This is a genomic window from Mycobacterium cookii, assembly GCF_010727945.1.
Taxonomy (GTDB): domain Bacteria; phylum Actinomycetota; class Actinomycetes; order Mycobacteriales; family Mycobacteriaceae; genus Mycobacterium; species Mycobacterium cookii.
This window is the reverse complement of the sequence record NZ_AP022569.1, coordinates 1,544,292-1,601,962: the sequence shown is the minus strand read 5'-3', so window position 1 is coordinate 1,601,962 and position 57,671 is coordinate 1,544,292. Positions and strand designations below refer to the sequence as shown.

44 protein-coding genes and 2 pseudogenes (2 of these 46 cut by a window edge) are annotated in these 57,671 nt (G+C 66.6%); 30 read left to right on the top strand and 16 right to left on the bottom strand.

What is annotated here, in order from left to right; all coding sequences use genetic code 11:
• The 9 genes from G6N27_RS07575 to proB all read left to right on the top strand — a co-directional run.
• Nucleotides 1–2,440, top strand: partial view of a valine--tRNA ligase gene (locus tag G6N27_RS07575; protein ID WP_197746527.1) — the 3' portion only. Its footprint begins 224 nt before the window's first position; only the last 2,440 of its 2,664 coding nucleotides appear in the window; its start codon lies off the left edge, out of view; the stop codon is at nt 2,438–2,440.
• Complete coding sequence (folC, locus tag G6N27_RS07570; RefSeq protein WP_163775782.1) at nt 2,437–3,867, top strand: bifunctional tetrahydrofolate synthase/dihydrofolate synthase; 1,431 nt, start codon at nt 2,437–2,439, stop codon at nt 3,865–3,867. The genes G6N27_RS07575 and folC overlap by 4 nt, the downstream gene beginning before the upstream one ends.
• On the top strand, nt 3,864–4,268 hold the full coding sequence (locus G6N27_RS07565; RefSeq protein WP_163775781.1) for a DUF4233 domain-containing protein: 405 nt from the start codon (nt 3,864–3,866) through the stop codon (nt 4,266–4,268). Before folC ends, G6N27_RS07565 begins: the two co-directional genes overlap by 4 nt.
• A gap of 262 nt (nt 4,269–4,530) precedes the next feature.
• Nucleotides 4,531–4,941 (top strand): nucleoside-diphosphate kinase, encoded by a 411-nt coding sequence (gene ndk, locus G6N27_RS07560; RefSeq protein ID WP_163775780.1) that lies wholly within the window; start codon nt 4,531–4,533, stop codon nt 4,939–4,941.
• Between the two features lie 316 nt (nt 4,942–5,257).
• On the top strand, nt 5,258–8,191 hold the full coding sequence (locus tag G6N27_RS07555; protein ID WP_163775779.1) for an Rne/Rng family ribonuclease: 2,934 nt from the start codon (nt 5,258–5,260) through the stop codon (nt 8,189–8,191).
• Between the two features lie 189 nt (nt 8,192–8,380).
• Nucleotides 8,381–8,692, top strand: a complete 312-nt coding sequence (gene rplU / locus G6N27_RS07550) for a 50S ribosomal protein L21 (RefSeq protein WP_163775778.1) — start codon at nt 8,381–8,383, stop codon at nt 8,690–8,692.
• A 17-nt stretch (nt 8,693–8,709) separates the two neighbouring features.
• Nucleotides 8,710–8,976, top strand: coding sequence for a 50S ribosomal protein L27 (gene rpmA, locus G6N27_RS07545; protein WP_163775777.1), 267 nt, complete (start codon nt 8,710–8,712; stop codon nt 8,974–8,976).
• Between the two features lie 45 nt (nt 8,977–9,021).
• On the top strand, nt 9,022–10,461 hold the full coding sequence (gene obgE / locus G6N27_RS07540; protein WP_163775776.1) for a GTPase ObgE: 1,440 nt from the start codon (nt 9,022–9,024) through the stop codon (nt 10,459–10,461).
• Nucleotides 10,454–11,560, top strand: coding sequence for a glutamate 5-kinase (proB, locus tag G6N27_RS07535; RefSeq protein ID WP_163775775.1), 1,107 nt, complete (start codon nt 10,454–10,456; stop codon nt 11,558–11,560). The genes obgE and proB overlap by 8 nt, the downstream gene beginning before the upstream one ends.
• Here the strand turns inward: proB and G6N27_RS07530 are convergent.
• The gene (locus tag G6N27_RS07530) at nt 11,557–12,192 is read right to left on the bottom strand and encodes a TetR/AcrR family transcriptional regulator (protein WP_163775774.1); all 636 of its coding nucleotides are present in this window, start codon (nt 12,190–12,192) and stop codon (nt 11,557–11,559) included. The genes proB and G6N27_RS07530 overlap by 4 nt on opposite strands.
• A gap of 99 nt (nt 12,193–12,291) precedes the next feature.
• Between G6N27_RS07530 and G6N27_RS07525 the strand changes: the two genes are divergently transcribed.
• Complete coding sequence (locus G6N27_RS07525; protein ID WP_163775773.1) at nt 12,292–13,551, top strand: cytochrome P450; 1,260 nt, start codon at nt 12,292–12,294, stop codon at nt 13,549–13,551.
• Here the strand turns inward: G6N27_RS07525 and G6N27_RS07520 are convergent.
• Nucleotides 13,548–14,396: an SIR2 family NAD-dependent protein deacylase gene (locus tag G6N27_RS07520; protein ID WP_163775772.1), complete on the bottom strand. Its 849-nt coding sequence runs from the start codon at nt 14,394–14,396 to the stop codon at nt 13,548–13,550. The genes G6N27_RS07525 and G6N27_RS07520 overlap by 4 nt on opposite strands.
• A gap of 50 nt (nt 14,397–14,446) precedes the next feature.
• Nucleotides 14,447–14,866, bottom strand: coding sequence for a hypothetical protein (locus G6N27_RS07515; protein WP_163775771.1), 420 nt, complete (start codon nt 14,864–14,866; stop codon nt 14,447–14,449).
• A gap of 168 nt (nt 14,867–15,034) precedes the next feature.
• Between G6N27_RS07515 and G6N27_RS07510 the strand changes: the two genes are divergently transcribed.
• On the top strand, nt 15,035–17,077 hold the full coding sequence (locus tag G6N27_RS07510) for an NAD(+) synthase (RefSeq protein WP_163775770.1): 2,043 nt from the start codon (nt 15,035–15,037) through the stop codon (nt 17,075–17,077).
• Nucleotides 17,029–17,158 (top strand): annotated as a pseudogene (locus G6N27_RS25665) (GTP 3',8-cyclase MoaA); the annotation flags it as partial. The gene G6N27_RS07510 and the pseudogene G6N27_RS25665, both read left to right, overlap by 49 nt.
• Here G6N27_RS25665 and G6N27_RS07505 read toward each other — a convergent pair.
• The 4 genes from G6N27_RS07505 to G6N27_RS07490 all read right to left on the bottom strand — a co-directional run bounded on the left by G6N27_RS07505 (nt 17,147) and on the right by G6N27_RS07490 (nt 21,157).
• Nucleotides 17,147–18,502 (bottom strand): hypothetical protein, encoded by a 1,356-nt coding sequence (locus tag G6N27_RS07505; RefSeq protein WP_163775769.1) that lies wholly within the window; start codon nt 18,500–18,502, stop codon nt 17,147–17,149. The pseudogene G6N27_RS25665 and the gene G6N27_RS07505 overlap by 12 nt on opposite strands.
• A gap of 10 nt (nt 18,503–18,512) precedes the next feature.
• Complete coding sequence (locus G6N27_RS07500) at nt 18,513–19,085, bottom strand: hypothetical protein (protein ID WP_163775768.1); 573 nt, start codon at nt 19,083–19,085, stop codon at nt 18,513–18,515.
• 1 nt (nt 19,086) lies between these two features.
• Complete coding sequence (locus tag G6N27_RS07495) at nt 19,087–20,328, bottom strand: molybdopterin-dependent oxidoreductase (RefSeq protein WP_163781490.1); 1,242 nt, start codon at nt 20,326–20,328, stop codon at nt 19,087–19,089.
• A gap of 130 nt (nt 20,329–20,458) precedes the next feature.
• Nucleotides 20,459–21,157, bottom strand: coding sequence for a methyltransferase domain-containing protein (locus G6N27_RS07490; RefSeq protein ID WP_163775767.1), 699 nt, complete (start codon nt 21,155–21,157; stop codon nt 20,459–20,461).
• 311 nt (nt 21,158–21,468) lie between these two features.
• On the opposite strand from G6N27_RS07490, the gene G6N27_RS07485 reads away from it, so the two are divergent.
• The 4 genes from G6N27_RS07485 (at nt 21,469) to G6N27_RS07470 (ending at nt 25,007) form a co-directional block, all read left to right on the top strand.
• Nucleotides 21,469–22,530: an NHL repeat-containing protein gene (locus G6N27_RS07485; RefSeq protein WP_232064913.1), complete on the top strand. Its 1,062-nt coding sequence runs from the start codon at nt 21,469–21,471 to the stop codon at nt 22,528–22,530.
• Nucleotides 22,531–22,624: 94 nt separating this feature from the next.
• On the top strand, nt 22,625–23,653 hold the full coding sequence (locus G6N27_RS07480; RefSeq protein WP_163775766.1) for an NAD-dependent epimerase/dehydratase family protein: 1,029 nt from the start codon (nt 22,625–22,627) through the stop codon (nt 23,651–23,653).
• 23 nt (nt 23,654–23,676) lie between these two features.
• On the top strand, nt 23,677–24,339 hold the full coding sequence (locus G6N27_RS07475; protein ID WP_179963357.1) for a glycosyltransferase family 2 protein: 663 nt from the start codon (nt 23,677–23,679) through the stop codon (nt 24,337–24,339).
• Nucleotides 24,336–25,007 (top strand): TIGR04282 family arsenosugar biosynthesis glycosyltransferase, encoded by a 672-nt coding sequence (locus G6N27_RS07470; RefSeq protein ID WP_163775765.1) that lies wholly within the window; start codon nt 24,336–24,338, stop codon nt 25,005–25,007. Before G6N27_RS07475 ends, G6N27_RS07470 begins: the two co-directional genes overlap by 4 nt.
• Before the next feature lie 12 nt (nt 25,008–25,019).
• Here G6N27_RS07470 and G6N27_RS07465 read toward each other — a convergent pair whose 3' ends face one another.
• Entirely contained in the window at nt 25,020–25,421 is a 402-nt protein-coding gene (locus tag G6N27_RS07465) for a DUF6632 domain-containing protein (protein ID WP_163775764.1), read from the bottom strand.
• 373 nt (nt 25,422–25,794) lie between these two features.
• Between G6N27_RS07465 and G6N27_RS07460 the strand changes: the two are divergent.
• Nucleotides 25,795–25,920 (top strand): annotated as a pseudogene (locus G6N27_RS07460) (GntR family transcriptional regulator); the annotation flags it as partial.
• Nucleotides 25,921–25,925: 5 nt separating this feature from the next.
• Here G6N27_RS07460 and G6N27_RS07455 read toward each other — a convergent pair.
• Nucleotides 25,926–26,783, bottom strand: a complete 858-nt coding sequence (locus G6N27_RS07455) for a PfkB family carbohydrate kinase (RefSeq protein ID WP_163775763.1) — start codon at nt 26,781–26,783, stop codon at nt 25,926–25,928.
• A 144-nt stretch (nt 26,784–26,927) separates the two neighbouring features.
• On the opposite strand from G6N27_RS07455, the gene G6N27_RS07450 reads away from it, so the two are divergent.
• Both G6N27_RS07450 and G6N27_RS07445 read left to right on the top strand, forming a co-directional pair.
• Complete coding sequence (locus G6N27_RS07450) at nt 26,928–29,096, top strand: adenylate/guanylate cyclase domain-containing protein (RefSeq protein ID WP_372513043.1); 2,169 nt, start codon at nt 26,928–26,930, stop codon at nt 29,094–29,096.
• Nucleotides 29,093–30,481, top strand: coding sequence for a mechanosensitive ion channel domain-containing protein (locus G6N27_RS07445; protein ID WP_163775761.1), 1,389 nt, complete (start codon nt 29,093–29,095; stop codon nt 30,479–30,481). The genes G6N27_RS07450 and G6N27_RS07445 overlap by 4 nt, the downstream gene beginning before the upstream one ends.
• A gap of 27 nt (nt 30,482–30,508) precedes the next feature.
• Here G6N27_RS07445 and G6N27_RS07440 read toward each other — a convergent pair whose 3' ends face one another.
• Entirely contained in the window at nt 30,509–31,972 is a 1,464-nt protein-coding gene (locus G6N27_RS07440; protein ID WP_163775760.1) for a hypothetical protein, read from the bottom strand.
• A gap of 249 nt (nt 31,973–32,221) precedes the next feature.
• On the opposite strand from G6N27_RS07440, the gene G6N27_RS07435 reads away from it, so the two are divergent.
• From G6N27_RS07435 to G6N27_RS07390, 10 genes are all read left to right on the top strand, one after another.
• Entirely contained in the window at nt 32,222–33,469 is a 1,248-nt protein-coding gene (locus tag G6N27_RS07435; RefSeq protein WP_163775759.1) for a glutamate-5-semialdehyde dehydrogenase, read from the top strand.
• Between the two features lie 22 nt (nt 33,470–33,491).
• Nucleotides 33,492–34,367 carry an AAA family ATPase gene (locus G6N27_RS07430; RefSeq protein ID WP_163775758.1) on the top strand — a complete coding sequence of 292 codons (876 nt, stop codon included), beginning with the start codon at nt 33,492–33,494 and terminating at the stop codon, nt 34,365–34,367.
• A 10-nt stretch (nt 34,368–34,377) separates the two neighbouring features.
• The gene (locus G6N27_RS07425) at nt 34,378–35,820 is read left to right on the top strand and encodes a vWA domain-containing protein (protein WP_163775757.1); all 1,443 of its coding nucleotides are present in this window, start codon (nt 34,378–34,380) and stop codon (nt 35,818–35,820) included.
• Between the two features lie 224 nt (nt 35,821–36,044).
• Nucleotides 36,045–36,641, top strand: coding sequence for a nicotinate-nucleotide adenylyltransferase (nadD, locus tag G6N27_RS07420; protein WP_232065012.1), 597 nt, complete (start codon nt 36,045–36,047; stop codon nt 36,639–36,641).
• Nucleotides 36,638–36,997, top strand: a complete 360-nt coding sequence (gene rsfS, locus G6N27_RS07415; RefSeq protein ID WP_163775756.1) for a ribosome silencing factor — start codon at nt 36,638–36,640, stop codon at nt 36,995–36,997. The genes nadD and rsfS overlap by 4 nt, the downstream gene beginning before the upstream one ends.
• Nucleotides 36,994–37,677 carry a glucosyl-3-phosphoglycerate phosphatase gene (gene gpgP / locus G6N27_RS07410; protein WP_163775755.1) on the top strand — a complete coding sequence of 228 codons (684 nt, stop codon included), beginning with the start codon at nt 36,994–36,996 and terminating at the stop codon, nt 37,675–37,677. The genes rsfS and gpgP overlap by 4 nt, the downstream gene beginning before the upstream one ends.
• On the top strand, nt 37,667–38,404 hold the full coding sequence (octT, locus tag G6N27_RS07405) for a diglucosylglycerate octanoyltransferase (protein WP_163775754.1): 738 nt from the start codon (nt 37,667–37,669) through the stop codon (nt 38,402–38,404). Before gpgP ends, octT begins: the two co-directional genes overlap by 11 nt.
• Nucleotides 38,405–38,408: 4 nt before the next feature.
• The gene (locus tag G6N27_RS07400; RefSeq protein WP_163775753.1) at nt 38,409–39,266 is read left to right on the top strand and encodes a DegV family protein; all 858 of its coding nucleotides are present in this window, start codon (nt 38,409–38,411) and stop codon (nt 39,264–39,266) included.
• Between the two features lie 278 nt (nt 39,267–39,544).
• Nucleotides 39,545–40,072: a chorismate--pyruvate lyase family protein gene (locus tag G6N27_RS07395; RefSeq protein ID WP_232064911.1), complete on the top strand. Its 528-nt coding sequence runs from the start codon at nt 39,545–39,547 to the stop codon at nt 40,070–40,072.
• Between the two features lie 172 nt (nt 40,073–40,244).
• Nucleotides 40,245–48,275, top strand: a complete 8,031-nt coding sequence (locus G6N27_RS07390; RefSeq protein WP_163775751.1) for a type I polyketide synthase — start codon at nt 40,245–40,247, stop codon at nt 48,273–48,275.
• Between the two features lie 13 nt (nt 48,276–48,288).
• On the opposite strand, the gene G6N27_RS07385 is transcribed toward G6N27_RS07390, so the two are convergent.
• The 3 genes from G6N27_RS07385 to G6N27_RS07375 form a co-directional block, all read right to left on the bottom strand.
• Nucleotides 48,289–51,180 carry an MMPL/RND family transporter gene (locus tag G6N27_RS07385; RefSeq protein ID WP_163775750.1) on the bottom strand — a complete coding sequence of 964 codons (2,892 nt, stop codon included), beginning with the start codon at nt 51,178–51,180 and terminating at the stop codon, nt 48,289–48,291.
• On the bottom strand, nt 51,177–51,611 hold the full coding sequence (locus G6N27_RS07380) for an MmpS family transport accessory protein (RefSeq protein WP_163781482.1): 435 nt from the start codon (nt 51,609–51,611) through the stop codon (nt 51,177–51,179). The genes G6N27_RS07385 and G6N27_RS07380 overlap by 4 nt, the downstream gene beginning before the upstream one ends.
• Nucleotides 51,612–51,783: 172 nt before the next feature.
• Nucleotides 51,784–52,842, bottom strand: coding sequence for an NAD(P)H-dependent amine dehydrogenase family protein (locus tag G6N27_RS07375; protein ID WP_163775749.1), 1,059 nt, complete (start codon nt 52,840–52,842; stop codon nt 51,784–51,786).
• A 516-nt stretch (nt 52,843–53,358) separates the two neighbouring features.
• Here G6N27_RS07375 and G6N27_RS07370 point away from each other — a divergent pair.
• Complete coding sequence (locus G6N27_RS07370; protein ID WP_163775748.1) at nt 53,359–54,324, top strand: ParB N-terminal domain-containing protein; 966 nt, start codon at nt 53,359–53,361, stop codon at nt 54,322–54,324.
• Between the two features lie 21 nt (nt 54,325–54,345).
• Here the strand turns inward: G6N27_RS07370 and G6N27_RS07365 are convergent, their stop codons facing one another.
• The 3 genes in view from G6N27_RS07365 to G6N27_RS07355 are tightly spaced (at most 45 nt apart) and all read right to left on the bottom strand, a layout consistent with a single transcriptional unit that may run on beyond the window.
• The gene (locus G6N27_RS07365) at nt 54,346–55,002 is read right to left on the bottom strand and encodes a GAP family protein (RefSeq protein ID WP_163775747.1); all 657 of its coding nucleotides are present in this window, start codon (nt 55,000–55,002) and stop codon (nt 54,346–54,348) included.
• A gap of 29 nt (nt 55,003–55,031) precedes the next feature.
• Nucleotides 55,032–56,774 carry an AMP-binding protein gene (locus G6N27_RS07360; protein WP_163775746.1) on the bottom strand — a complete coding sequence of 581 codons (1,743 nt, stop codon included), beginning with the start codon at nt 56,772–56,774 and terminating at the stop codon, nt 55,032–55,034.
• Between the two features lie 45 nt (nt 56,775–56,819).
• Nucleotides 56,820–57,671, bottom strand: the 3' portion of a protein-coding gene (locus tag G6N27_RS07355; protein ID WP_163775745.1) for a PE-PPE domain-containing protein. Its footprint extends 291 nt past the window's final position; the window shows 852 of its 1,143 coding nt (coding positions 292–1,143); the start codon falls outside the window, past its right edge; it ends in the stop codon at nt 56,820–56,822.

Here is a 57,671-nt window from a genome sequence, read left to right as displayed (position 1 = left end):
CGCGCTGACCCGTCGCAAGCGCATGCAGGGTTACGAGGTGCTGTGGCAACCCGGCATGGACCACGCGGGTATCGCCACCCAGAGCGTGGTGGAAAAGCAGCTCGCCGTCGACGGCAAGACCAAAGAAGACTTCGGCCGCGAGCTGTTCATCGACAAGGTGTGGGACTGGAAGCGCGAATCGGGCGGCGCGATCGGCGGTCAGATGCGCCGGCTCGGCGACGGCGTCGCCTGGGACCGCGAGCGGTTCACCATGGACGACGGCCTGTCCCGGGCGGTGCGCACCATCTTCAAGCGGCTCTACGACGCGGGTCTGATTTATCAGGCCGAGCGGCTGGTCAACTGGTCACCGGTGCTGGAGACGGCGATCTCGGATCTCGAGGTCCGCTACGAGGACGTCGAGGGTGAGCTCGTCTCGTTCCGGTACGGGTCACTCGACGACTCCGAGCCGCACATCGTGGTGGCCACCACCCGGGTGGAGACGATGCTGGGCGACACCGCGATCGCCGTGCATCCCGACGACCAGCGTTACCGCGCACTGGTCGGCGCCACGCTGCCGCATCCTTTCCTGGACCGCCAGATCACCATCGTCGCCGACGACCACGTCGACCCCGAATTCGGCACCGGCGCAGTCAAAGTCACGCCGGCGCACGACCCGAACGACTTCGAGATCGGGTTGCGCCACCAGTTGGACATGCCGACGATCATGGACACCAAAGGCCGGATCGCCGGCACCGGAACACAATTCGACGGCATGGACCGCTTCGAGGCCCGCGTCGCGGTGCGCGAGGCTCTGGCGGCCGAGGGTCGCGTTGTCGCGGAGAAGCGTCCGTATCTGCACAGCGTCGGGCACTCCGAACGCAGCGGCGAGCCGATCGAACCGCGGCTGTCGCTGCAGTGGTGGGTGCGGGTGGAATCGCTGGCGAAGGCGGCCGGCGACGCGGTTCGCAACGGCGACACCGTGATTCACCCGGCCAGCCTGGAGCCGCGCTGGTTCGCCTGGGTCGACGACATGCACGACTGGTGCATTTCCCGCCAGCTGTGGTGGGGTCACCGCATCCCGATCTGGTACGGGCCGGACGGTCAGCAGGTCTGCGTCGGCCCCGACGAGACGCCACCCGAAGGTTGGGAGCAGGATCCCGACGTCCTGGACACCTGGTTCTCCTCGGCGCTGTGGCCGTTCTCCACCCTGGGTTGGCCCGAGACGACGCCGGAGCTGGAAAAGTTCTACCCGACAAGCGTTCTGGTGACCGGCTACGACATCTTGTTCTTCTGGGTGGCCCGGATGATGATGTTCGGGACGTTCGTCGGCGGCGACGACGTCATCACGCTCGGCGGCCGGCGGGGCCCGCAGGTGCCGTTCACCGACGTGTTCCTGCACGGGCTGATTCGCGACGAGTCCGGGCGAAAGATGAGCAAGTCCAAGGGCAACGTCATCGATCCGCTGGACTGGCTGGACCTCTACGGCGCGGATGCGCTGCGGTTCACCCTGGCCCGCGGCTCCAGCCCCGGCAGCGACCTCAGCGTCGGCGAAGATCATGTCCGGGCGTCGCGTAACTTTGTCACGAAGTTGTTCAACGCCACCAGATTTGCGTTGATGAACGGCGCGGCGCTGAGCCCGTTGCCGCCACCCGACGAGCTGACCGACGCCGACCGATGGATTCTGGGCCGGCTGGAAGAGGTTCGCGCCGAAGTTGATTCGGCCTTCGACTCTTACGAGTTCAGCCGCGCGTGTGAAAGTCTCTACCACTTCACCTGGGACGAGTTCTGCGACTGGTACCTCGAACTGGCCAAAGCGCAGGTTGCCGACGGTCTGTCGCATACCACCGCCGTGCTGGCCACCGCGCTGGACACCCTGCTGCGGCTGCTGCACCCGGTGATCCCGTTCGTCAGCGAGGCGCTGTGGCAGGCGTTGACGTCGGGGGAGTCGCTGGTGATCGCCGACTGGCCCGGTCCCTCCGGAGTCGACGTCAATGCGGTTGCCGCACAACGGATCACCGATATGCAGAGGCTGGTGACCGAAATCCGCCGGTTCCGCAGCGACCAGGGGCTGGCCGATCGGCAGAAGGTGCCTGCCCGGCTGTCCGGGCTCGACAGCGCCGACCTGATCACTCAGGTGGGCGCCGTCACCTCACTGGCCTGGTTGACCGAGCCCGGACCGGATTTCGGCGCGTCGGCGTCGCTGGAGGTCGGCCTGAAGGGCGGCATCGTCGTCGTCGAATTGGACACCTCGGGCACCATCGACGTCGCCGCCGAGCGCCGCCGACTGGAGAAGGATCTGGCCGCCGCGCAGAAGGAATTGGCCTCGACCACAGCGAAATTGGGCAACGCGGACTTCATGGCGAAGGCGCCGGAGGCCGTCGTCGACAAGCAGCGAGAGCGGCAGCGGGTCGCGCGCGAGGAAGCCGACCGGATCACGGCCAGGTTGGCCGGGTTGCAGTGACGCTGGACCCGGACGACGACCCGGTCATCGGCGAGGTTCCGACGCCTGACGAGATCGCGGCACTGCTGCAAGTCGAGCATCTGCTCGATCAGCGCTGGCCGGAAACCAAGATCGAGCCGAGCCTCACCCGCATTTCCGCGCTGATGGATCTGCTGGGCTCGCCGCAGCGCAGCTACCCGTCGATCCATATCGCCGGCACCAACGGGAAGACGTCGGTGTCCCGGATGGTCGATGCGCTGCTGACCGCTTTCCATCGGCGCACCGGGCGCACCACCAGTCCGCATTTGCAGTCGGCGGTCGAGCGCATCACGATCGACGGACGACCGATCAGCCCGGCCCGCTACGTCGCGACGTACGCCGAACTCGAGCCGTTCGTGCAGATGGTCGATCAGCAGTCGCAGGAGGCGGGCGGCCCGGCGATGAGCAAGTTCGAGGTGCTGACCGCCATGGCGTTTGCGGCGTTCGCCGACGCGCCGGTCGAGGTGGCGATCGTCGAGGTGGGCCTGGGCGGCCGCTGGGACGCGACCAACGTGATCAACGCACCGGTCGCGGTGATCACCCCGATCAGCGTCGACCATGTCGAATACCTCGGCGAGGACGTCGCCGGCATCGCCGCCGAAAAGGCCGGCATCATCCACAAAGCCGAGGACGGCGCTCCCGACACGGTCGCGGTCATCGGTCGACAGGTGCCCGAGGCGATGGAGGCGGTGCTGGCCCAAGCCGTGCGCGCCGACGCCGCGGTCGCCCGCGAAGACTCCGAATTCGCCGTGCTGGGCCGCCAGATCGCCGTCGGCGGTCAAGTGCTGCAACTGCAGGGCCTGGGCGGGGTGTACTCGGACGTGTTCCTGCCGCTGCACGGCGAGCATCAAGCCCACAACGCGGCCATCGCGCTGGCCGCGGTCGAGGCGTTCTTCGGCGCGGGCAAGGATCGTCAACTCGACATCGACACCGTCCGGGCCGGATTCGCTGCGGTGACCAGCCCCGGGCGCTTGGAGCGGATGCGCAGTGCCCCAACGGTATTCGTCGATGCCGCACACAACCCGGCGGGCGCGGCAGCGCTGGCGCAGTCGCTGACCGAGGAATTCGACTTCCGGTTCCTGGTCGGCGTCGTTGCGGTGCTGGCCGACAAGGACGCCAGCGGCATCCTGGCCTCGCTCGAGCCGGTGTTCGACCAAATCGTGCTCACTCACAACGGATCCCCGCGCGCTTTGGACGTCGAGTCGCTGGCGTTGATCGCGCAGCAGTGGTTCGGGCCCGACCGGGTCTTCACCGCCGAGAACCTGCGGGACGCCATCGACGCTGCGACCGCCCTGGTGGACGATGCCGATGCCGAAGACGACTCGTTCGCCGGGACCGGCATCGTGATCACCGGTTCGGTGGTGACCGCCGGCGCGGCGCGCACGCTGTTCGGTCGTGATCCCGAATGACGCCGCAAGAACCGACGCCCGGGCCGGCGAGGTCCGACCCGTGGAAGAGCTTTCGCGGCGTCACGGCCGGCACGCTGATCTTGGAGGCGATCGTCGTGCTGCTGGCGTTGCCGGTGGTCGGCGCTGTCGGCGGCGGATTGAACGCGGTTGCGCTGGTCTACCTGCTGGGATTGACCGCGATCCTGATCGTGCTCGCCGGCCTGCAGGGCCGGTCGTGGGCCATCTGGGCCGATCTCGCCGTGCAGTTGGTTGCGATCGCCGGCTTCGCGATTTACCCGGGAGTGGGCGTCATCGGCCTGATATTCGCCGGGGTTTGGGCACTGATCGCCTACGTCCGTTCCGAGGTCCTCCGCCGGGAGAGATACGGGCTGCTCCCGGGCCAGGACGGCCCGCCGGACTGATCCGCTGCCGGGAAAGTGGCGAGGTGGTTCTGTACGCTGTGCGCCGTGACGAGCGGTAACGAGTCGGCGACGATGCAGAGCGCAGCGATGAAGAGGAGCGGCTCAAATGACCGAGTCGGCGACGATGCAGAGCGCAGCGATGAAGAGGAGCGGCTCAAATGACCGAGTCGGCGACGATGCAGAGCGCAGCGATGAAGAGGAGCGGCTCAAATGACCGAGTCGGCGACGATGCAGAGCGCAGCGATGAAGAGGAGCGGCTCAAATGACTGAGCGGACCCTGCTGTTGATCAAGCCCGACGGGGTCGAGCGACGCCTGGTGGGCGAGATCATCGGCCGCATCGAGCGCAAAGGCCTGACGGTGTCGGCGCTGGAACTGCGGATCGTGAGTGACGAGCTGGCCCGCCAGCACTACGCCGAACACGACGGGAAGCCGTTCTTCGGCTCCCTGCTGGAGTTCATCACGTCGGGACCCCTGGTCGCAGCCGTGATCGAGGGCCCGCGGGCCGTCACCGCGCTGCGCCAACTCGTTGGCGGGACCGACCCGGTGGAGAAGGCCACGCCGGGCACGATTCGCGGCGATTTCGGCCTGGAAACGCAGTTCAACCTGGTGCACGGCTCTGATTCGACCGAGTCGGCCGAACGCGAAATTGGACTCTGGTTCGGCAAGGCTTAGTAACGGGTCGGTGCACTTGGTCCGACCCGGTACATCGATATGGGATACTGATAATCGGGTGAACGTCGCCGGACCGGGTTAGGAACGTCGACAGGCGCCCGAATGAAGACTTAGACAAGCGCGACCACCGCGACCCGCCAAGGATCACGATGCGGCGCCGACCGTCCAGCCATCATTCAGACCGGCACCAAGTGCGTTCGACTCGAACCGCTCGGGGCAAGACCATCACAAGTCCGGGAGAAAGCGACCCGGGCGCATAGCGAAGCCCTCGCGTGGCCGCGTCAACAGGACGCGCCCGGGGGCTTGAGGAGAATACGTGACAGACGGTGGCTCATTCTCAGAGGTTTCGGAACACTCGTCGCAGCACGAGGAGCTGCCAGAACGGCTCAGGGTCCATTCCCTGGCCCGAGCGCTGGGGACGACGAGCAGGCAGGTGCTCGACGCGCTGACCGAGCTTGACGGTCGAATCCGCAGCGCCCATTCGACTGTGGAGCGCGTGGACGCGGTCCGGGTACGAGACCTGCTGGCCAGCGCGACCGCGGTCGCCACGCCGGTCGGCGCCAGCCAGGCGGACGGCGCCGTCGAGGCGGACGAACCCGAGTCGCGGCTGATGCTGGAAACTCCGGACACCCCAACCGATCGACCCGAGTACATGCCGCTGTTCGTCGCGCCGCAGCCGGTCGCGCGGGTCGAGGTGCCAGACGACACCGCCGACGCCGACGCCGACGACTCCGACGACTCCGACGACGATGACGGCGAGGACTTCGAGGGCGACGACGAGCAGTCCGAACGCCCGGCCAACCGGCGGCGACGCCGCGGGCGGCGAGGGCGGGGCCGCGGCCGCGGCGAGCAGAACGGCGCCGACAAGGGCGAGGCCGGCGACGACGGCACGCAGGACGCCGGGTCGGCGGACAACACCGACGACGACCCCGACGACGACGATGACGCCGACGACTCGGACACCGGCGACGACGAGAACGGCTCGGGGGACGGCACCACCAAGCGGCGCCGTCGCCGCCGGCGCCGCAAGTCTGGGTCGGGCGACGACAACGAGGACAGCCCGTCGCCAGACGACCCCCCGAACACCGTGGTGCACGAGCGGGCACCGCGGGCCAACAAGAAGTCTGACTCCGGCAACTCCGAGATTCAGGGCATCGACGGATCCACGCGCCTGGAAGCCAAACGGCAACGCCGCCGCGACGGTCGCGACGCGGGGCGGCGCCGACCGCCGGTGCTGACCGAGGCCGAGTTCCTGGCCCGCCGCGAAGCCGTCGAGCGGGTGATGGTGGTGCGCGACAAGGTCCGCACCGAGCCGCCGCATCCCGGCAGCCGGTACACCCAGATCGCCGTCCTGGAGGACGGCATCGTGGTTGAGCACTTCGTCACCAGCGCGGCATCGGCCTCGCTGGTCGGCAACATCTACCTGGGCATCGTGCAGAACGTGCTGCCCTCGATGGAGGCCGCGTTCGTCGACATCGGTCGCGGCCGCAACGGCGTGCTGTACGCCGGAGAGGTGAACTGGGAGGCCGCCGGCCTGGGCGGGTCCAACCGCAAGATCGAGCAGGCCCTCAAGCCCGGCGACTACGTCGTGGTGCAGGTCAGCAAGGATCCGGTCGGGCACAAGGGCGCCCGGCTGACCACCCAGGTGTCACTCGCCGGGCGCTACCTGGTGTACGTGCCGGGGGCGTCGTCCACCGGAATCAGCCGCAAACTGCCCGACACCGAACGCCAGCGGCTCAAGGAGATCCTGCGCGAAGTCGTGCCGTCGGACGCCGGCGTGATCATCCGCACCGCGTCGGAAGGCGTCAAGGAAGACGACATCCGCGCCGACGTCAACCGGCTGCAGGAGCGGTGGACGGAGATCGCCGAGCGCGCGCAGGAGACCAAGGAGAAGGCGGCCGGCGCCGCGGTGGCGCTCTACGAAGAGCCCGACGTCCTGGTCAAGGTCATCCGCGACCTGTTCAACGAAGACTTCGGCAAGTTGATCGTCTCCGGCGACGACGCCTGGACCACCATCAACGAGTACGTGAGTTCGGTTGCGCCGGAGCTGGTTTCGAAGCTCAACAAATACGAGCCGCCCGCTGAAGACGGTCCCGACGTGTTCGCGGTGCACCGCATCGACGAGCAGCTGGCCAAGGCGATGGACCGCAAGGTCTGGCTGCCCTCCGGTGGCACCCTGGTGATCGACCGGACCGAGGCGATGACCATCGTCGACGTCAACACCGGCAAGTTCACCGGATCCGGCGGCAACCTCGAGCAGACGGTCACCAAGAACAATCTCGAGGCCGCCGAGGAGACGGTGCGTCAACTGCGGCTGCGCGACATCGGCGGGATGATCGTCATCGACTTCATCGACATGGTCCTGGAGTCCAACCGCGACCTGGTGCTGCGCCGGTTGACCGAGGCGCTGGCCCGCGACCGCACCCGCCACCAGGTGTCCGAGGTGACCTCGCTGGGCTTGGTGCAGTTGACCCGCAAGAAGCTCGGCACCGGACTGGTCGAAGCATTCTCCACGACATGTCCGCACTGCAGCGGTCGCGGCATCATGCTGCATGCCGACCCGGTCGATTCCGCGCCAACCATCGGTCGGAAATCCGAGTCCGGCGGCAGGCGGGGCCGGCGCTCGAAGAAGGGCAAGGCCGAGGAACAGCCGGTCGCCTCGGTGCCGGTCCATACACCCGGCGAGCACCCGATGTTCAAGGCCATGGCCGCGGCCAACGGTCGCCACGAGGACGACGACACCGAGGGCGGCGACGAGTCTGCGCACGCCGAGGACGTCGACGAGACGCTCGTCGGATCGGACGCCGCGGAGGCCGACGCCGAGACCCAGGAGCAGGTCGCCCGAGAGACAGCCGAAGAAGACCTCGACGATGACGACTTCGACGACGAGGACAGCGACGACGAGGACAGCGACGACGAGGACAGCGACGACGAGGACGACGACACCGACGAAGTCGACCTCGACGACGAGGACCTCGACGACGACGATGAGCTGGACGACACCGACGACACCGACGACACCGATGACGACGATGACGACGATGACGACGATGACGACGATGACGACGATGACGACGATGACGACGACGACTCCGATGACGACGATGACGACGATGACGACGACACCGATGACGACGACACCGATGACGACGACCCGGTTTCCGCCGGGCACGAGGTCGCCGCGGTGACGGCGGAGCGACCGCGGCGGCGTCGGGCCGCGGCCAGACCGGCCGGCCCGCCCACTCATTGATGCCGATGGCCCTGCGACAGGCCGGTTTGACCCTGTAGCCGCTGGTCACGTACCCTTGACCAGTTGTCGACAGGCCCGTCCACCGGGCTTTGGCCGACACTCCCACACCAGCCCGCGCACGCTCAGGCTGCGCGGCGCCCGCAAGACCAGCAAGAACCAGCAGAACCAGAAGATGAGGTAGACGAGACCATGGCGACCTACGCAATCGTCAAAACAGGCGGTAAGCAGTACAAAGTCGCCGTCGGGGACATTGTCAAGGTCGAGAAGCTCGACTCCGAGCCGGGCGCGAAGGTGTCGCTGCCGGTCGCACTGGTCGTCGATGGCGCCAAGGTGACCGCCGAGGCCGCCGCGCTGGCCAAGGTCGCCGTCACCGGCGAGGTTCTCGAGCACACCAAGGGCCCCAAGATCCGTATCCACAAGTTCAAGAACAAGACCGGCTACCACAAGCGTCAGGGCCACCGTCAGCAGTTGACGGTCCTGAAGGTCACCGGCATCAAGTAGCGGGAGGCGAACAGAACATGGCACACAAGAAGGGCGCTTCCAGCTCACGTAACGGCCGCGACTCGAACTCCCAGCGACTGGGCGTCAAGCGGTTCGGCGGCCAGGTCGTCAAGGCCGGCGAGATCCTGGTCCGCCAGCGCGGCACGCACTTCCACCCCGGCGTCAACGTGGGTCGAGGTGGCGATGACACGCTGTTCGCCAAGGCGGCCGGCGCCGTCGAGTTCGGCGTCAAGCGCGGACGCAAGACGATCAACATCGTCTCGGCCGCGGCCTCGAACGACTGAGCGTCTCAGGCGTGGTCGCACGCCTGAGGAGTAAGAGGAATTCCGATGCCTCGGTTTGTCGACCGCGTCGTCATCCACACGAGGGCAGGATCCGGCGGTAACGGCTGCGCCTCGGTTCACCGCGAGAAATTCAAGCCGCTCGGCGGTCCCGACGGCGGCAACGGTGGCCGTGGCGGCAGCATCGTGCTGGTCGTCGACCCGCAGGTGCACACCCTGCTCGACTTTCATTTCCGGCCCCATGTCGACGCCCCGTCGGGCAAGCAGGGGATGGGTGGCAACCGCGACGGCGCGGCTGGCACCGATCTGGAAATCAAGGTTCCCGACGGCACCGTCGTGCTCGACGAGGACGGCCGGATGCTCGCCGACCTGGTCGGTATCGGCACCCGATTCGAAGCCGCCGCCGGCGGCCGCGGCGGGCTGGGCAACGCCGCGCTGGCATCGCGCGCCCGCAAGGCGCCCGGGTTCGCGCTGCTCGGCGAGAAGGGTGAGTCCCGCGACCTCACGCTGGAACTCAAGACGGTCGCCGACGTCGGCTTGATCGGATTCCCGTCCGCCGGCAAATCCTCACTGGTGTCCACGATTTCAGCGGCCAAGCCGAAGATCGCCGACTACCCGTTCACCACGCTGGCCCCCAACCTCGGGGTGGTGTCGGCGGGGGAGCGGACATTCACCGTCGCCGACGTGCCGGGTCTGATCCCCGGGGCGTCGCAGGGCCGCGGGCTGGGTCTGGACTTCCTGCGTCACATCGAGCGGTGCGCCGTGCTGGTGCACGTCGTCGACTGCGCGACGCTCGAGCCAGGCCGCGACCCGATTTCCGACATCGACGCACTGGAAGCCGAGCTGGCCGCCTATACGCCGACACTGCAAGGAGATTCGGCGCTGGTGGACCTCGTCGAGCGGCCACGGGCGGTGGTGTTGAACAAGATCGACGTGCCCGAAGCCCGCGAGCTGGCAGAGTTCGTCCACGACGAGATCGCCGAGCGCGGCTGGCCGGTGTTCTTGGTGTCGACGGTTACCCGAGAAGGACTGCAGCCGTTGATCTTCGGGCTCGCCGACATGGTCGCGGCATACCAGGAATCCCAGCCGGTGGTGGTGCCGCGCCGGCCGGTAATCCGCCCGGTGCCCGTCGACGAGTCCGGTTTCACCGTGCAATCCGATGGGCAGGGTGGCTTCGTGGTCCGCGGCCGGCGGCCCGAACGCTGGATCGCCCAGACCGCATTCGACAACGACGAGGCGGTCGGCTATCTCGGTGACCGGTTGGCCCGGCTGGGTGTCGAGGACGAATTGGTGAAGCTCGGCGCGCGGCCCGGGTGCGCGGTCACCATCGGCGACGTCACCTTCGACTGGGAGCCACAGACTCCGTCGGGCATCGACGCCGTGATGACGAGGCGGGGCACCGACCCGCGTCTGGAGAACACCGACCGGGTCGGCGCTGACGAACGTAAAGCGGCCAGGAAGCAACGGCGCGAGAGTGGTAATGAATAGCACTGCACGCGAGGCTGTTTGTACCGCGCGGAGCGTCGTCGTCAAGGTCGGCACCACCGCATTGACCACCCCGACCGGCATGTTCGACGCCAGCCGGCTGGCCGGCCTCGTCGACGCCATCGAGGCGCGGATGAAAGCGGGTTCCGACGTCGTCATCGTGTCCTCCGGCGCCATCGCGGCGGGCATCGAGCCGCTGGGCCTGAACAGGCGTCCCACGGATCTGGCCACCAAGCAGGCGGCGGCCAGCGTCGGGCAGGTCGCGCTGGTCAATGCGTGGAGCACCGCCTTCGCCCGCTACCAGCGCAGCGTCGGCCAGGTGTTGTTGACCGCGCACGACATCTCGATGCGGGTGCAGCACACCAACGCTCAGCGCACCCTGGATCGGTTGCGCGCCTTGCATGCGGTCGCGATCGTCAACGAGAACGACACGGTGGCCACCAACGAGATTCGATTCGGCGACAACGATCGACTGTCGGCGTTGGTGGCGCATCTGGTCGGGGCCGACGCGTTGATACTGCTGAGCGACATCGACGGTCTCTACGATGCCGATCCGCGTAAGGTCGCCGAATCACGGTTCATCGCTGAGGTTTCCGGCCCAGACGACCTCGACGGCGTCACCGCGGGACAGGGCAGTCACCTGGGCACCGGCGGGATGGCCTCGAAGATGTCGTCGGCGCTGCTGGCCGCCGACGCCGGGGTGCCGGTGCTGTTGGCGGCCGCGTCCGACGCCGCGACGGCGCTGGCGGATGCGTCGGTGGGCACCGTGTTCGCCGCGCGACCCAATCGCATGTCGGCGCGCCGGTTCTGGGTGCGCTACGCCGCGGAGTCGGCCGGCTCGCTCACCCTCGACGACGGCGCAGTGAGTGCTGTTCTCGGACAACGCCGTTCGCTGCTACCGGCCGGGATCACGGCGCTGTCCGGCCGCTTCCACGGCGGTGACGTGGTCGACCTGACCGGCCCGGACGCGGCCCTGGTGGCTCGCGGGGTGGTCGCCTATGACGCCGCCGAACTGGCCACGATGATCGGCCGGTCGACGTCGGAGTTGCCCGCCGAACTTCGCAGGCCCGCCGTCCATGCCGACGACCTGGTTGCCGTCTAACCCCGCGCTGGCGTCAAATATAGCGCGCCCCAGGCTATTTCGGTTAGCGTAGTGGTCAGCTCGGCATCGTAGTCGGCTGGTCGGACCGGGAGGTTCTGCTGACAGGCCCGCTCGACCATCCAGGTCAGCACGCTCGCCGTGGTCGCCGCGGGCAGCTCGCGGCGGATCGAGCCGTCGGCCTGGCCGTCCTCGATCACCTGGGTGAGTCGCCCGGAGATCCCGCTCAGCAATTCGCGATAGGTCGCGGCCACCAGCGGGTCGTATGCCGCCATCTCGTTGAGCGCAACGAGGACGGGTTGATGCCGCCGGTAGCCGGCGATGATGCCGGCCATGGCGGCGCGTATGTCGCCGGGATCGTGCCGCCACGCCACACTCCACCAGAGTTCGGCGCTGTCGGCCAGGTCGCCGAACACCTGGGCGGCCAACCGGCGCAGCAGGTCGCCCTTGTCCTCGAAGTAGATGTAGAAGTTCGCCCGCGACATCCCGGCCTCGCCCGACAACCGGTCGACGCTGAGTTCGGTGAAGCTTGCGCCGGCGCGCATCAGCCGCTCGGTGGCGTCGAGCAGACGGCGCTCGATCTGCCCGCGGCGCTCCTGCCGCCGGGCTTGCGGCTTACGGGTGACTGACGGCATAGCCGAAATTATGACACCTTGACTAGACATAATGTCTAGATTTAGTGTCAGATGTGCTTCGCCATGTGATCGGCGTCATAGCTTGATGGAGGATTCACCATGACAGCGACGGCCGCGACCCCCCGCGCCTACGACCCCATCGATCTGTCATCGCGCGCGTTCTGGTCCGCCAGCGCGCAGGAGCGGGAGAGCTCGTTCGCTGTCCTGCGGGCCGAGCGGCCGGTGAGCTGGCATCCGCCGGTTGAGGACGCCCTGATGTCCGACCCGGACGATCCCGGCTACTGGGCCGTCACCCGTCGCGACGACATCGTCGCGGTGAGCCGCGACAACGAGACGTTCCTGTCCGGCAAGGGTGTTCTCTTCGAAAACGTGCCGGAGGAGTTGCTCGAGGCGTCGCAATCCTTCCTGGCGATGGACCCGCCGCGGCACACCTTCCTACGCAAACTGGTCAGCGCAGCGTTCACCCCGCGGCAGGTCAGGCGCATCGAGGAGTCGATCAAGGCCAACGCCAAGATCATCGTCGAGGAGCTCACCGCCGCAGGCAGCGGCGCCGATTTCGTCGAGCACTGCGCCAAAGAACTACCGATGCGCACCCTGTCGGACATGGTGGGCATCCCGGAAGGAGAGCGGCAGAAGGTCGCACACGCGGCCGACGCCATGGTGTCCTGGGCCGACCCGATCTACCTCAACGGCCGCCAGCCATTGGAAGTGCTCTTCGAATCGCAGATGTACATCCACCAGGTGGCCTTCGGGCTTGCCGCGGATCGACGCGAGAATCCAGGCGAAGACCTGTTCAGCGGCCTGGTGAACGCCGAGGTCGACGGCGACCGGCTGGCTGACGCAGACATCGCCGCTTTCTTCGTGTTGCTTGCCGTCGCCGGCAACGACACCACCCGCCAGACAACCAGCCACGCGCTGAAGGCGCTGACCGACTTTCCCGACCAGCGCGCCTGGCTGCTGGAGGATTTCGACAATCGCATCGGCGGAGCGGTCGAGGAGTTCATTCGCTGGGCTACTCCGGTGATGACGTTCCGTCGCACCGCCACAACGGATGTGGAGCTCGGCGGCCGGGCCGTTCGCGCCGGCGAGAAAGTCGTGATGTTCTACTCGTCCGGCAACTGGGACACCGACGTGTTCGAGCACCCGGAGCGGCTCGACTTGAGCCGCAGCCCCAATCCCCACGTCGGTTTCGGCGGTGGTGGCGTGCACTTCTGTCTCGGCGCGCACGTGGCCAGGGCGCAACTGCGCGCGATCATCGGCGAAGTGCTGCACCAACTGCCGGACGTCCAGGCCGGCGAGCCCACGTACGTCCCGGGCAACTTCATCCACGGCATCCGCAGCATGCCGTGCACCTTCTAGCGGGCCGAGACGGCGAATAGCTCCTCGGCCAGCAGCGTCAGGATCTCCGAGCAACCGCCCTCGACCTTGACGGTGGCCAACTCGTCACCGCGAGTCGGTCCGCGGTTGACGATGGCGACGGGGATGCCCAGTGTCGCGGCGTGCCGGACAAACCGGTAGCCGGAAAACACCGTCAGCGACGAACCTGCGACCAGTAGCGCGTCGGCGTCCTCGACGAGTGAAAAAGCTTGGTGGACAACGTGTTTAGGCACGCTTTCGCCGAAGTACACGATGTCGGGCTTGAGCATGCCGGCACAGACCGGGCAATCGAGATAGCGGAAAGACTCGGTGTCGGCGATCACGGCATCAGCGTCGGGGGCGACCGCCAACCCGCCGACCGCCTCAACCCGTTCGGTGAACCCCGGGTTGAGCGCGTCGAGTTGTTCGGCCAGCGCAGCGCGGCTCATGGAGTGACCACAGCTCAGGCAGACCACTCGGGCGTAGGTGCCGTGCAGGTTGATCACGTTGCTGCTACCGGCCTTGGTGTGTAGCCGATCCACGTTCTGGGTGATGACGCCGTTGGCTACACCGGCGAGTTCGAGTGCCGCCGCCGCCCGATGCCCGGCGTTGGGCCGGGTCTCGTCCATATGCCGCCAGCCGACGTGGTTGCGTGCCCAATAGCGCTGTCGGAAAACCGGATCCGAGGTGAACTGACGAATCGTCATCGGATTGCTCGGCGGCGAATCGGGACCGCGGTAGTCGGGAATGCCGGAGTCGGTGGACATACCGGCACCGGTGAGCAGCGCGAGACGGCGCCCGGTCAGCAAAGCGACTAGCTCGGGGGATTCCGCACGCCCAGCCCTCACCCATTCGAGAGTACGGACCGGCGGGCGCCCCGGGGGCGGTCAAGGATGCGTCAGGGCACCAAGACGAGTTTCATGTTGTTGGTCTCCTGATGGCCTGCTTGCTGGCCGCAGACGGGCTTCACATCGGTGGAGACGACGGTCCCGGTAAGGGTGTTGGGATCCCAAGTGAAATGCGCGGTGGTGGCGTCGGGAGCGTGGGAGCCGTCCTCGCACTCCAAGCTGTCGGTGCTGTCCAGACTCCACTGACCGTTGACGAGGTGTGCCTGCTTGGTCGGCCCACCCGGTTTGAGAGCGACTGCTGCGCAGCCGTCGCCGCAGGGGGTGACGTACCAGTCGCTGCTCGCGGACTGACCCGCCGCGTCCGTTTCGGTGAAGGTGTAGTGCCCGTTCATGTCGCTCAAGGCGGGAGCCGCGAGAGCGGTCGCCAGCCCGCTGAATATTGCGGTGGCGGCAAAACATCGTCGAATCATGATCGTTCTCCTTTTCGAGGCAGATAAATACCTGTGCAATATTGGCGGTCCAGTAGACGGAATGTCCAGGAAACGGGCCTCGCGGGTCTTGCCGAAATCGGGTCGGCACACCACCTCGGGCGCCGCATCTTTCAGGATTGCCGCAGGTTAGGCGACAATAGAGGGGCGATGGACTTTTACAACGCCTACAGCCAGGGCTTTGCCCGGGTCGCCGCATGCACGCACCACGCCTCGATCGGCGACCCGGCGGCCAACGCCGAGTCGATTCTTCGGCTGGCCCGCCAGTGCCACGACGACGGCGTCGGGCTGGCTGTATTTCCGGAGCTGACGTTGTCGGGCTACTCGATCGAGGACATCCTGCTGCAGGACGTGCTGCTGGACGCCGTCGAGAACGCACTTGTCGACGTCGTCACGGCGTCGGCCGATCTGCTGCCGGTGCTGGTGGTCGGCGCCCCACTGCGCTCCCGACACCGCATCTACAACACCGCCGTCGTCATCCACGGCGGCGCGGTGCTCGGGGTGGTGCCCAAGTCGTACCTGCCCACCTACCGCGAGTTCTACGAGCGTCGCCAGATCGCGCCGGGCGACGACGAACACGGCACCATCAGGGTCGCCGGCGCCGAGGTGCCCTTCGGCGCGGACTTGCTGTTCGCGGCGTCCGATCTGTCCGGCTTCGTCCTGCACGTCGAAATCTGCGAGGACATGTTCGTGCCGATTCCGCCGAGCGCGCAAGCCGCACTGGCGGGCGCGACGGTGCTGGCCAACATGTCTGGCAGCCCTATCACGATCGGCCGCGCCGACGACCGGGCGCTGCTGGCCCGCTCGGCGTCGCTGCGCTGCCTGGCCGCCTACGTATATGCCGCTGCGGGTGCGGGCGAGTCGACGACCGACTTGGCGTGGGACGGTCAGACGATGGTGTGGGAGAACGGCGTCCTGCTCGCCGAATCCGAGCGATTCCCCAGAGGCGAGCGGCGCAGCGTCGCCGACGTCGACCTCGAGCTGCTTCGCGCTGAACGGCTGCGGATGGGCACCTTCGACGACAACCGTCGTCACCACCGGACTTCAGCGGACTCGTTTCGGCGAATCGAATTCCAGCTGGACCCGCCGGCCGGTGACATCGGGCTGCACCGGCGAATCGAGCGCTTCCCGTTCGTGCCCGCCGATCCGCAACGGCTGCAACAGGACTGCTACGAGGGCTACAGCATTCAGGTCGCCGGGCTCGAACAACGGCTGCGCGCGTTGGACTTTCCGAAGGTCGTCATCGGAGTCTCCGGTGGGCTGGACTCGACGCACGCGCTGATCGTCGCGGCGCGCGCGATGGACCGAGAAGCGCGGCCCCGCAGCGACATTCTCGCGTTCACCCTGCCGGGCTTCGCCACCGGTGAGCACACCAAACGCAATGCGGTCGAATTGTGCCGCGCCCTCGGGGTGACCTTCGCCGAGATCGACATCACCGAAACCGCCAAGCTGATGCTCAAGGAGATGGGTCACCCGTTCTCCAGCGGCGAGAAGGTCTATGACGTCACATTCGAGAACGTGCAGGCCGGGCTGCGCACCGACTATCTCTTCCGATTGGCCAATCAGCGCGGCGGCATCGTGTTGGGCACCGGCGATCTGTCCGAGCTCGGGCTGGGTTGGTCGACCTACGGTGTGGGCGATCAGATGTCGCATTACAACGTCAACGCCGGCGTGCCGAAAACGCTGATCCAGCATCTGATCCGCTGGGTCATCGCCTCGGGTGAGTTCGACTCAGCGGTCACGCAGGTGCTGCAGTCGGTGCTTGACACCGAGATCACCCCCGAGCTCGTTCCCAGCGGTGAGGAGGAGGAGCTGCAGAGCAGCGAGGCGAAAGTGGGGCCGTTCGCCCTGCAGGACTTTTCGCTGTTCCACGTGTTGCGCTATGGGTTCCGGCCGTCGAAGGTCGCGTTCCTGGCGTGGCACGCGTGGAGCGACGCCGAGCGGGGCAACTGGCCGCCGGGATTCCCGGCGAACAAGCGACCGTCATACTCGCTCAAGGAGATTCGGCATTGGCTGCACGTCTTTGTGCAGCGGTTCTACTCTTTCAGCCAGTTCAAACGCTCCGCGTTGCCCAACGGCCCCAAGGTGTCTCACGGCGGCGCGCTGTCGCCGCGCGGCGACTGGCGCGCACCGTCGGACATGTCGGCGCAGGCCTGGCTCGACGAGATCGAGCGCGAGGTTCCCGAGGATTAGAGCGTGTCGCTGGACAGCATCGACTGCGCGCGCTTCGCGGCGATCACCCGTCGCGACCGGCTGGCGCGGCTACCAGTTGGTGAGGATGAAATGGTTGATAGCGAGGGCGCCGATGACGTTGGCGGCCAGCCACCATCGGTGGGTTGAGGGGGGCAGCAAGGCCGGCGCCGCGGTCAACCACACCATGAACGGTAGCCAGATGCGTTCGGTTTCGGCCTTACTCAGCATGCTCAGATCGGCGCATAGGATTGCAGTGATCGCGGCCAGTACCAGCAGGTGCAGACCGGAACGCCGACGGATCGCGGCGATATCGAAGACCCGACCCAATCCGGCCACGCTGCCTAGGCCGATCGCGCACGCGACCGACGCCAGGTTCGCCCAGCTCCAGTACTGGAACGGCCGGATCGCCGCGATACCCTGCCAGTAGCGTTGCTGCACAAGGGTATAACCGTCGAACCAGCAGAACCCCGCCACCGCGAACGCCACCGCCACCGCCACCGCGGCGGGCACCGCGGCGGCCAATGCGGTCAGCGCTGCCCGGCGGTTACGCACGGCAATGAGCACCGCCAGCGCGGGCAGCCCCATCAACATCAGTCCGTAGTTCAAGAAGATCGCCCAGCCCAGCAGCAGTCCGGCACCGGCGGCAACGGGAATGGGCCAGCGGACCGTGCGGCTCGCCGCGAGTGCCAGCAAGGCGATACCCCAAGCGGCGACACCGGCGAAGTAGGCATCTGCGGAAACGGCAATCCAGATCGCGGTCGGTGCGACCGCGACGAACGGTGCGGCCAGCCGCGCGGTCGGCTCATCGGACACAGCGCGCACCGCGACGATCACCGCGGTCGCCGCGCTTGACCCGACCAGCAGACAAAACGCACCTGCCCACGCACCGCCGCTCAGGCCGATGCGGTCGAGCCACACGAATGTCAGCAGTGCACCGGGCGGATGTCCGGACACGTGGGTGATCCACGAATTGGGCTGAAAGTCGAGGATGCGGCCGGAGAAGGTCCGCAGCATCTCTGGGATATCGGTGATCGTCGGCACTTGCCGCAGATATTCGTGGCGGGCGACCAGCCGCCCCGCGAACCCGAGCTGCCAGCCGTCGATCATCGCCAACGAAAAAGCCCAGCCGCACGACGTGGACCAGACCACGAGTGTGAGCACCCGCCACGACATTCGCTGCGCGAGGCTTGGGCCCCACAGCAACGCTGCAATACCGATGGCGACGGCCGGGATGCTGCCCCAGCCGACATGGGCTTTCCACCAGCCGAAAAGTGGTGCGGTCGAAGCGTAATCGTGGATCTGCTGCGGGGTGCTGCGGATCAGTGGGGTAATAAGGCCCAAGCTCAAATGGGGCACCACGAAAGCCGCTACGACCAGTGCCATGCCCAGCAGCGCCGCGACGGCCTCGCGGCGTCCGATCTTCACAGAGACCAGCCTATGGTCGAAGTTTTGGGTCGCTGCCCGTGTCCTCGGCGTCGGCATCGATGTGAATGTCGGTGGCTTTCCCGCGGTGCCCGGTCAGAGCGAACCGGCTGGCGTAGGCCAGCGCGCTGAGACCGTACAGGGCGGCAACCAGCAGCAGCCAGCGCCCGAAGAACGGCTGTTGGTTCTGCCCGGTGGCCGCGACGTAGCTCGGTTGTCCCTGTTGGATGATTCCGGGAAAGAACAGCAGCAGCGACAGCCCCGCCGCCAGGGTCGGGACACGGAGATAATTCAGCGGCGACACCCACGGTGAGGGCCCTTTCCGTCGACCTCGAACAGCTGCGAATGCGCCCGTGACGGAGCGGTCGGCGAGGGCGTAGAGCGGAAACAGGACCAGGTCGTGAGCGACGATTGCAGCGAGAAACCAGACCGCGATCGACTGCCACCACACCTTGTGGTTCCATAGGGCTTGCGGGCCAAGCAGAGTCACGACATATCCCGCCAGTGCCCACGCGGCGATCGTGCCAAGCAGGTGTAATGGGTTAGCGCCGTAGAAGGCGGTGAACCGGGTGATCAGTGCGCGCATGTCAGGGCTGCCCGAATTCGATGGACCGTACCCATTTGGTGTTGTGCACACCGGGCAGCGCGGGCACGATGATGCGCGCGGGATAGCCGTGATCCATCGACAGGTCGACGCCGTTGACCCGAAGGGCAAGCAGCGCATCGGGATTGGCCACCTGGTTGGCCTGCAGGACCGCATGATTGAACCCACCAAAGCGCTCCAGTGAACGCACCATCGCCCGGGCAGGCGTGGTTATCCCGGCCAAGACAGCCAGGTCGCGCAGGCGAACCCCGCTCCACGATTGGGTGGTCGACCACCCTTCGACGCATGCGATCGGCAGTTCGGCGGTGTGCTGCGGCATCGCTTCGAGGGCGGCCCGGTCCAGCAGTAGCCGTCCTGACGGACCATGCACGGCGAGTCGCCAGGTGGCGCCGGTATCGGCCGGTCTGATCGCGGCAGCCGCAGCGGTCCTGTTGACCTCGAAATCGTTGGGCCCGTCGCCGCGGCTGCGTCCGCGCGGCAACAGCAGCGCAGCACGGCGGGTGAAGCCGCCGAGCGTTTGGCCGGCGGTAAGCACCGCGACGAACAGGACGCCACCCCCGACCAATGCCAGCGCGCCCCGGCGACTCACCGTTGCCGGCGCGGGATAGGCGGCGACCAGCCCGTCGACGTCGGGCGGTTCGGGACGGGTGTCGGCGCGTGAAGTGCGCAGCACGGTGCGAAACGACAGGGAACGCAGACCGGTGACCATCTTCGGCAACTTGATCAGCACGTGGATGACGAAACCGGCGACGAATACCCACGCCCCGTAGTAGTGCGCGGTGTAAAAGCTGAACCCGAAGATGTAGTCGTACTGGATGTTGAGCACCCCGGTGGCGAGCTCGAAGAGGATTCCTCCGACCAGCATCAACAACGACAGCCGCTCGACAAGTTGCGCGATCGAGCGCAGTGGTGGCCACGCGAACAATCGGGGAATCACCGACCAGAGCTTGGCCAGCACCACCGGAATGATGATCAGACCCAAACCGACGTGCACACCTTGTGTGAGGCGGTAAAGCCACGAAGGCCGACTCGGCCAATCGAAGGTGGGCAGTTTGAGCCATCCGACGTCGTGCGGGATGGCCTGACCGAATTGCGGACCGTAGGCGATGTAGGACAGCAGCCCGGTCAGGATCAGCACCGGCAGCCCGACCAGCAGCACCGACCCGAATACCGACGTCAGCCAGGGCCCCCGCAGCGGGCTGCGCCACCGCTGCAGCAGACCCATCCCGGGCGGGCGGTGCCGCTCCAGCGCCCGCCACAGCGGTGCGGGAAACCCGAAGGGCGCCTCGATCGCGTCGCCTGCCTGACCATCTTCGTCGGGGCCTTCACCCGAACGCGACACCATCTTCGTCAGGCTACCGACTCGCTCCGCTACGGGCTGCGACTGTCAGCACCGCAATCACCCGGTTGTGAATCTCGATGACCTGAGTCACCAGGAACCCGGCGGCTGATGCGATGTCGCCGAGCGCGGCGGCCCCCACGCGCGACCACGGAAACCAATGCCCCAGGTATTGCTCCGTTTCCCAGCGGAGCATTTCGTAACAGAACAGAGTTGCCGGGGAGTCCATCTCGAGAATGACGATGCCACCATGCGCAAGGAGATCCGCGGCGCGCCTCAAAGTCCGGACTGGATTACCCCCGATACCGATATTGCCGTCGATGAGCAGGACTCGTTCCCAGCTGCCCTCCGCGGGCAACGGTGCGAACAGGTCGCCGCGGATCGCGGTGCCCCCGCGTCGACGTGTCATCTCGACCGCGGCTGCCGAACTGTCGACTCCAAGTGCGGGCGATCCGCGCTGCTGCAGAGAAGCAGTGAATCGCCCGGGACCGCACCCCAAATCCAGAGTCGGGCGCCACGAGCAATGGCCGAGTACGTGCTCATCGGCGAGCCGATCCTCATGCGTGGTGTCCGGCCCTCCCATCCAGCGGGCCATCGGCAATTCACGACGGTGTCCGTGATGGTTGCGGGCCCAGCATGAACTGCCCGCCGCGGCTGACCGGTAGATCAGGTCGGCCGACCCCACTGAAGCCGCCTCGCGGACATCCGGCGTCATCGCCGCTTCCGACCGAGACGTGGCGCAGACGCGTGTGCGCCCTGGCGTGCTGCGGGCGGAAGTAGAGCTCGGAGCGAGGTGAAGACCTTCAAGTGCCCACCCTTTCGCATCATCGGACATTTAATTGCTATTCGATGCTGATGGGGAACGGGATTGCCGGACACTCAATGGGTTGCCACCTGAGCAGCACGGGTTGGGGTAGGCCCTGATGCTCCTGAGCATTGGCATAAACATAAGTCGGTGTGTACCTTGCCGCCACTCGTGGTACGGCTTCGACTTCAACGACCGGCACGGTCGGGCACAGTGGAGTTGTGAACTTGCGCTGCAGGCTGGTGTGCCTGCTGGCGATCGGCCTGCTGGTCGCCGGTTGCAGCAGTGACACGGGCTCACCTGCACCTACCACGGCCCCGGTCCGGGCACGCGCCACCACACCCCCAGCCGAACCCGCGCCCGCTGGGGCCCCTGCTGTGCCGCCGGCTGGGAAGGTTGTCCCGATCGGCAACGCACCTGAAGGCATCGTCATCGCTGAGTCGGGAATTGGGGCCGTCGCCGTACGTAACCCAGACGGCGTCGAGTTGATCGACGCCGCCACCGGTGCGGTCCGTCAGACAGTTCCGACCGACGGAGCGGCCCGGCACCTGAGCCTGGCCGGACCCGACGGGCCTTTGTTGGTGCCGCTGGAGGGGTCCAATGAACTATGCGAGCTGAACATCGCCGATGGCCGGATAACCTCCACCACAACGGGTGTGGGCCGCCAACCGCACGACGCGGCCCAAACGGCCGGGGGCACGATCGTCGTCACCAATGAGCGCGAGGGTGGCGTGCTTTTCGTGCGCGCGGGCACGGTGATCGCGTCGCTTCCCGCCGGCCCGGTCCAGCCGGGCGGTGTCGCGGCGGTAGGTGAATACGCCGCAGTTGCCGACGTGCAGGGAAACGGTGTTTGGGTGTACGACGGGTCGACTCATCAGCAGGTGGCGCAGGGGCCAGTCGGGATGAAACTGACCCACGCAGTGGCAATGTCGGGCGATGCGGCCGCGTTCGCGGACACCGACGGCGGCGCGGTCTTCGTCGAGCGCATCGATCCGCAACTTGCGCAGGTCGCCAAGATCGACGCTCCGGGCAAACCCTACGGGCTGGCCTACGACGCGGTTCGCCGACGCCTCTACGTCACGCTGACCGCCTCCAACCTGATGCGGGTGATCGACACCTCGAATGCGGCGAAGCCGCGGGTACTCGGCGATCTGCCGACTGTGCAACAGCCCAATTCGGTTGCCGTCGATTCACGTTCGGGCGCGGTATTGGTCACTGGCAGTGACCCCGACGGTGGCAGCGGCTTGCAGATCGTCACCCCGGACCTGTTACCGCCGGGCTGAGGGAACAGCCACCGGCTGTCACAGACGGTGTGGTCGAATTCGAGGGGAATACGAAGCTGCTCAACAAGCGGGTGCGCAGAGAGATAGGGGTGCCGTGAAGGTGCTGCTGACCGGGGCGGCCGGTTTCATCGGTTCGCGGGTGGGCTCGGCGCTGCGTGCCGACGGGCACGACGTCGTCGGTGTCGACGTGTTGCTGCCCGCTGCGCACGGACCCGATCCGCAGCTGCCGCCGGGATGCCACCAGGTCGACGTGCGAGACGGCCCGTCGCTGGCCCCGCTGCTGGCAGGTGTCGACCTGGTGTGTCATCAGGCCGCGATGGTGGGAGCCGGGGTGGACGCCGCCGACGCGCCGGCCTACGGCGGCCATAACGATCTGGCTACAACGGTGCTGCTGGCACAGATGTTCGCCGCTGGGGTCCGGCGTCTGGTGCTCGCGTCGTCGATGGTGGTGTACGGGCAGGGCCGCTACGCCTGCCCGGCTCACGGGCCGGTCGACCCGCTACCGCGGCGGAGGGCCGACCTGGACGCCGGGATCTTCGAGCATCGCTGTCCGCTCGGCGGCGAGGAATTACAGTGGCGGCTCGTTGACGAGGATGCCGCTCTGCGGCCGCGCAGCCTGTACGCGGCCAGCAAGACCGCGCAGGAACACTACGCGCTGGCGTGGTCGGAATCGACGGGCGGATCGGTCGTGGCGTTGCGCTACCACAACGTCTACGGTCCCGGAATGCCGCGTGACACCCCGTATTCCGGGGTTGCCGCGATCTTCCGCTCCTCGATCGAAAAGGGCGAACCGCCAAAAGTTTTCGAAGACGGGGGTCAGATGCGCGACTTCGTCCACCTCGATGACGTGGCCGCCGCCAACGTTGCGGCGACATCCGAGCGTGAGGGCTTCACCGCAGTCAATGTCTGCTCAGGACAGCCCATTTCGATCCGCGAGGTCGCGACCGCCCTGTGCGACGCCCGCGATGGCGCGTTGTCCCCGGTCGTCACGGGGCAGTATCGCAGCGGCGACGTGCGACACATCGTCGCCGATCCGGCGCGGGCCGCCGAGGTGCTGGGTTTCCGCGCGGCCGTCGATCCGCGCGATGGCCTGCGTCAATTCGCGTTCGCCCCGCTGCGTTAGGAGATGCCTTAGTGTCGGATGCCATGCCCGACCCCGACAATCTGGTCACGGTGGTGCTGCCCTGCCTCGACGAGGAGGAGTCATTGCCTGCGGTGCTGGCCGCTGTTCCCGCCGGCTATCGGACCTTGGTGGTTGACAACAACAGCACCGATGACACCGCCGCCGTGGCCGGCCGTCACGGCGCTGAAGTGCTCGTCGAACCGCGGCCCGGATACGGCTCAGCGGTGCACGCCGGAGTGGTCGGCGCGACGACTGGGATTGTGGCGGTCATCGATGCCGACGGCTCGATGGACGCCGGTGACCTGCCCCGGTTGGTTGCCGCACTCGAGCAGGGTGCGGATCTGGTGATCGGCCGGCGTCGGCCGGTGCCCGGGCTGCGCTGGCCGTGGGTGGCCCGGGTTGGCACCGTCGTGATGAGCTGGCGGCTGCGGACCCGCCACGGCCTGCCGGTGCACGACATCGCGCCCATGCGGGTGGCCCGGCGCGAGGCGCTGCTGAATTTGGGTGTCGTCGATCGACGGTCGGGCTACCCGCTGGAGCTGCTTGTCCGCGCGGCAGCTGCCGGCTGGCGTGTGGTCGAGCTCGACGTCAGCTACGGCCCCAGGACGGGCGGTAAATCCAAGGTCAGCGGTTCCCTCCGGGGCAGCATCACCGCGATTTTCGACTTCTGGAAGGTGATCTCGTGAGTCCCTTGCCGGTGACCCTGCTGGTGGTGGCGAAGGCTCCGGAGCCCGGCCGGGCCAAGACCCGGCTTGCCGCGACCGTGGGCGACCGGGTCGCCGCCGAGATCGCCGCCGCCGCGCTGCTGGACACGCTGGACGCGGCCGCCGCTGCACCGGTTGCGGCGCGAGTCGTGGCGCTCACCGGCAACCTGGACGGTGCCGCCGGCGCCGCCGACATCCGTTGTCGACTCGAATCTTTCACGGTGATCGGTCAGCGCGGAGACAACTTCGCCGACCGGCTCGCCAATGCGCACGCCGACGCGCACTCTCGGTCCGGGGGGCTTCCTGTGTTGCAGATCGGGATGGACACCCCGCAGGTGACCGATGAACTTCTGACCCGTTGCGCACGACGGCTACTGCAGGCGCAGGGTGTGCTCGGACCGGCGTGCGATGGCGGTTGGTGGATCCTCGGGCTACAGACGCCGGCGGCGGCCGAATGCCTTCGCGGCGTCCCCATGTCCCAGCCCGACACCGGCGAGCTCACCTTGAAGGCATTGCGTGACAACGGTATTGGAGTGACTCCGGTGGAACTCTTGACTGACGTCGACGTCGTCGACGATGTCGCCGCGGTGCGCGAAGCCTGCGATCCCGCCAGTCGCTTCGCTAGGGTGACCCGTGCGGCCGGACTCTGAGGTTCCCGAGGACTAGCGCTCAGCGGGTCGGCCGATACCGGATGACCGCACGAGCACCGACAGCACGATTGCTACCAGCAGCAGGGCCGGCACGTCTCCCCACAGATGACCCATGTGGTGGCCGCTGCTGAAGGACTGCACCGCCATGATCGCGGCGTGGACCACGCTCGAGCACACGGCGAACCAGATCAGGCTGAGATTGGCCTCCGGGTGTCGCGCCGCATTGCACAGGAAGACGCCCAGCGTCGCGTAGACGCCGACGATCATCATGAAGTAGTGCGACTGGTACGGGGCACCGTGGTGCCATGCCCATCCCGCCGGCCACACCACGGCAAGGGGATAGAGCAGGATCATCACCGCGCCGAAGGCAACGAGAGCGATTTGAAGAAGTCGATAGCTGTTCGAGGATGCCATCTTGCGCTCCAGGGCATAAGCGGTCCAACGATTTCTATCTCAGGATCGCGCAGGCGGTCCGTGGAATCAAGCACCCGGCCGGTCAGGGGCGTTGGTAGCTGCCGGTCAGCGTGCCGCGGGCCGGCGTATCCGCGGTGTCTCAGATCGCCCGGGGTGAAACGTATCCCCGCGGTGCCCGGCCGCAACGCGCCGCCGTCGACCTGCGCGACGTCGGGCTCGATCACCGCGATGGTGTGAAACAGCGGGCGCGCTGAAAGCGGTGCTGGTGACGGTGATCTTGTGCTCAGCGGCGAAATCCGAACCGGCGAAAGGGCTTCGATGCCCACCGGCGCGCACATTGCGCAGTAGTTTGCCGATCATGCGCCGCGGATCGCCGCACCACGATGTGTCGATCCTGCTCTCGCCCAACCGTAGTCGCGTGCTGATGGATCAGACCGCCGACGAACTCCACACCGGTGACGGCCTGGCCATCGCCCACGATGTTCGCCGTTCGCGGTGATGCCGTCAGCCCGCGAGGGTGGCGTCGTCGATCGCGGCGGCATACGGCGCGCAGTCTCCGGCGCCGGGGGTCAGCGTCGCCAGCGCCCCGGCCGCGCAGGCCCGGCGCAAGGCATCGTGACGGTCGAGGGCCCAGCCCGCGGCCAGCACGCCGGCGAACACGTCACCGGCACCGGACGTGTCGAGCGCGTCGACGGCCGGCGCGTCGACGGTGAACTCGGTACCGTCGCCGGTGTAGCTGGCTCCGCGCGCGCCCAGCGTGGTGACCCGGTGCTTAACCGGCCAAACCCATTGCGCGGCTTCGGTTTCGTTGACGACCAACACGTCGGTCAGGTCGGCCAGCTGTGCCAGCTCGGCCTCGTCACCGCCCGACGGCGAGGCGTTGAGCATCACGGTCACGCCGGCCGAATGGGCCCGGCGGGCAGCCGCGGTCGCAGTGGCGACCGGAATCTCCAACTGCAGCAACAGCACATCGCAGTCGGCGGCGAAACCGCGCAACGCCGCCGAATCCGGGGTGAGTTTGCCGTTCGCGCCCGGTGCGACCACGATGATGTTCTCGCCGGAGGAATCGACGATCACGGCCGCGTTGCCGCTGGGTCCGGCCACAGTGAGCAATCGGTCGGTGCCCACCCCATTGGTCGTCAGATGGTCGCGCAGCAGCGCGGCGGCGGCGTCGTCACCGACCGCGCCGACGAACTGCACCAGCGCTCCCGCGCGCGCCGCCGCCACGGCCTGATTGGCGCCCTTTCCGCCGGGCGTCGAGCGCGCCGAAATGGCCAATGTGGTCTCACCCGGGCGGGGCAGCTGATCGACATCGAATCCGATATCCATATTCATGCTGCCCACCACGCATACCCGAGTCATTCAGCCGACGTTATGGAGTCCGGTTCGAATTCACAAACCACGTGTTGATAACGGTTTTCGGCAAATCCCATTTCATTACACCATTCGCGTTACGCTGCTGCGTGATCTGGGCTTTTCCGGCCCCGTCAACGAAAGGAAAGCCGATTGACGGCGCAGAGCTCAATTGATTCGGAACCGGTCGAAACGGCGCCTGCCGCACGAGCCAGGCTACGTCGCCCACTGTCTCGGCTGAGCCTGCAATCCAAAATCATCGTGATGCTGCTGTTGTCCAGCCTTGCGTCGCTGGCGGTGATCGGCACGGTCGAGTTCGTCGACGGGCGGAGCAAGCTGATGCCCGTCGCAGCCGAACGCATGACCCAGCTGCGCGAGGCGCAGCGGCGGGCGATCGAGATGCTGTTCGGCGACCTCGCCAACTCGCTCGCGGTCTACAGTCGCGGCACCACGGCAGACGAGGCGGTCCAGGCGTTCACCGCAGGATTCGACCAATTGGGCGAGGCGCCAGTTGATCCCGGCCAACAGGCAGCGCTGGAAACGTACTACACCGACAAGCTGATCAAGCCGATTCAGCAGGCAACGGGCGTGAACCTCGACCTCGCCGCGCTGATGCCCGATAACAACGCGCAGAAATATCTCCAGGTGCACTACACACTGCACTCGCACGACTCCAATGCCCCCCAGGACCCAGGTGACGGCAGCGCATGGTCGGCCGCGAATGTCCGGTTCAACAAGTACTTTCGCGAGATTGCGACCCGCTTCGAATATCGGGATGCGATGCTGCTCGACACTCGCGGCAACCTCGTCTACACCGTGAACAAAGGTCCCGCTCTGGGCACCAACATCTTGACCGGCCCCTTTCGCGAGTCCAACCTGCGTGATGCTTACGAAAAGGCGATGGACGCCGACTCGGTCGACTTTGTCTGGATAACCGATTTCCAGCCGTTCCAGGCGGCCGGCGGAATGCCCATCGCGTGGCTGGTGTCACCGATCAATTCGGGCGGCAAGACGAACGGAGTCCTCGCGCTGCCGCTGCCGATCTCGAAAATCAACCGGATAATGACGGCCGACCAGCATTGGAAATCCGCCGGCATGGGCGAGACAGCGGAGACGTACCTGGCGGGTCCGGACGGGCTGATGCGTTCTGACTCGCGGCTTTTCCTGCAGGACCCGAAAAAATACGAACGCGACGCGGTGGCGGCGGGCACGCCGCCCGACATTGTCGCCAAGGCGATACGGTGGCACGGCACGACGCTGGTGCAGCCGGTCGACACCGCAGCGTTCCACGCCGCGCAACGTGGGCAGACCGGAACGGTCCTCGACCACGGCTACCTCGGCGACCAGGAACTTGCGGCATACGCTCCGGTGTCGATCCCCAATTCGGACTTGCGGTGGTCGATCCTGGCAACCAGGAACAGCTCCGAGGCCTATTCCCGCATCGAGTCGTTCACCCGGACACTGATCGTGACGACCGCGGTGATGGTGTTCGTCATATGCGTGCTCGCGATGCTGATCGCCCAGGCCTTCGTCGGGCCGATCCGCCGGTTGCGGGCCGGTACGGAGGAGATCAGCGCCGGCAACTACGACGTCGCGATCCCGGTGACGACCCGCGACGAGATCGGCGATCTCACCAGCGCCTTCAATGAGATGAGCCGCAATCTCAAGATCAAGGAAGGTCTGCTGACCGAACAACGCAATGAAAACGATCGACTGCTGCTGTCGCTGATGCCGGAACCGGTGGTGCGGCGTTATCGCGATGGTGAGCAGACCATCGCCCAGGAACACCAGGACGTCACGGTGATCTTCGCCGACATCATCGGCCTCGACGAGATTTCGAGCGCGGTATCGGGTGACGAGTTGGTCGGCATCGTCGACGAGTTGATGCGCGAACTCGACTCGGCGGCGGAAACCTGTGGCGTCGAGCCGATTCGGACCGTGCACAACGGTTACCTCGCCAGCTGCGGATTGACCGTCCCGCGGCTGGACAGCGTGCCCCGCACCGTCGACTTCGCCGTCGAGATGCAGCGCATCATCGAGCGGTTCAACTCCAGAACGGGCCACCATCTCGCGATCAGGGCCGGAATCAACACCGGCAACGTGACCAGTGGCCTGGTCGGCAGATCCAGTGTCATCTACGACATGTGGGGCACCGCGGTCAACCTCGCACATCGGATGCGCAGCAGCACAGCGGATTCCGGCGTCTTCGTCACATCCGAGGCGTACGAGGTGATGCGCGACATCCGGCAGTTCACGCCGGCGGGCAGCATCAGCGTCGACGGCGCAGAGCAGCCGATCTGGCGATTGTCGGACCGCGCATGAGTCCCGTCGATTCGTTGTGGTTGTACTGGGCCGGCGGACTGGCCTTCGGGCTTCCTGTTGTCCTGATCGGTCTCACCGAATGGCACCACTACCTCGCCCGCCGACGAAGCGCGTTGACCAGGCCGGTCAATCTGCTGCGCAACTATCTGGTGCCGCTGGGCGCGCTGCTGGTGTTGTTGGTCAAGGTGGCGCAAGTGCCGGCCCGGAACACCTCGGTGCGGGACCTGGCGACGGTGTTCGGTTTCGTGGTTCTGGTTCTGCTGCTCTCAGGACTGAACGCGACCGTCTTCGAGGGGGCGCCCGAAGGGTCGTGGCGCAAGCGTGTGCCGACGATATTCCGGGACGTGACAAGGTTTTTGCTGATCGCGGTCGGCCTTACGCTCATCTTCTCCTACGTCTGGGGTGTCCGGGTCGGCGGTCTGTTCACCGCGCTCGGTGTGACTTCGGTGGTCATCGGCTTGATGCTGCAGAACTCCGTCGGCCAGATCGTGTCCGGGTTGTTCATGTTGTTCGAGCAGCCGTTCCGGATCGGAGACTGGCTGGAAACCCCCGCCGCGCGCGGCCGCGTCGTGGAAGCGAACTGGCGCGCGGTCCACATTCAAACCGGTCACGGTTTGCAGATCACGCCGAACTCGGTGCTGGCTGCCACCTCCTTCACCAACCTCAGTCGCCCGCCTCACGCGCACAAACTGTCCATCACCACAACGTTTTCGATCTCCGACCCACCCGATCGGGTTCGCCGCCTGCTGGTGCGGGTGGCCGGTGCGCTGCCGCAACGCAAGATCGACGTGGCGCCGTCGGCGACCGCGGCGGGTAATGGTGAATACCGAGTCAGCATCGCGCTGAAGTCGCCGGCCGATGACGGTGCCGCGCAAGCGACCTTCCTGCGATGGATCTGGTATGCGGCGCGGCGCGAGGACCTGCACCTCGACGGCGACGACGATGACTTCTCCACACCCGCGCGGGTGCAGAAGGCGATGCGCACCGTGGTGGCACCCGCCCTGCGATTGAGCGACACCGACCAGGATTTACTCGTCCCGCACGCAAGAGTGATTCGTTACGGCACCGACGAGATCGTGCAGTACGCCGGCGAAGTACCAACGGCTATGACGTTTTTGGTCAACGGCAGCATCCGCTTGACGACGACCACCGACGACGGTTCGGTGGTTCCGCTCAGCGTGCTGGAAGAGGGTTCGTTCCTGGGGCTGAGCACCCTTACCCGTCAGCCGAGCTTCTCTGGCGCATACGCGCTGGAAGAGGTGACGGCGCTGGAGATCGACCGCGAGCACATCGAAGATCTCGTGCTGCGAACCCCCATGCTGCTTCAGGAGTTGGGCCGCATCATCGAGGACCGGCGCAGGGACGTCCGCAGCCTCGGGTCGTAAGTGCGGCCCAGCCGAAATGGTCTGGGGTCAGAACAGATTGGATATGAGTTCGCCCAGCCCGCCGGGAACGAGCAGAACGCTGTCGGCGAGGTGCGCGGCGAGATCCATGCTAGTGGGCATGGAGAAGTCGCCCCACGGTGTCACCAAGGTCTCGGAGATCACGTTCGCCCCGGTCGTCGAGACGATGTCGGAGTAAATGGTCTCGAATCCGAATGGGTGGTACACCACGTCGAACTCCGAGCCGACGGGCGGCAGCTCTCCCGCGGCGGTACCGACGTTGCCCGAGTCGGCGGTGACCAGAATGGCCTCGCTGGAGTTTCCGAAGTTGCCGAAAAGGCCTGTCGTGGTGGCGACATCGCCGTCGAAGGTGCCAATCGTGTGACCGGACGCGTCCTCGAGCGCGAATTCCTGATATCCGTGGAAGCTCGAGTCGACCGGCGGCACCCCGTTGACTCCCGCGAGCACTTCGGTGCCCACCGGAACGATGCTCTCGCCGTTGGTGGGCAGCGTGAACGAGTGGACGTCCATCGCGGAGGTGGCGTCGTAGGGGAGCGGAATGTTGAAGTCGCCGTACGGAGTCACCAAGGTGTCCGAGATGACGTTTCCCGATGACGTCGGCGTCACCTCATAAAGGTTGTAGATCTGGGGGTCGGCGAAGTAGAAGACATTCATCAGGGTGCCGACCGGCGGCGTGTCACCGGCGGCAGTCCCCGCCGTGCCCGAAATGTCCTGGGTGACATAGATTTCCTCGGTGGTGTTGAACACCAGGTCCGACGTGTTGGTCACCAGGGCCTGAAACGCGCCGGTCGCGTGATCGTTGGCCGCGTCATAGACATTGAAGAGCTGATTTCCCTCGATGGCGATGTCGGCGGGCGGCAACCCCCCGACCGAGGTGATGTTCTCGTCGATCCCGGTCGCGGGGGCCCAGTAGTAACCGTCGGCGAGCTGCACCGGTTGGGTGTCCGCCGACAGAATGCCGTGACCCAGTGCTGCATCGAAATAGCCTGGCGAGGAAGAGGTCCCGAACGGCGTCGTCAGGTATTTCGTCACCACGTCGCCGTCGGTCGAGGCGAGGGCCGCATAGATCGTCTGGTAGCCGTGCCCGAAATCGGCGATGTTGATGATCGAGCCGACCGGGGGGACATCCCCGGAGCCGGTGCCGGCGGTGCCGGTCAGGTCATTGGTGACCAGAAGCAATTGGTTGGCGGCACCGTACAACGACGAGTTGGTGCTTTCGTCGGCATCGAAAGTTCCGACCACCTGACCCGTTGTCTTATCGAACAGCTCGAATACCTGCTGCCCCTGGAAGCTGTTCACCACCGCGGGAGGGGTCACGGGCGAGCCGAAGAATCCGGTGATCTGTTCGACGGAACCCGGCTCCGGAAGGATCTGGTAGCTGTCGGCGACAGAAACGGCCGTCGGCAGGCACGCGGCAACCAGCAATCCACCGGCGGCGGCGCCCGAAATACGAGCAATACGGCGACTGACCAACGGAGGCTCAATTCGGTTGTCGGTGCGGACCAGCTAACGCTTCGGGGGCAGTCAAACGGGCCGGGATCTGCTCCGCTGCAGGCATTACGGTCGGCCAGATGCTGCCCGCAGAGCGTACACCAGAGGCAGCCTTTTTACCGTCGATGGCAAGTGCCCGGCCCACAATGTCGGACGGGTCCGCGCGCACGGTGAACTAGCAAAGACAGGGCCATCTCAACCCGGCATCAGGAAACTCGCTACCCTTGGTCAATGAGTGTGCATGCTTTTTCTGCACCCGACGTGCGCCAGCAGGTACACGACGCGGCGCGCCGGGCCCGGGTAGCCGCCCGCGTGCTGGCCTCACTGCCGACAGTCGCCAAAGACCAGGCGCTTCTCGTCGCGGCGGACGCGATCGTGGCCAACACCGACCGGATCCTGGCCGCCAACGCCGAAGACCTGAATGCGGCCCGCGCCGCCGATACACCGACCGCCATGCTCGACCGGCTCGCGCTGGACACCAAGCGCGTCGAAGGCATCGCCGCCGGCCTGCGGCAGGTCGCGGGGCTACCCGACCCGGTCGGGGAGGTATTGCGCGGCTACACCCTGCCCAACGGGCTGGCGCTGCGCCAGCAGCGCGTCCCGCTTGGCGTCGTCGGGATCGTCTACGAGGGACGGCCCAATGTCACCGTCGACGCGTTCGGTCTGGCTCTGAAATCCGGCAACGCCGCCCTGTTGCGGGGCAGCGCGTCGGCGGCGAAATCCAACGACGCACTCGTCTCGGTGTTGCGCGACGCGCTGGTCGGCGAAGATCTGCCCGCTGACGCCGTGCAATTGCTCTCGGCCGCCGACCGCTCCTCGGTCACCCACCTGATCCAGGCCCGTGGTCTGGTCGACGTGGTGATTCCCCGTGGCGGAGCCGGTCTGATCGAGGCCGTGGTCCGCGATTCCTATGTGCCGACCATCGAGACGGGGGTGGGCAACTGCCACGTTTACGTGCACGGCGCCGCTGACCTGGACATGGCCGAACGAATCCTGTTGAACTCCAAGACTCGTCGCCCGAGTGTGTGTAACGCGGCCGAGACGCTGCTGGTCGACGCGGCGATCGCCGACCAGGCTCTGCCGCGGCTGATCACTGCGCTGCAGGACGCCGGCGTCACCGTGCACCTGGACCCCGACGAGGCCGAATTGCGCCGCGAATTCCTCTCGATGGACATTGCGGTCGCGGTCGTCGACGGCGTCGACCAGGCGATCGCGCACATCAACGAATACGGCACCGGTCACACCGAAGCCATCGTGACCACCAATATGGCAGCTGCCCAACGGTTTACCGAAGCGGTCGACGCGGCCGCGGTGATGGTCAACGCGTCGACCTCGTTCACCGACGGTGAGCAGTTCGGTTTCGGCGCGGAGATCGGCATCTCCACCCAGAAGTTGCATGCCCGAGGACCGATGGGACTGTCCGAATTGACCTCGACCAAGTGGATCGGTTGGGGAGACGGTCAGATTCGTCCGGCCTGACATTGCTGAGGAGAACGCAGAAGTGAGTGTGCCCGCGCGCCCGGCGCCGCTGTTCGCCGACATCGACGATGTCGCACGGCGGTTGTCCGAAACCGGCTACCTGCCCGACACCGCGACCGCGACTGCGGTTTTCCTTGCCGACCGGCTCGGCAAGCCGCTGCTGGTGGAGGGCCCGGCGGGTGTCGGCAAGACCGAACTGGCCCGCGCCGTGGCACAGGCCACCGGATCCGGACTGGTCCGGCTGCAGTGCTACGAGGGCGTCGACGAGGCACGCGCGCTCTACGAGTGGAACCACGCCAAGCAGATCTTGCGAATCCAGGCCGGTTCGGGGGACTGGGACCAGACCAAGCTCGACGTGTTCAGCGAGGAATTTCTGCTGTCCCGGCCGCTGCTGACCGCGATCCGGCGCACCGACCCGACCGTTCTGCTGATCGACGAAACCGACAAGGCCGACATCGAAATCGAAGGCCTGCTGCTCGAAGTCCTGTCCGACTTCGCGGTCACGGTCCCGGAGTTGGGCACCATCACCGCGGAGCGAACGCCGTTCGTCGTCCTGACTTCCAACGCCACCCGTGAGCTGTCCGAAGCGCTCAAACGCCGCTGTCTGTTCTTGCACATCGACTTTCCCGACCCCGAATTGGAGCGCCGGATTCTGTTGTCCCGCGTTCCCGAGCTGCCGGGTCACATCGCCGAGGAGTTGGTGCGCATCATCGGCGTGCTGCGCGGCATGCAACTCAAGAAGTTGCCGTCGGTTGCCGAGACCATCGACTGGGGACGCACCGTGCTGGCGCTCGGCATGGACACCATCGACGACGCGACGATCGCCGCCACGATGGGCGTGGTGCTCAAGCACCAGTCCGACCAGCAGCGCGCAACCAGCGAACTCCGGCTGAACTGAGGTGTGAACCATGGCCGTCCGCCGCGTTCGCCCCAGCCAGCCGTTAGCTCCGCACGGCATCCCGGGCCACCTGGTCGGTTTTGTCGAAGCGCTTCGCGGGCAAGGTATCTCGGTCGGTCCGTCAGAGACGGTGGACGCCGGCCGGGTGATGGGTGTGCTCGGTCTCGGTGATCGCGAGATCCTGCGTGAAGGTCTGGCGTGCGCGGTGTTGCGCCGGCCCGAGCACCGCGAAACCTATGACGCGATGTTCGACCTGTGGTGGCCTGCCGCCCTGGGTACCCGGGCCGCGGTCACCGAGGAAGACGCCATCGATCCCGACGTCCAGTTGCCGCCCGACGACGTCGAGGCGATGCGCCAGATGCTGCTCGATCTGCTCACCAATAACCCCGAGCTCGCCGACATGGACGAGCGCCTGGTTGCGATGATCGCGCAGATCGTGGACGCCTACGGCAAATACAACTCCAGCCGCGGACCGTCGTATTCGTCGTATCAGGCCCTCAAGTCGATGGCGCTCGACGAGTTGGAGGGCAAGCTGCTGGCCGGCCTGCTCGCCCCGTACGGCGACGAACCCACGCCGACGCAGGAGCAGATCGCGAAAGCCCTTGCCGCACAGCGAATCACTCAGCTGCGAAAAATGGTCGACGCCGAGACGAAGCGACGAACCGCCGAGCAACTCGGCCGTGACCATGTCCAGATGTACGGCATCCCACAGCTTTCCGAGAACGTGGAGTTCCTGCGGGCATCCGGTGACCAGCTGCGCTCGATGCGCCGGGTGGTGCAACCGCTGGCCCGCACTCTGGCCACCCGGCTGGCCGCGCGGCGGCGCCGCGCCCGCGCGGGGGCGATCGACCTGCGCAAGACGCTGCGCAAATCGATGTCGACCGGCGGGGTGCCGATCGACTTGGTGCTGCGCAAACCCCGTCCGGCTCGCCCGGAACTCGTGGTGCTGTGCGACGTGTCGGGTTCCGTCGCCGGGTTCAGCCACTTCACCCTGCTGCTGGTGCATGCCCTGCGCCAGCAGTTCTCCCGGGTCCGGGTGTTCGCGTTCATCGACACCAGCGACGAGGTCACCCACATGTTCGGCCCGGATGCCGACCTCGCCGTGGCGATCCAGCGGATCACCCGGGAGGCCGGTGTCTACACCCGCGACGGCCACAGCGACTACGGCAACGCCTTCGTCTCGTTCATTCAGGCGCATCCCAACGTGTTATCGCCGCGCAGCTCGCTGCTGGTGCTCGGTGACGGCCGGACCAACTACCGCGACCCGGCCACCGACGTGCTGGCCCACATGGTGACCGCCAGCCGGCACGCACACTGGCTCAATCCCGAGCCCAAGCACCTCTGGGGTAGCGGCGACTCCGCGGTGCCCCGCTACCAAGAGGTCATCACCATGCACGAGTGCCGGTCGGCCAAGCAGCTCGCAGCCGTGATCGACCAGCTGCTGCCGGTGTGACTTTTGCACCATCTGCCACGTGGGCCGCTGGGCCGACGGAGGTCCGACGTGCCCACCTCCGAGCGACAAGCAGGTCAGGTCGCCGGAGTTGTCGCTCGAAGGCGGGCAGAAAGCGTGTCCACCGGCCGCGAGGCTGGTGTGATCGAAGTGGCTGATGTGAGGTGGGCCGCCTCCACCACGCTCAAGTAAGCTGGCAAACCGTGCGAAAACGGCGGCTGGGAGTGATGGGCGGGACCTTCGATCCCATCCACAATGGTCACCTCGTCGCCGCGAGCGAAGTGGCTTCTTTGTTCGACCTCGACGAGGTCGTTTTCGTGCCCAGCGGCCAGCCGTGGCAGAAGAAGCGTGCGGTCACCGCCGGCGAGGACCGGTACCTGATGACGGTGATCGCCACCGCCGCGAACCCGCGCTTCTCGGTGAGCCGGGTCGACATCGATCGGGGCGGGCACACCTACACCAAGGACACGCTGCGAGATCTGCAGGCCCTCAATCCGGACTCTGAGCTGTACTTCATCACCGGCGCCGACGCGCTGGCCTCGATCCTGTCCTGGCAGGACCTCGAGGAGCTGTTCGCGCTGGCGAAGTTCGTCGGGGTGAGCCGGCCCGGTTATGAGTTGGGCCGCGAGCATCTCGCCGACGTGCTCGACGGGTTGCCCGAGGACGCACTGACACTCGTCGAGATCCCGGCGCTGGCGATCTCCTCGACGGACTGCCGTCTGCGCGCCGAAGAAAGTCGCCCGCTGTGGTACCTGGTGCCCGACGGCGTCGTGCAATACGTGTCCAAACGCGAGCTCTACCGCAAACCTCGGACCGAGGCATGACGGCCGCCCCCGAGGCGATCGAGATGGCCACCGTCGCCGCACGAGCGGCCGCCTCGAAGCTGGCCGACGACGTCGTGGTCATCGACGTCTCCGAGCAACTGGTCATCACCGACTGCTTCGTGATCGCCTCGGCGTCCAACGAACGGCAGGTCAACGCGATCGTCGACGAGGTCGAAGACAAGATGCGCGAAGCGGGCCACAAGCCCGCCCGCCGCGAGGGCACCCGCGAAGGCCGCTGGACCCTGCTGGATTACGTCGACATCGTGGTGCACATCCAGCACCAGGACGAGCGCGACTTCTATGCACTCGACCGGCTGTGGCGGGACTGCCCGGTCTTGACGGTGGACGTGTCATGACGATCCGCCGGCTGGTGATGATGCGGCACGGCCAAACCGAACACAACCTCGACAGTCGGATGCAGGGTCAGCTCGACACCGCGCTGACCGAGCTGGGCCGTGCCCAAGCTGTCGCGGCGGCCGCGGCGCTGGCCAAACACCAGCCGTTGCGCATCGTGTCCTCAGATCTGCGTCGCGCCTACGACACGGCGGTGGCGCTGGGGGAGCGCGCCGGCTTGCCGGTGGACGTCGACGAGCGCCTTCGGGAAACCCACCTGGGCGACTGGCAGGGCATGACGCACAACGAAATCGACGCGGTTGCACCGGGCGCGCGGCTGGCGTGGCGCGAGGATGCCACCTGGGCGCCGCACGGCGGCGAGAACAGGCTCGACGTCGCCACACGCAGCGTGCCGCTGATTGCCGAGCTGGTGGCCCGCGAGCCCGAATGGGGGGTCGTCGACGAGCCGGCGCGGCCGGTGGTGCTGGTCGCTCACGGCGGCCTGATCGCCGCGCTGACGGCAGCGCTGCTCGGGCTGCCGATTGAGAACTGGCCTGCACTGGGCGGAATGGGCAACGCGAGTTGGACCCAGCTGTCCGGGCACTCCAGCGACCTGGATTCCGGCACAACCGATTTCGGCGCCATTCGTTGGCGGCTCGATGTGTGGAACGCTTCGGCGCAGGTCGCGGGCGATGTCCTCTGAGCGCCGGCCGGCACTGCTGGTTTTCGCCGACTCGCTCGCCTACTACGGGCCGACCGGCGGGCTGCCTGCCGACGATCCGCGGATCTGGCCCAATATTGTTGCCAGACAACTAGATTGGGATCTCGAGTTGATCGGCCGGATCGGGTGGACCTGTCGGGACATCTGGTGGGCGGCGACTCAGGACCCCCGCGCGTGGGCGGCGTTACCGCGGGCCGGCGCGGTGGTTTTCGCGACCTGCGGCATGGATTCGCTCCCGTCGCCGCTGCCGACCGCGTTGCGGGAGCTCATCCGATACGTGCGCCCGCCGTGGCTGCGGCGGTGGGTGCGCGAGGGCTACGGCTGGGTGCAGCCGCGATTCTCGCCGGTGGCCAAAGCTGCTCTGCCGCCACACCTTTCCGCGGAATACCTCGAACTTACGCGCGGTGCAATCGATTTCAACCGGCCCGGCATCCCGATCGTGGCCTCCTTACCGTCGGTGCATATCGCCGAAACCTACGGCAATGCCCACCGCGGCCGGGCCGGCACCGTTGCGGCGATCACCGCGTGGGCCGGTCAGCACGACGTTCCGCTGGTCGACCTGAAGGCCGCTGTCGGCGAAGAAGTCATGAGCGGGCGCGGCAACCCCGACGGAATCCACTGGAATTTCGAAGCGCACCACGCGGTGGCGGAGCTGATGCTCAAAGCGCTGGCCGAGGCCGGCGTAAATAACGATAAGCCGCGCGGCTAGCGGCATGCCCGTCGTCGTCGTCACCGATTCGGGGGCCCGCCTACCCGATGAACTGCGCCGGCAGTGGGCGATACGTGAGGTCCCGCTGCACATCTTGCTCGACGGTGCCGACCTGCGCGACGGGGTGGACGACATCCCGCACGACATCCACGATTATGGACACGCGACGACCACCGCTGCCACGCCGGCCGAGCTGGCCGATGTGTATCGTGATGCGCTGGCGGACAGTGGCGGCGACGGCGTGGTAGCTGTGCACCTGTCGGCGGCGCTGTCGGGGACCTTCAAGGCCGCCCAGGTAGCGGCAGCCGAATTCGGTTCAGCGGTAAGGGTTATCGACTCGAAGTCGGCCGCGATGAACACAGGTTTCGTCGCATTGGCTGCCGCGCGGGCCGCCGCCGGCGGTGCCGACCTGGACACCGTCGCGAACGCCGCCGCCGCGGCGGTGAGCCGCAACCACGGGTTCATCGTCGTGCACCAACTGGACAATCTGCGACGCAGCGGACGCATCGGTGGCGCCGGCGCCTGGCTGGGCACCAAGCTTTCGCTCAAGCCGCTGCTCCGCATAGACGACGGCAAACTCGTTCTGGCGCAACGGGTACGGACCGCGAGCAAGGCGACTGCGACGATGATCGACCGGGTGTGCGAGGTCGTCGACGGTCGGCAGGCGTCGATCGCCGTGCATCACGTCGCCAATCCCGACGGTGCGCGTGATGTGGTGACCGCGCTCGGTAAGCGGTTGCCAGGTTGTGGGTCGCCGATAGTGACCGAACTCGGTCCGGTGCTTGCGCTCCACGTCGGAGCAGGCGCGCTCGGGGTGTGCGTGGACGTGGCCGGCGACGTCGACCCGCCGGCGAGTATGTGAGGCCGGTGCGTTCGCGGCGCGCCAATTCTGCGAGGAATCTGTAGGGTTGCTCAAACATTGCCGAGAGTCGCAAGAGGAGGCGATCGGTCAGTGGTGAGGCAACCGACAAGGACGTCGGACTCGATTGCCATCACCACCGGCGGTAGCATTCGACGCTCGGCCTTCGATGAGCGTTACCCGAGATGTGAACTGACGCGTTTGGACGCTTACCCATGATCCCGGACATTCACCTGAACGACGGACTCGGATACGCTGGCGCACCAGATCCGGTCGAGTGCATGCTGACCGACGACGAAATTCGAACGCTCAATCGCGACCTCCGAATACTCATCGCCAGCAACGGCACCCTTACTCGAATTCTCGGCATTGTCGCCGACGACGAGATCTTCGTGCAGATTCTCGAGCAACAGGTCCACGAAACGATGCCGGGCACCTCTGGTCCGGAGCAGCCGCCGGACGGCCGGCTTCTTCGGCGACGAATCTTGCTGCGGGGGCGGAGTTCGGGTCACGCATATGTGGCCGCGGAGTCGCTGATCGCCATGGACCTGCTGCCACCTGCGATGACGACCAGCCTGACCAAGACGGACTGCCCGATCGGCGAAATTCTCGCTGCTAGTCGTCTTGAGACGTTCAAGGAGGCAGCGGACGTCTGGGTAGGGCCGTCGCCCGGTTGGCTCGCCGGGTCGGGGTGCGAAACCCCAGGAGCGAAAACTGTGGGCCGTCGCTATCGGCTGATTTCCGGAGGGCGGCCGGTGATGATTATTACTGAATATTTTCTGCGAAATATTTTCCGGGATCCTTCGTAGGATGAACCCGGTGGTAGCCAGGATTCGCGCGACATCGCTACTAGGAATCGGAAATAGATTTGCATCTGCTGAGCGGATCCCAAGAAGTCCTTAGCACCGACAACGGGGTATCGCGCATGGCGCGGGAGACAGAGGAGCGTTTTCGGGGGCGGACTAGGGAGGCGGTCCAGTGATGCGAAGCGAGAACCTCGCAGCGCTGCTGGCTGAACGGGCGTCGGCCGCAGGGTGGTCCGACAAGCCCGCCTACTATGCACCGCACGTGGTGACGCACGGACAGGTCCACGACGCCGCCGCCCGCCTCGCAGAAGTACTGCGGAACCGGGGAATTTCCGCAGCAGACCGCGTGCTGCTGTGCCTGCCGGATTCGCCCGAACTCGTCGAGTTGTTGCTCGCCTGCCTGGCTCGGGGGATTCTGGCGGTCCTGTCGAATCCCGACTTGCATCTGGAGGACCACCAGTTTCAGGAGCGTGACGCCGAGCCGGCGCTCGTTGTCACATCGGGGGCGCTACGCAGCCGCTTTCAGCGATCCCGCGTTGTGGAAGCCGGCGATCTCTTCGCCGAGGCGAGCAGCGTCGAACCGGGAGACTACGAGCCGGTGAGTGGCGACGCGCTTGCGTACGCCACCTACACATCCGGCACCACGGGCCCGCCCAAAGCTGCGCTTCATCGGCACAGCGATGCGTGGACGTTCGTCGACGCGATGTGTGACAAAGCCTTGAAGCTGACGCCCTGCGACACCGGGCTGAGCAGCGCGCGCATGCATTTCGCGTATGGACTGGGCAATTCGGTCTGGTTTCCACTGGCCACCGGCGGGTCGTCGGTCATCACTGCTCTGCCGGTCAGCGCGGACCTGGCGGCCGAGCTCAGCGCGCGATTCGCCCCGTCGGTGCTCTACGGCGTTCCGACCTTTTTCGCCAGAGTCGTGCAGACCTGCTCACCCGATTCGTTCGGTTCGCTGCGCTGCGTGGTGTCGGCGGGCGAGGCGCTCGGTGTCGGGCTCGCCGAGCGACTCCGCGAGTACTTCGGCGGTATCCCCATCCTCGACGGCATCGGCTCGACCGAGGTCGGCCAGACATTCGTGTCCAACCGCGTCGACGAATGGCGGCCGGGCACTCTCGGCAAGGTTCTCGAACCCTACGAGATCCGGGTGGTGGCGCCCGATGGCTCCGCCACCGAGCCGGGAGCTGAGGGCGACCTCTGGGTCCGTGGGCCGTCCGTCGCGGCGGGCTACTGGAACCGGTCGGTCGATCTCCTGGCGGACGGGGGCTGGCTCAACACCCGGGATCGCGTGCGTGTCGACGCCGACGGATGGGTCACCTACTCGTGTCGCGCGGACGATATGGAAGTTGTCGGGGGCCTCAACTTCAATCCCGCCGAGGTCGAGGAGCTCATCGTCGAGGACGACCAGGTGGCCGAAGCCGCGGTGGTCTCGGTCCGGGAGGCTACCGGAGCCTGGGAGCTGCAGGCTTTTCTCGTACCGGCGCAGGGCGAGGCCGTCGATCCGTCAGCGATCCGCGAGATCCACCGTCGACTGCTCACTCGGCTGTCCGCTTTCAAAGTGCCGCACAGGTTTGCCTCAGTGGAACAGCTCCCGCGCACGACGACCGGGAAGTTGCGGCGAACCGTGCTTCGCGCGGCGGACCCGACCACACCGATATGGGACCTGCCGGTCACCGAGCCGCTGCCGGACCCACGGGCGGCGCCGGATGACGCGCCGTCGTCGAACTTCTCCGGTGGCGTGACGCTCAACGAGCGGTTGGCCGTTCTGCAGGACGAACGTCGCCGGCTGGTGGCCGAGGCCGTCCGAACCGAGACCGCGAAAATCCTGGGTCGGCCGGGTCCTGGGTCGGTGGACCCGGATCTCACCTTCGCCGAGCTCGGGTTCGACTCGCAGATGACGGTCGCCCTTCGTAACCGGCTGGCGGCAGCCACCGGTCTGCGGTTGCCGGACACCCTGGGTTGGGATTACGGCTCGGTGAGCGGGCTGGCGCAGTATCTGGATGCCGAGATCTCCGGTGCGCCCACGCAGGTGACGCTGCCGTCGCCGGCGAAAGCCGAGGAGCCGATCGTCGTGGTGGGGATGGGCTGCCGCTTCCCGGGTGGGGTGGATTCCGCACGCGCGCTGTGGGAGGTCGTGCGCAGCGGTCGCGATGTGGTGTCGGATTTCCCGACCGATCGGGGTTGGGACGTCGAGGGATTGTTCGATCCCGATCCAGACGTGGTGGGCAAGACCTACACCCGGCGGGGCGGGTTCATGGCGGACGTGGCCGGATTCGACGCCGGCTTTTTCGGGATCGCTTCGGGCGAGGCCCTGGATATGGATCCCGAGCAGCGATTGTTGCTGGAGTGCTCCTGGGAGGCACTCGAACACGCCGGGATCGACCCGATGTCGTTGCGGGGGTCAGCGACCGGGGTGTTCTCCGGCATCTTCGGGCAAAGCTATGGATGCGCGGCCAAGGACGCACTGGAGGGCTATCGGCTGACCGGCACCGCGTCGAGCGTGGCCTCGGGGCGGGTGTCCTACGTGCTGGGCCTGGAGGGACCGGCCGTGTCGGTGGACACCGCATGTTCGTCGTCGCTGGTGGCCATGCATTGGGCGGTGCAGTCGCTGCGCTCCGGCGAGTGCGACTTGGCGCTGGCCGGTGGGGCGACGGTGATCTCCTCGCCGGCGGTCTTCATCGGGTTCAGCAGGCAGCGGGGATTGGCCGCTGACGGGCGCTGCAAGTCGTTCGCGGGCGCGGCGGATGGGACAGGCTGGGGCGAGGGCGTCGGGGTTGTGGTGCTCGAGCGGCTGTCGGATGCGCGACGGCGCGGTCATTCGGTGTTGGCGGTGGTGCGAGGTAGCGCGGTCAATCAGGACGGCGCCTCCAACGGCCTGACCGCACCGAACGGCCCGTCTCAGCAGCGGGTGGTCCGGGCGGCGCTGGCCAACGCGGGGTTGACCGCCGCCGATGTCGACGTGGTCGAGGCGCACGGAACCGGCACCACACTGGGTGATCCCATCGAGGCGCAAGCGCTGTTGGCCACCTACGGGCGAGAGCGTCCGCCAGGCAAGCCGCTATGGCTGGGCTCGATCAAATCGAACATGGGTCACACACAGGCCGCGGCCGGGGCAGCCGGCGTGATCAAGATGGTGCAGGCGATGCAGCACGGGGTGATGCCGGCGTCGCTGCACGTCGACGTCCCTTCCCCGTACGTGGATTGGTCCAGTGGGGCGGTATCGCTGTTGACCGAGGCCCGCGACTGGCCGGCCGACGAACGTCCACGCCGGGCGGGCGTGTCCTCGTTCGGGATCAGCGGCACCAACGCCCACGTGATCCTGGAGCAGGCTCCCGCCGAGACCATCGAAAGTGCCGGCGACAACGCCAAATCGATTGGGTTGCCGGCGCTGCCGTGGGTGATCTCGGCGCGATCGGCTGAGGCATTGACCGCGCAGGCGGGCCGATTGCTGGCCCGTGTGGAAGCCGCCCCAGAGCTGGACCCGGTCGATGTGGGCTGGTCGTTGTCGCAACGGTCGGTGTTCGAGCACCGAGCAGTCGTGGTGGGCGCCGATCGCGCGGAGTTGACGGCGGGGCTGGCCGGGATCGCTCAGGGCGAGCCCGGTGCGGGCGTGGTGACGGGACGGGCGGCGCCGGTCGTCAAGACGGTGATGGTCTTCCCCGGGCAGGGTTCGCAGTCGCTCGGGATGGGCCGCGAGTTATACGCCCAGTTGCCGGTATTCGCGCAGGCTTTCGATGCGGTGGCCGATGAATTGGATCGGCATCTGCGGCTGCCGCTGCGCCGGGTAGTCTGGGGCGACGATCAGGCTCTGCTCGACAGCACCGAGTTCGCCCAGCCGGCGCTGTTCGCGATCGAGACGGCGTTGTTCACCCTGTTGCGGAGTTGGGGTCTGGCCCCCGACTTCGTCATGGGTCATTCGGTGGGCGAGTTGTCGGCGGCGTACGTGTCAGGGGTGCTGACGCTGGCCGACGCGGCCATGTTGGTCGCTGCGCGGGGACGGTTGATGCAGGGCCTGCGCGCGGGCGGCGCCATGGTCTCGGTCGCCGCCGGCGAACACGTTGTGGCGCCGCTGCTGCGCGAAGGGGTGGCGATCGCGGCGATCAATGCACCCGAATCGGTGGTGATCTCCGGAACGCAGACCGCGGTGACCTCGATCGCGCAGCGGCTGGCCAAGCAGGGCAGGCCGGTCCGGCCGCTGGCGGTCTCGCACGCGTTTCATTCGCCGCTGATGGAGCCGATGCTCAAGGAGTTCGAGCGGATCGCGGCCCGGATCGAGGTGCGGGATCCGCAGATCGGGGTGGTGTCGAATGTGACGGCCGAGCTGGCCGGGTCCGGCTCCGGTTTCGGATCGGCGCAGTACTGGGTGAACCATGTCCGCCGGCCGGTGCGCTTCGCCGACAGTGCGCGCCATCTGCAGACCTGCGGCGCCACCCATTTCATCGAGGTCGGCCCGGGCAGCGGTTTGACCGCCGCCATCGAACAATCACTGTCGCCCACCGAGGCCGTGGTCGTCTCGGTGTTGCCCAAAGGCCGCCCGGAGCCGGCCTCGCTGATGGCTGCCGCCGGGCGAGTGTTCGCCACCGGGTTGCGGGTCGACTGGCCGGCGATTTTCGCCGGCTCGGGCGCACAGCGGGTGGACTTACCCACCTATGCGTTCCAGGGGCGGCGGTTCTGGTCGACCCGGAACTCGTCCGGGCCGGCCGACGCGACCCGACTGGGCGTGGCGGCGACCGGGCACCCGCTGCTGGGCGCGGCGCTCGAACGACCCGATTCCGGCGGGGTCGTGTTGACCGGCCGGTTGTCGCTGGCCGCTCAGCCGTGGCTGGCCGATCACCAGGTCGGCGGGGTGGTGCTGTTTCCCGGTGCCGGTTTCGTGGAGCTGGTGATCCGGGCCGCCGACGAGGTCGGGTGCGCGATCATCGACGAGCTGGTGTTGGCCAGCCCGCTGGTGGTACAGCCGGGCGCCGGCGTGCAGGTTCAGGTCGTGGTGGGGCCCGCCGGTGACTCCGGTAGCCGCGCGGTGTCCGTGTACTCCCGGCTCGATCAGGCCGACGCCGAATGGCTGCAACACGCTGAGGGCACGCTCGGGGCCGTCGCCGCCGAGGCCACCGCGGATTTGTCGGCGTGGCCGCCGGTCGGTGCGGAAAGTGTCGACATTTCGGACGGATACGCGCGGCTGGCCGCGCGCGGCTACGACTACGGCCCGGCGTTCCAAGGCTTGGCGGCGGTATGGCGGCGCGGCGCGGAGCTCTTCGCCGAGGCGGCCATCCCTGCCGACGCTGGTCTTCAGGTCGAGGGGATCGGCATTCACCCGGCCCTGTTGGACGCCGTGTTGCACGCCGCGGGGCTCGCCGTGGACACGAACAAGACGATGCTGCCGTTCTGCTGGCGAGGGGTGTCGCTGCACGCCGGCGGGACTAGCCGGATCAGGGCCCGCTTCACCGCGCTCGGTTCGGATTCGATGTCGGTGGAGATGGTCGACGGCGCCGGGCTGCCGGTGTTGACGGTGCGCTCGTTGGTGACCCGCCCGATGACCGCTGAGCAGCTACAGGCCGCGGTGACGACGGCCGCCGCCCGCAGCGACTGTGAACCGCTGGAAGTCGTGTGGCCGCCGCTCCCGCCCAAGCCCGACCAAGCCGATGGGGCAGAGCCCGCGGCGGTGTCCTGGGAGGAATTCTGCGCCGGCGACAGCCGCGGTGAGCGGGTTGTCGTGTGGCACTACGAATTTGCGGGCGACGACGTGGTGGGCTCCGTCCACACCGCGACCCACGCTGCGGTGCAGGTGCTGCAGCGCTGGCTGACCGGCGATCACGCGGGCACCTTGGTGGTGTTGACCCGCGGTGCGATGGCGTTGCCCGGCGAGGACGTCACCGATCTGGCAGCCGCCGCGGTCTGGGGCCTGGTGCGGACGGCTCAGGCCGAAAATCCGGGCCGGATCGTGCTGATCGACGCGGACGCGGAGGTCGACGCGGCGCAGCTCGCCGGCCTCGGCGAATCCCAACTGCTGGTGCGCGCCGGAGGTGTGCACGCCGCGCGACTGGCCCCGACCCCGCCACTGCTGGCGATACCGGCGGACGAGCCGGCGTGGCGGTTGTCGACCGGTGGCGGCGGGACGCTGGAGGATCTCACGCTGCAGCCCTGCCCGGAAGCGCAAGCGCCGCTGGAGGCAGGGCAGGTGCGGGTCGCGGTTGCGGCCGCCGGGGTCAATTTCCGGGACGTGGTGGCGGCGTTGGGTATGTACCCCGGCGCAGCCCCGGTGCTGGGTGCAGAGGGTGCCGGGGTGGTGGTCGAGACCGGTGCCGGGGTCGCTGGTCTGGCCGTCGGCGACACGGTCATGGGGTTGATCGACGGAACCGGTCCGTTGGCGGTGGTGGACCGGCAACTGCTGGCCAAGGTGCCGCAGGGGTGGTCACTCGCCCAGGCCGCGGGCGTGCCGGTGGCGTTTCTGACGGCGCTGTACGCGCTGGCGGATCTGGCGGAGGTCAAGGCGGGGGAGTCGGTGCTGATACACGCCGGCACCGGCGGCGTCGGCATGGCGGCAGTGCAGCTCGCTCGCTACTGGGGGGTCGAAATCTTCGTCACCGCCAGCCGTGGTAAATGGGACACGTTGCGCGCCATGGGATTCGACGACGACCATATCGGTGACTCGCGGACGCTGGATTTCGAAGCGAAGTTCCTGGCGGTCACCGGGGGCCGCGGCGTCGATGTCGTGCTCGACTCGCTGGCCGGTGACTTCGTGGACGCCTCGCTGCGGTTGCTGGTCCGCGGCGGGCGCTTCATCGAGATGGGCAAGACCGACATCCGCGACGCGCAGGCGATCGCGGCCGAGTATCCCGGTGTCGCGTACCGGGCATTCGACCTGTCCGAGGCCGGCCCGGCGCGCATGCACGAGATGCTGGACGAGCTGACGGAGCTGTTCGACAGCCGGGTGCTGCAGCCGCTTCCGGTGAGCACCCGCGATGTCCGTTGCGTCGTAGAGGCCTACCGATTCATCAGCCAGGCTCGCCACATCGGCAAGGTCGTCTTGACCATGCCCACGACGCTGGGTCACGAGCTTGCCGGTGGCACGGTCCTGATCACCGGCGGCACCGGAATGGCCGGGGGCGAGCTGGCCCGGCATCTGGTCAAAGCCTACGGAGTGCGTCATGTGGTGGTGGCCAGCCGGCGGGGCGGGCGCGCCGACTCGACCGCCGAGCTGACCCTCGATCTGGCGCGGGCCGGCGCTCAGGTGCAGGTGCTGGCCTGCGATGTCGCCGATCGACACGCGCTCACCGAGTTGCTGGCGCAGTTGGGGCGGCGATGGCCACCGTTGCGTGGCGTGATCCACGCCGCCGGCGTGATCGACGACGCGGTGATCACCTCGTTGACACCGGACCGGGTGGATACGGTGTTGCGGGCCAAGGTGGACGCCGCGTGGAACCTGCATGAGCTGACCCGCGATCTGGGGTTGTCGATGTTCGTGCTGTGCTCCTCGATCGCGGGCACCGTCGGCTCGGCCGGTCAGGGCAACTACTCCGCGGCCAACGCGTTTCTGGACGCGCTGGCCGCTCATCGGCGGGCAACGCGGTTGCCCGGGGTCTCGCTGGCGTGGGGACTTTGGGAGCAGTCCAGCGCTCTGACCGCTCATTTGAGTGGCCGCGACCTGGCCCGGCTCAACCGTGACGGCATGGCGGCGATGAGCCCGGCGCAGGCGCTGGAGTTGTTCGACGCCGCGTTGGCGGTCGATCACCCCGTCGTGGTCACCGCCCGACTGGACCGCGCCGCGCTGGACGCCCGGGCCCGCCAGGGCGACCTGCCGGCATTGTTCAGCAGCCTGGCCCGCCGCCCGCGGCGCCGGTCGGCCGAAGACGTCGCCGGCGCTGCCATCCAGTCGAAGTCGGTGCTGGAACAGCGTCTACATGCGCTGGACGCCGAGGATCGGCACGGCCTGCTGGTGGAGATGGTGTGTTTGCACGCCGCGGCGGTGATGGGCCACGCCGCCCCCGACGAAATCGACCCCGGCACCGCGTTCCAAGAACTGGGATTCGACTCGCTGACCGCCGTCGAGCTGCGCAACCGCGTCAAGACCGCCACGGGGCTGACCTTGTCACCCACCCTGATCTTCGACCACCCCACCCCGACCGCGGTCGCCGTCTACGTGGGACGGCAGATCGCGGAGAGCCTCGATCTCTCGTCCGAGCAGGACGAGGCCGCGGCGTCGTGAACGCGGCTGAGAGCTAACGCACCGGCACCGGCAGCGGGGCGGTGTTCTCGTCCTGGGCAACCGGCTTGCGGACGGCGTGGTCGCCGCGAGGATGCACGACCTGCGGCCACCAGAACCACCGGCCGAGCATCGTGGCCAGCGACGGCATGAACAGCGTTCGCACCACCAGGGTGTCGAGCAGCAGACCGATGCAGACCGTCGAGCCGAACTGGCCCAACACCGTCAGGTCGCTACCCAGCATGGCGGCCATGGTGAACGCGAACACCAGACCGGCCGACGTCACCACCGCGCCGGTGCCGGCCATCGACCGGATGTATCCGGTCTTGAGTCCGGCGTGGATCTCTTCCTTGAAGCGTGAGACCAGCAGCAGGTTGTAGTCGGATCCGACGGCCAACAGGATGATCACCGACAGCGCCATCACGATCCAGTGGATGTGCATGCCGAACAGGTCCTGCCAGATCAGCACCGACAGCCCGAACGACGCGGCGATCGAAGAGCTCGCGGTCCCGACGATCACCAACGCGGCCACCACGCTGCGGGTCAGCAGCAGCATGATCATGAAGATCAGCGTCAGCGCCGACACCACGGCGATCATCAGGTCGTACTTCTCGCCGTCGGCCATGTCCCGGAAGGTCGCCGCGGTCCCGCCGAGATACACCTTGGCGTCGGACAGCGAGGACTGCTTGAGCGCTTCCTGGGCCGCGGTGCGCTCCGCGCCCACCCGGTCGATGCCCTCCGGCGTCATCGGGTCGCCCTGGTGAGTGATGAAGAACCGCACCGACTTTCCGTCGGGGGAGAAGAACATCTTCACGCCGCGGATGAACTCCGGGTTCGAGAACGCCTCGGGCGGCAGGTAGAAGAAGTCGTCGTTCTGCGACTTGTCGAAGCTCTGTCCCATCACGATGGCGGTGTTACTCATCGCCTCCATCTGGTCGATCATCGCCTTGAACGTCTGGTACATGGTCAGCGTCAGGCCATGTGTCGTCTTCAGCGTCTCGAGCATGATCGGGATCAGCTGCTCCAGCTCGTGTGAAGCCTGCGCGGTACGGGTGATATCGCCGGAGAGGTCGTGGAACTTCTCCGCGAGTTGGTCGAAACCGTCGATGGAGTCGAACAACGACCGGAACGAGATACAGACCGGAATGTCGTAGCAGTGCTTCTCCCAGTAGAAATAGCTGCGGATCGGCCGGTAGAAGTCCTCGAAGTCGGCGATGTGGTCGCGCAGCGTGTCGGTGATCTCCGACGTCTCCTGCGTGGTCTTCGCGCTGTCCATCGCGGCGCTCGCCAGATCGTGGGTGACCTTCGCCTGCCGCGTCGTCACGTCGATCATGATCTGCATCTCGTCGGCCATCTTCAGAATGTCTTTCATTCTGTCTTTGAGGAAGTCCATGTTCTGCATGGTCGTCTGGCTCTGGATGCTGTTCTGGAACGGAATCGAGCTGTGCTGGATGGGAATTCCCAGCGGTCGGGTGATGTCTTGGATCATCGCGATGCCGACGGTGCGGATCTCGTTCTTGGCGACCTTGTCCAGCACCAGCATGTCGGAGGTGTTGCGCATGTCATGGTCGGACTCGATCATCAGCAGGTCCGGGTTCATCCGGGCTTCGGAGAAGTGCCGATCGGCCGCGGCGTAACCGAGGTTGGACGGCGCCGACTCGGGTAGGTAGTGGCGGTCGTTGTAGCTGGTCTTGAATCCCGGCAATGCGACCATGCCGACCAGGACAGCTGCCAGGCTCACCGCGAAAACCGGTGCGGGCCAGCGCACTACCGCGGTGCCGACGCGCCGCCAGAGTTTGCCGCGGGCCTGGCTCTTCCTTTCGAAGAGGCCGAACCGGCTGCCGATGAACACCACCGCCGGGCCCAGCGTCAGTCCGGCCGCGACGACAACCAGCATGCCGATGGCCACCGGGGCGCCCATCGTGGAGAACCACGGCAACCGGCAGAAGCTCAGGCAGTACGTCGCGCCGGCGATCGTCAGGCCGGAACCCAGCACGACGGGCGCGACACCCTTGAATGTCGTGTAATACGCGGATTCCCGGTCTTCGCCTTCGCGGCGCGCCTCCTGGTAGCGGCCGACGAGGAAGATCCCGTAGTCCGTCCCGGCGGCGATCGCCAGCATCGTCAGGATGTTGGCCGCGAACGTGGTCAGACCGAACGCGTTGTTGTAGGCCAGCACCGCCACGACGCCGCGGGCACACGCCAGCGCGACGAACGTCATGAACAGCTGGATCAGCGTGGTGACGATCGAGCGGTAGACCAGTAGCAGCATGATCGCGATCGCGCCCAGGGTGAAAAGTGTGATCTTGGCCAGGCTGTCGTTGCCGATGACGTGCATGTCATCGGAGAGCGCCGCGGGACCGGTGACATACGCCTTCACCCCGGGTGGTGCGGGTTCCTCGTCGACAACCTTGCGGACCGCCTCCACCGAGTTGTTGGCCTGGGTGGTGCCCTGGTTGCCGGCGATGTTGACCTGCACGTAGGAGCCCTTGGCGTCGGCGCTCTGGGCGCCGGCCGCAGTGAACCTGTCGCCCCAGAAATCCTGGATGTGCTGGACGTGCTTGGTGTCCTGGCGCAGTTTGCGGACGATGTCGTCGTAGTAGCGGTGGGCCGACTCACCAAGTGGCTGTTGGCCTTCGACGACGACCATCACCGTGCTGTTGGAGTCGAACTCGTGGAAGTTGTGCCCCATCCGCATCATCGCCTTCATCGACGGTGCGTCCAGGGGAGCCATCGGTGCCGAGTGGGCTTCGCCGACGACTTCGAGTTTGGGGACCGCGACGTTGACGATGACGGTCACGATCACCCAGCCCAGGATGATCGGGATGGCGAAGAGGCGGATGGCGTGCGGGAGATAGGGGCGGTGCGGTTTCTTGGTTTCGGTAGTCGCGGCTTCGTGGTTGCTCATGCGGACTTCACCAGGCAGTAGGTCTGGGCGTTGTGGCCGTCGGAACTCTGGTGCTCGCGCAACTCCCCGTCGACGGTGATGCGACAACCGATGTGGCCGCCGTCGGTCTGCGCCATGATGTTCGCGCTCACCGTGGGCAGCGTGGTGGACAGCGTGAACGACCACGGCAGCGGCACATTGTTGAGCTGATGGGTGTTGGCGTCGGCGTCCCAGTAGTTGATGTTGGCGGTGCTGCCGGGGGCGCCGAAGATCTCGTACTTCACGACCTTGGGGTTGAACTGCACGATCTTGATCCCGGCTCCTGCGTTGGCGTTGAGGTCTTGGGAGCCGAACACCTTGTGCAGGCGTGTCACGGCGAGACCGGAGACGGACAGCACGACGATGAGCAATAACGGAATCCACCAGCGCTTGAGCAGGCCGCCTATCGACATTGCTCTCACTCGGTCTCCTCCTGCTTCCCCGCCCGGGCAGCGTTGCCGAAAGAGCTCACCTCTGCAGGTCATCGAGGTCGACGCACCGAGGCCCTTCGCTCGGCTAACTATGCTAGACGATAGGGCACGCTCGCGTTCTGTGCGGCCCCTTGACGCGACGAGGCCCGCACCGCTACCCCGCGGCGCGGCCGGTGATCGGCGGTAAGTCGGCAAGCGTGACGATTCCCGGCCTGGCCGCGACGACCGCGGGTACCGCATTGGTCACCGGCATCGCCGTGTAGATCATGCCGAGACCCATGAATCCGGGTTCGGTCCAATCCTTGGGCGGCAGGCAGTGCACGACCGTACGCATGTTGGGCAGGCCGAACACCTGGATCACGTGCCCGTGCTCGAGCGGTTTGGGCGGGACGACGTGATTGCCCATGGTCCAGTTGAACCCGACGCTGACGATGTTGTGATCGCCGACCCAGCCGCGGTGGTAGCCGTAGACGCTGCCGACGGTGCCGGCCGGAATCTTCATGAAGCCCAGGTCGGTGTCGCCGGTGGCGGCCGTGAAGGTCACGTCGAAGGTCATCTTGTCCAGCTTCGCCCCGATCGCGTCGGCCATCATCGCCGCCGACTCGGCGAACACCTCGCTTTCCCGGCGCACATTCTCGGCCAGGCCCGGAGTGTCCGGGTCCTGCGAAAAGCCCATCGCGGTCTGGGTTTCCGCCGACTCGTAGGTCGAGCAGTCCACCGATTCGGTGATTCGGATCTCGTCGACGCGTTCGCAGGATCCGCTCAGCGCCATCCCGACCAGGTTCGTCATCCCGGGGTGCGCGCCGCTGCCCAAGATGGTCGACCGGCCCCGCTCGCACGCGTCCTCGATGCGCTGCCGGTCTTGCGGTGTCTGCTTGCCGCCGGTGATCCAGGCCGCGCTGGTACACACATTGACTCCCGAGTCCAGCAGGCGGACCAACTCGTCGATGCTGGGCCACAGCGGGTTGTAGCAGCACGCGTCGGGGTGAAGCGCCAGCAGCGCGTCGATGTCGTTGGTGGCGTGGATCCCAGTCGGCTCCAGCCAGCCGGACAGCTGGGCGGCGTCGACCCCGACCTTGTCTTGCCCGTGGGCGTAGACGCCGACCAATTCCATATCGGGTCTGCCGATAATGGCGTGCAGCGATCGCCGTCCGATGTTCCCGGTTGTCCACTGGATCACGCGTAACGGACGGTCTGCTCTGCTCGTGGTCATCGGGGCTCCTTTGCCGATTCGATAGACCTCATTATCTTCACTGGCTTGGGCACACCGTTACCCGACGCCTACTCGTTGCGAGGCATGCGTGGGACAAATACTTGGTCCGGAATCATCGGTTTGTCCCCTTCGGCATTTGCATCCTAAACGTCTTGTGTCACAAGGATTGCAGACCTGCTGAGCACCCGATCAACCGACAAGTTGGTCGGTCACGCAACGGATTTCCGGTTGACAAACCGCCAGTAGGCATCTTACTGTGGAGTAACCTACGCGAGCGTAAGATACGCAGGGATGTGGTCATCGACGTGATTCCATTGTTGTGGTCGCGTGATTTCCAGTTGTCGTTCCCGAGCCGTCATTGCATACAAGCGGTCGTGTGAAACAACAACAGGAAGACAGCTCAGGCTTATCAGACCGATGTCTCTATTAAGTGAGAGTGACGCGAACTTTCCCCGAAGTCATCGGGCGCCCTTGACGCATGTTTCCGGCGATTCAGACTCCTCGCCGGACTGCACGGTGCGGGACTGGGTCCGACGCGGCGACGAGTCGCCGGTCGAGAAGGTTCCACTGGGGTCGATTCGCGACTCGCACAGCCCGAGAAAGGCCAAGCTCAACGAATACCACGCCGGTGTGCTGGCGCAGTCGCCGTTGCCCCTGCCTCCGATCGTGATTCATCGATCTTCAATGCGGGTGATCGACGGAGTGCATCGACTCCGCGCGACCGGATTACGCGGCGAAGACACCATCGCTGCTACATTCTTCGACGGCAGCGACGCGGAGGCCTTCGCGCTTGCGGTGCATCTCAACGTCACTCATGGTTTGCCGCTTACTCTTTCGGAGCGCAAAGCGGCTGCCCAGAAAATCGTCGAACAGCACCCGCATTGGTCGGATCGGTCGATCGGACTGATCGCGGGGGTGTCGAACAAAACAGTCGGAAAACTGCGGGGGTGTGCAACTGGGGAAGTTGCCCAGTTGGGCCCCCGGCTCGGGCGAGACGGCAGGGCCCGGCCGGTGAATCCGTTGGCCGGGCGGCGGCGCGCGGCCGAATTTCTGTCCAGCAATCCCCGCGCGTCGCTGCGCGAGATCGCCCGGTCGGCGGGCGTTTCGGTGACAACCGCGCGCGATGTGCGCCGGCGTATCGACGATGGTGAAAGTCCGCTGCCCGACGCTCTCGTCAAATCGTCGCGTCGACGCGAGAACCCGCCGGTCGGCTTCGGCGAGATCACCGCGGCCGAGACGACGATGCCCCCGGTGGTCCGGGGCCCCGATCTGCTGCAGCGACTGAGAAACGATCCGTCGGTCCGCTCGTCCGAGCGGGGCCGCACGCTACTACGGCTGCTGTCCACCGTCGTGGTCGCCATCAGCGCCTGCAACGAATTCGCTGAGGCTGTTCCGAATCACTGCTCGGGCACCATCGCCGAAATCGCGCGCAAGAACGCCCGAGCCTGGCAGGACATCGCCGACAAATTCGACACCGCGTGAGTCCCACGGGCGCTTGCGCTTTCAGCGCAGCAGCCCGACCGCGCCAATGGTGAGGAATGCAACGCCGATCGCGGCCAGCAGGATGGCTACTTCGTGTCGGCGTCGCGATCGAATCCAGTTGTGCAGTGCCGTCATCGACGCCGCAGTCTGCTTGGGAGCCAGCAAGTAAGCCAGTAGCGGGATTTCGACGAGCGCGAAGGCCACGACGTTGAACATCAACAGCGCCGCAACTTGGGTAGGGGCGGTTGCGCCGGAGGCCAGGATGACGGCCAATGCGGCGAGGTAGTCAACCGACGGTAAAGCGATGCTGAGACCGGCTATTCCCGCGACCGACAACGAATCTCCGCGCATCAGGCGTTGAGCCGGTGTGGTGAATCTGGCCGACCGGACGCCGAGTCGACGCGGCACGTTTGCGGCCACGATCACCGCGACCGCCAGGAACAACAGCCCGATCAGAACCTGCACCCGCGGCAACGTGAAGTACGTGGACCCGAGCAGGATGCGCCGAAAGATAAACAGCACAACGAGACCCACGGTCGTTCCCATCGCGAAGCCACCCAGCAGGAACGCCAGCAACTGCATCGCGGGTTTCGGCCTGCTCAGCATCAGCACGGTCATACCGACACGAAACGGCTCGAAACTTACGGCAAGCGCCATCAGCAGGACCGTGAGGATCATCGGGAAGTGTGCGGCGGGCGCCTGCCCGCTCAGGCGTCCAATCTGGCGAACTGGTCCTGGCGGTACAAATCGACGCACGCGGCGCGGCGGACCTTGCCGCTTGTCGTGGTGGGGATCGATCCGGGTGCCACCAGGACGAGGTCCCCGACGTTCAGCCCGTGTGAATTCGAGATCGCCGATGTGACATCGCTTTTGAGCTCGCTGAGCCGGTACTTCGCATCCTCGTCGTCGGAGTCGCCGCGCTTCTTGATCTCGACGACGGTGACCAGCTGCTCGGTACTGTTCAGCGGAACAGATATCGCCGCGACCCGCCCGCGCGTGATCTCCTGGACGGTGGCCTCGATGTCCTCGGGGTAGTGGTTACGACCGCGGATGATCACCAGGTCCTTGATGCGGCCGACGATGAACAATTCGTTCCCGGAGATGAAACCCAGGTCGCCGGTTCTCAACCACGGGCCGTCTGGCGTGCCCGCCGAGGGGTCGAGCAGCGTTGCCTTGAAGCAACGCTGCTCTTCCGCGGGCCTGCGCCAGTAGCCGTCGGCGACATTGCCGCCATGCACCCAGATCTCGCCGACCACGTCAGACGGGCATTCGCGGTGGGTGTCCTCGTCGACGATGCGCACCAAAGGTGACTGCGGCACTTTGTACTGAACCAGCGCCGTTCCGGCGCCAGGCGCAGTCCGCTTGACGCGGCCAGCGGCCAGCTCGTCGACGTCGAAGTGGATCGCCGGCGTGGCTTCACGCCAGACTCCGGTGGCCACGAAGACGGTCGCCTCAGCCAGGCCGTACGAGGGACGCAGCATCGAGTCCCGGAAGTTGAAGTGCGCGAACCGATCCGCGAATCGTTCCATTGTCGCCGGCTCCACACGCTCGGCCCCGTTGATGATGCCCAACACGCCGCCGAGGTCGAGGCCGGCAAGGTCACTGTCGGTTGTCTTGCGGGCTGCCAGGTCGAAGGCGAAGTTCGGCGCCGCCGACCACGCCTGAGAGTGCTGGGCCAGCGATCGCACCCACCGGGCAGGTCTTTCCAGAAACGCCACCGGACTACTCAGCTCGACCCGCTGGCCGCTCAAGATCGGTGCGCAGATTCCCAGCACCAATCCCATGTCGTGGTACAGGGGTAACCACGACACGATCGTGGTATCGGTTGCGAATTTCACGTTGGAGTCCGCGAAGAAGCTGCGCATCAGCTGCTCGAAATTCACCTGAACATTGCGGTGCGAGATCATCACCCCGGTGGGCAATCGGGTCGAACCCGAGCTGTACTGCAGGTACGAAACCGAAGGCGAATCTGAGCTTTTGACGTTTGCCCCGCCGTCGACATCGAGATCCAACGTGTCGATCTCCACCAGTTTCGGCGCGGTGTCCATCCGTGATTGATCAACATAATCGCCGACGTCATCGGAGACAGCGGACGTCGTGAGAACGACGGAGGGCGTCGTGTCGGCAACGACCGAACTCACCCGCTCGTGATGCGAGCCGCGGTGCGGCAAGGGGAGCGGAACCGCGATGAGCCCGGCCTGCATGGCGCCCAGGAACGCAACGACGTACCCGAGACCTTGCGGAGCAAGGATCACCGCGGTGTCACCGGCTGAACCGTGCTGGCTGAGTTCGCGTGCCACGTTGAGCGTTCGACGGTACAGCTGTGACCACGTGAGGCTCTCCCGAACGCCCGCCCAATCCTTCTCGTAGTCGGTGTACGTGAATGCCACATCGCCGGGCCGCATGCTGGCACGCCCGTGCAACAGGCTGAGAATGGATGGTTGAGACATAGGCGTTAGATTACGTCCGTACTGATAGGCGTGGGCTTGGGGGAATCAGGCGCCGGCTTGGCTTGCTCCATGTGATAGCACGGACGTGGCTCCCGCGATGATCTGAGAGAACGGGTCCGCGCCACCGCCGAATGTCGCCTGGTTGGCCGGCGCAGTGACTTCGGCAGGGTCGAAACCGTTCACCGGGTCCACCTGAACCGGAGCGGTCGCCGGGTCATCGTTGCGGGAATAGCCCGCGTTGACCCGGGGGATCAGGATCGCGTCGAGTTTGTTGAGCGTGTCCTCGGGGATCCCGATGTACTTCAGCGGCATGACCAGCGGCAGGTGCTTTTGCGGGACCATGATCGTGACGTCTTTCGCGCCCCTGGAGTTGATCGTGGTCCTGATGTTCTGCGGCGGCACCATGCTCGCATTCGTGAACGCCACCGCGGTGTGCCCGGTGGCCAGGCCCATCAGCGTGTTGGCGAAGGCGAACAAGTTGTCCGGACGGTCGGGGAAGTCCGCGATCGAGTCGTAGGCGGCCACGAACCTGTCGGTCTCGTACTGGCTCTCGTACGGCGGCGGCATGACATAGTCCAGCGCGGGCACGGTGCTGCCGACCGGGAACACCGCGGTCAGGAAGCTCTGACCGAAGGCGTGATGCCCGATCGGGTCGCCGAAGGTGGCGAAGTTCAGTTTGTCCGGCGGGGGAGCGTCCGGGGCGGTCGCCAGCCGAGCCTGCTCGCCGTCGACGACGAACCCGCCCTCAGACAGGCCGATCGCCGTGCCGGGACGACCGGTGGTGCGGATTGCCTGGTCCAGGTTGTCGACGCCCACGTCGACCGACCAGCCGACGCTGGGACCGTCCAGGCCGACTCCGGGGAACTGCTGGTCGAACTTGTCGATCTCGCCCTTGAG

Excerpts from the sequence above, each read along its gene's own strand:
- proB (WP_163775775.1), top strand. The coding sequence starts at position 10,454 with ATGAATAGCACTGCACGCGAGGCTGTTTGTACCGCGCGGAGCGTCGTC.
- rpmA (WP_163775777.1), top strand. The coding sequence starts at position 8,710 with ATGGCACACAAGAAGGGCGCTTCCAGCTCACGTAACGGCCGCGACTCG.
- G6N27_RS07515 (WP_163775771.1), bottom strand. The coding sequence starts at position 14,866 with ATGATTCGACGATGTTTTGCCGCCACCGCAATATTCAGCGGGCTGGCG.
- G6N27_RS07445 (WP_163775761.1), top strand. The coding sequence starts at position 29,093 with ATGAGTCCCGTCGATTCGTTGTGGTTGTACTGGGCCGGCGGACTGGCC.
- G6N27_RS07400 (WP_163775753.1), top strand. The coding sequence starts at position 38,409 with ATGCCCGTCGTCGTCGTCACCGATTCGGGGGCCCGCCTACCCGATGAA.
- G6N27_RS07465 (WP_163775764.1), bottom strand. The coding sequence starts at position 25,421 with ATGGCATCCTCGAACAGCTATCGACTTCTTCAAATCGCTCTCGTTGCC.
- G6N27_RS07375 (WP_163775749.1), bottom strand. The coding sequence starts at position 52,842 with ATGACCACGAGCAGAGCAGACCGTCCGTTACGCGTGATCCAGTGGACA.
- G6N27_RS07360 (WP_163775746.1), bottom strand. The coding sequence starts at position 56,774 with ATGTCTCAACCATCCATTCTCAGCCTGTTGCACGGGCGTGCCAGCATG.
- G6N27_RS07475 (WP_179963357.1), top strand. The coding sequence starts at position 23,677 with ATGCCCGACCCCGACAATCTGGTCACGGTGGTGCTGCCCTGCCTCGAC.
- G6N27_RS07530 (WP_163775774.1), bottom strand. The coding sequence starts at position 12,192 with ATGCCGTCAGTCACCCGTAAGCCGCAAGCCCGGCGGCAGGAGCGCCGC.
- ndk (WP_163775780.1), top strand. The coding sequence starts at position 4,531 with ATGACTGAGCGGACCCTGCTGTTGATCAAGCCCGACGGGGTCGAGCGA.
- obgE (WP_163775776.1), top strand. The coding sequence starts at position 9,022 with ATGCCTCGGTTTGTCGACCGCGTCGTCATCCACACGAGGGCAGGATCC.
- G6N27_RS07495 (WP_163781490.1), bottom strand. The coding sequence starts at position 20,328 with ATGGGTCTGCTGCAGCGGTGGCGCAGCCCGCTGCGGGGGCCCTGGCTG.
- nadD (WP_232065012.1), top strand. The coding sequence starts at position 36,045 with ATGGGCGGGACCTTCGATCCCATCCACAATGGTCACCTCGTCGCCGCG.
- octT (WP_163775754.1), top strand. The coding sequence starts at position 37,667 with ATGTCCTCTGAGCGCCGGCCGGCACTGCTGGTTTTCGCCGACTCGCTC.
- G6N27_RS07525 (WP_163775773.1), top strand. The coding sequence starts at position 12,292 with ATGACAGCGACGGCCGCGACCCCCCGCGCCTACGACCCCATCGATCTG.
- G6N27_RS07380 (WP_163781482.1), bottom strand. The coding sequence starts at position 51,611 with ATGTCGATAGGCGGCCTGCTCAAGCGCTGGTGGATTCCGTTATTGCTC.
- gpgP (WP_163775755.1), top strand. The coding sequence starts at position 36,994 with ATGACGATCCGCCGGCTGGTGATGATGCGGCACGGCCAAACCGAACAC.
- rplU (WP_163775778.1), top strand. The coding sequence starts at position 8,381 with ATGGCGACCTACGCAATCGTCAAAACAGGCGGTAAGCAGTACAAAGTC.
- G6N27_RS07385 (WP_163775750.1), bottom strand. The coding sequence starts at position 51,180 with ATGAGCAACCACGAAGCCGCGACTACCGAAACCAAGAAACCGCACCGC.
- G6N27_RS07365 (WP_163775747.1), bottom strand. The coding sequence starts at position 55,002 with ATGATCCTCACGGTCCTGCTGATGGCGCTTGCCGTAAGTTTCGAGCCG.
- G6N27_RS07500 (WP_163775768.1), bottom strand. The coding sequence starts at position 19,085 with ATGCGCGCACTGATCACCCGGTTCACCGCCTTCTACGGCGCTAACCCA.
- rsfS (WP_163775756.1), top strand. The coding sequence starts at position 36,638 with ATGACGGCCGCCCCCGAGGCGATCGAGATGGCCACCGTCGCCGCACGA.
- G6N27_RS07510 (WP_163775770.1), top strand. The coding sequence starts at position 15,035 with ATGGACTTTTACAACGCCTACAGCCAGGGCTTTGCCCGGGTCGCCGCA.
- G6N27_RS07425 (WP_163775757.1), top strand. The coding sequence starts at position 34,378 with ATGGCCGTCCGCCGCGTTCGCCCCAGCCAGCCGTTAGCTCCGCACGGC.
- G6N27_RS07395 (WP_232064911.1), top strand. The coding sequence starts at position 39,545 with ATGCTGACCGACGACGAAATTCGAACGCTCAATCGCGACCTCCGAATA.
- G6N27_RS07435 (WP_163775759.1), top strand. The coding sequence starts at position 32,222 with ATGAGTGTGCATGCTTTTTCTGCACCCGACGTGCGCCAGCAGGTACAC.
- G6N27_RS07565 (WP_163775781.1), top strand. The coding sequence starts at position 3,864 with ATGACGCCGCAAGAACCGACGCCCGGGCCGGCGAGGTCCGACCCGTGG.
- G6N27_RS07490 (WP_163775767.1), bottom strand. The coding sequence starts at position 21,157 with ATGACGCCGGATGTCCGCGAGGCGGCTTCAGTGGGGTCGGCCGACCTG.
- G6N27_RS07455 (WP_163775763.1), bottom strand. The coding sequence starts at position 26,783 with ATGACTCGGGTATGCGTGGTGGGCAGCATGAATATGGATATCGGATTC.
- G6N27_RS07390 (WP_163775751.1), top strand. The coding sequence starts at position 40,245 with ATGCGAAGCGAGAACCTCGCAGCGCTGCTGGCTGAACGGGCGTCGGCC.